Source organism: Acidovorax sp. DMC1 (assembly GCF_056314325.1).
Genome location: NZ_JBQUYO010000001.1, coordinates 898,306 through 953,887, shown reverse-complemented (window position 1 = coordinate 953,887; position 55,582 = coordinate 898,306). Strand labels below are relative to the sequence as shown.

Annotated in this window: 51 protein-coding genes and 1 riboswitch (2 of these 52 running past the window's edge); of the genes, 17 read left to right on the top strand and 34 right to left on the bottom strand. The window is 67.0% G+C overall.

All coding sequences use genetic code 11. The annotated features are described in order from the left end of the window. On the bottom strand, positions 1–94 hold the beginning of the coding sequence (gene cysC, locus ACT531_RS04445) for an adenylyl-sulfate kinase (protein ID WP_476016606.1). Its footprint begins 479 nt before the window's first position; the window shows 94 of its 573 coding nt (coding positions 1–94); its start codon is at positions 92–94; the stop codon falls past the left edge of the window. Positions 95–458: 364 nt separating this feature from the next. Here cysC and ACT531_RS04440 point away from each other — a divergent pair, with 364 nt between their 5' ends. The 4 genes from ACT531_RS04440 to ACT531_RS04425 all read left to right on the top strand — a co-directional run bounded on the left by ACT531_RS04440 (position 459) and on the right by ACT531_RS04425 (position 4,117). Beyond that, positions 459–2,804, top strand: coding sequence for an NADP-dependent malic enzyme (locus ACT531_RS04440; RefSeq protein ID WP_209816761.1), 2,346 nt, complete (start codon positions 459–461; stop codon positions 2,802–2,804). Positions 2,805–2,958: 154 nt separating this feature from the next. Then, entirely contained in the window at positions 2,959–3,366 is a 408-nt protein-coding gene (locus ACT531_RS04435; protein ID WP_015016365.1) for a guanyl-specific ribonuclease, read from the top strand. A 137-nt stretch (positions 3,367–3,503) separates the two neighbouring features. Then, complete coding sequence (locus ACT531_RS04430) at positions 3,504–3,929, top strand: barstar family protein (protein WP_015016366.1); 426 nt, start codon at positions 3,504–3,506, stop codon at positions 3,927–3,929. Next, positions 3,908–4,117, top strand: a complete 210-nt coding sequence (locus tag ACT531_RS04425) for a hypothetical protein (RefSeq protein WP_015016367.1) — start codon at positions 3,908–3,910, stop codon at positions 4,115–4,117. Before ACT531_RS04430 ends, ACT531_RS04425 begins: the two co-directional genes overlap by 22 nt. Positions 4,118–4,392: 275 nt before the next feature. Here the strand turns inward: ACT531_RS04425 and rsmA are convergent, their stop codons facing one another. The 3 genes from rsmA to ACT531_RS04410 are packed head-to-tail and all read right to left on the bottom strand — an operon-like array spanning position 4,393 to position 9,079. Next, on the bottom strand, positions 4,393–5,172 hold the full coding sequence (gene rsmA / locus ACT531_RS04420) for a 16S rRNA (adenine(1518)-N(6)/adenine(1519)-N(6))-dimethyltransferase RsmA (protein WP_060987760.1): 780 nt from the start codon (positions 5,170–5,172) through the stop codon (positions 4,393–4,395). A 52-nt stretch (positions 5,173–5,224) separates the two neighbouring features. Then, a complete protein-coding gene (locus ACT531_RS04415; protein ID WP_476016605.1) occupies positions 5,225–6,658 on the bottom strand; it encodes a peptidylprolyl isomerase in 1,434 nt (477 codons plus the stop codon). A gap of 3 nt (positions 6,659–6,661) precedes the next feature. Beyond that, entirely contained in the window at positions 6,662–9,079 is a 2,418-nt protein-coding gene (locus tag ACT531_RS04410) for an LPS-assembly protein LptD (protein WP_476016604.1), read from the bottom strand. 115 nt (positions 9,080–9,194) lie between these two features. Here ACT531_RS04410 and ACT531_RS04405 point away from each other — a divergent pair, with 115 nt between their 5' ends. From ACT531_RS04405 to ACT531_RS04395, 3 genes are all read left to right on the top strand, one after another. After that, positions 9,195–10,349: an aminoglycoside phosphotransferase family protein gene (locus ACT531_RS04405; RefSeq protein WP_476016603.1), complete on the top strand. Its 1,155-nt coding sequence runs from the start codon at positions 9,195–9,197 to the stop codon at positions 10,347–10,349. 104 nt (positions 10,350–10,453) lie between these two features. Further along, a complete protein-coding gene (locus ACT531_RS04400; RefSeq protein ID WP_476016602.1) occupies positions 10,454–11,218 on the top strand; it encodes a 16S rRNA (uracil(1498)-N(3))-methyltransferase in 765 nt (254 codons plus the stop codon). A 372-nt stretch (positions 11,219–11,590) separates the two neighbouring features. Beyond that, positions 11,591–12,748 carry a diguanylate cyclase gene (locus tag ACT531_RS04395; RefSeq protein WP_110960698.1) on the top strand — a complete coding sequence of 386 codons (1,158 nt, stop codon included), beginning with the start codon at positions 11,591–11,593 and terminating at the stop codon, positions 12,746–12,748. Here the strand turns inward: ACT531_RS04395 and ACT531_RS04390 are convergent. Further along, complete coding sequence (locus ACT531_RS04390; protein WP_161958942.1) at positions 12,732–13,301, bottom strand: DUF3617 domain-containing protein; 570 nt, start codon at positions 13,299–13,301, stop codon at positions 12,732–12,734. The two genes, ACT531_RS04395 and ACT531_RS04390, sit on opposite strands and share 17 nt — an antisense overlap. Before the next feature lie 152 nt (positions 13,302–13,453). After that, positions 13,454–14,743 carry an acyl-CoA dehydrogenase family protein gene (locus tag ACT531_RS04385; RefSeq protein WP_476016601.1) on the bottom strand — a complete coding sequence of 430 codons (1,290 nt, stop codon included), beginning with the start codon at positions 14,741–14,743 and terminating at the stop codon, positions 13,454–13,456. A gap of 208 nt (positions 14,744–14,951) precedes the next feature. Between ACT531_RS04385 and ACT531_RS04380 the strand changes: the two genes are divergently transcribed. Further along, positions 14,952–15,728, top strand: coding sequence for an SOS response-associated peptidase (locus tag ACT531_RS04380; protein WP_476016600.1), 777 nt, complete (start codon positions 14,952–14,954; stop codon positions 15,726–15,728). Positions 15,729–15,762: 34 nt separating this feature from the next. Here ACT531_RS04380 and ACT531_RS04375 read toward each other — a convergent pair whose 3' ends face one another. The 9 genes from ACT531_RS04375 to ubiU form a co-directional block, all read right to left on the bottom strand. Next, positions 15,763–17,022 (bottom strand): branched-chain amino acid ABC transporter substrate-binding protein, encoded by a 1,260-nt coding sequence (locus ACT531_RS04375; RefSeq protein WP_476016599.1) that lies wholly within the window; start codon positions 17,020–17,022, stop codon positions 15,763–15,765. 73 nt (positions 17,023–17,095) lie between these two features. Continuing rightward, positions 17,096–18,736: a long-chain-fatty-acid--CoA ligase gene (locus tag ACT531_RS04370; protein ID WP_476016598.1), complete on the bottom strand. Its 1,641-nt coding sequence runs from the start codon at positions 18,734–18,736 to the stop codon at positions 17,096–17,098. 174 nt (positions 18,737–18,910) lie between these two features. Further along, positions 18,911–20,398: a 4-hydroxy-3-polyprenylbenzoate decarboxylase gene (gene ubiD, locus ACT531_RS04365; protein WP_476016597.1), complete on the bottom strand. Its 1,488-nt coding sequence runs from the start codon at positions 20,396–20,398 to the stop codon at positions 18,911–18,913. Between the two features lie 66 nt (positions 20,399–20,464). Further along, the gene (locus ACT531_RS04360) at positions 20,465–21,061 is read right to left on the bottom strand and encodes a UbiX family flavin prenyltransferase (RefSeq protein WP_476016596.1); all 597 of its coding nucleotides are present in this window, start codon (positions 21,059–21,061) and stop codon (positions 20,465–20,467) included. Continuing rightward, complete coding sequence (locus tag ACT531_RS04355) at positions 21,054–21,467, bottom strand: putative zinc-binding protein (protein WP_476016595.1); 414 nt, start codon at positions 21,465–21,467, stop codon at positions 21,054–21,056. The genes ACT531_RS04360 and ACT531_RS04355 overlap by 8 nt, the downstream gene beginning before the upstream one ends. A gap of 8 nt (positions 21,468–21,475) precedes the next feature. Next, positions 21,476–21,991 carry a ubiquinone anaerobic biosynthesis accessory factor UbiT gene (gene ubiT, locus ACT531_RS04350; RefSeq protein WP_476016594.1) on the bottom strand — a complete coding sequence of 172 codons (516 nt, stop codon included), beginning with the start codon at positions 21,989–21,991 and terminating at the stop codon, positions 21,476–21,478. A gap of 24 nt (positions 21,992–22,015) precedes the next feature. Further along, a complete protein-coding gene (trhA, locus tag ACT531_RS04345) occupies positions 22,016–22,636 on the bottom strand; it encodes a PAQR family membrane homeostasis protein TrhA (protein ID WP_476016593.1) in 621 nt (206 codons plus the stop codon). An 18-nt stretch (positions 22,637–22,654) separates the two neighbouring features. Then, positions 22,655–23,617 carry a U32 family peptidase gene (locus ACT531_RS04340; protein ID WP_476016592.1) on the bottom strand — a complete coding sequence of 321 codons (963 nt, stop codon included), beginning with the start codon at positions 23,615–23,617 and terminating at the stop codon, positions 22,655–22,657. Between the two features lie 37 nt (positions 23,618–23,654). Then, the gene (gene ubiU / locus ACT531_RS04335; RefSeq protein ID WP_476016591.1) at positions 23,655–24,707 is read right to left on the bottom strand and encodes a ubiquinone anaerobic biosynthesis protein UbiU; all 1,053 of its coding nucleotides are present in this window, start codon (positions 24,705–24,707) and stop codon (positions 23,655–23,657) included. 235 nt (positions 24,708–24,942) lie between these two features. Between ubiU and ACT531_RS04330 the strand changes: the two genes are divergently transcribed. Further along, complete coding sequence (locus ACT531_RS04330; protein ID WP_476016590.1) at positions 24,943–26,127, top strand: MFS transporter; 1,185 nt, start codon at positions 24,943–24,945, stop codon at positions 26,125–26,127. Here the strand turns inward: ACT531_RS04330 and ACT531_RS04325 are convergent. Beyond that, entirely contained in the window at positions 26,113–27,039 is a 927-nt protein-coding gene (locus tag ACT531_RS04325) for a LysR family transcriptional regulator (protein WP_476016589.1), read from the bottom strand. The genes ACT531_RS04330 and ACT531_RS04325 overlap by 15 nt on opposite strands. A 156-nt stretch (positions 27,040–27,195) precedes the next feature. On the opposite strand from ACT531_RS04325, the gene ACT531_RS04320 reads away from it, so the two are divergent. From ACT531_RS04320 to ACT531_RS04305, 4 genes are all read left to right on the top strand, one after another. Continuing rightward, complete coding sequence (locus ACT531_RS04320; protein ID WP_476016588.1) at positions 27,196–28,566, top strand: M20/M25/M40 family metallo-hydrolase; 1,371 nt, start codon at positions 27,196–27,198, stop codon at positions 28,564–28,566. 129 nt (positions 28,567–28,695) lie between these two features. Then, complete coding sequence (locus ACT531_RS04315; RefSeq protein ID WP_476016587.1) at positions 28,696–29,178, top strand: YidB family protein; 483 nt, start codon at positions 28,696–28,698, stop codon at positions 29,176–29,178. Between the two features lie 216 nt (positions 29,179–29,394). Next, positions 29,395–29,829, top strand: coding sequence for a DUF2628 domain-containing protein (locus ACT531_RS04310; protein WP_288851707.1), 435 nt, complete (start codon positions 29,395–29,397; stop codon positions 29,827–29,829). Positions 29,830–29,903: 74 nt separating this feature from the next. Further along, positions 29,904–30,245, top strand: coding sequence for a hypothetical protein (locus ACT531_RS04305; protein WP_476016586.1), 342 nt, complete (start codon positions 29,904–29,906; stop codon positions 30,243–30,245). 110 nt (positions 30,246–30,355) lie between these two features. On the opposite strand, the gene ACT531_RS04300 is transcribed toward ACT531_RS04305, so the two are convergent. The 10 genes from ACT531_RS04300 to ACT531_RS04255 all read right to left on the bottom strand — a co-directional run bounded on the left by ACT531_RS04300 (position 30,356) and on the right by ACT531_RS04255 (position 41,877). Next, positions 30,356–31,228, bottom strand: coding sequence for a lysophospholipase (locus tag ACT531_RS04300; RefSeq protein ID WP_476016585.1), 873 nt, complete (start codon positions 31,226–31,228; stop codon positions 30,356–30,358). A 139-nt stretch (positions 31,229–31,367) separates the two neighbouring features. Then, the gene (locus ACT531_RS04295) at positions 31,368–31,895 is read right to left on the bottom strand and encodes a peroxiredoxin family protein (protein ID WP_476016584.1); all 528 of its coding nucleotides are present in this window, start codon (positions 31,893–31,895) and stop codon (positions 31,368–31,370) included. Between the two features lie 67 nt (positions 31,896–31,962). Beyond that, positions 31,963–33,453 (bottom strand): M20 family metallopeptidase, encoded by a 1,491-nt coding sequence (locus tag ACT531_RS04290; protein WP_476016583.1) that lies wholly within the window; start codon positions 33,451–33,453, stop codon positions 31,963–31,965. A 70-nt stretch (positions 33,454–33,523) separates the two neighbouring features. Continuing rightward, on the bottom strand, positions 33,524–34,750 hold the full coding sequence (locus ACT531_RS04285; protein WP_476016582.1) for a GGDEF domain-containing protein: 1,227 nt from the start codon (positions 34,748–34,750) through the stop codon (positions 33,524–33,526). Positions 34,751–34,849: 99 nt separating this feature from the next. Further along, complete coding sequence (locus ACT531_RS04280; RefSeq protein ID WP_476016581.1) at positions 34,850–36,913, bottom strand: methyl-accepting chemotaxis protein; 2,064 nt, start codon at positions 36,911–36,913, stop codon at positions 34,850–34,852. Between the two features lie 159 nt (positions 36,914–37,072). Further along, positions 37,073–37,906 (bottom strand): hydroxypyruvate isomerase family protein, encoded by an 834-nt coding sequence (locus ACT531_RS04275; protein ID WP_476016580.1) that lies wholly within the window; start codon positions 37,904–37,906, stop codon positions 37,073–37,075. A gap of 230 nt (positions 37,907–38,136) precedes the next feature. After that, the gene (locus tag ACT531_RS04270; protein WP_476016579.1) at positions 38,137–39,270 is read right to left on the bottom strand and encodes a glycerophosphodiester phosphodiesterase; all 1,134 of its coding nucleotides are present in this window, start codon (positions 39,268–39,270) and stop codon (positions 38,137–38,139) included. A gap of 83 nt (positions 39,271–39,353) precedes the next feature. Then, positions 39,354–39,938 carry a methionine biosynthesis protein MetW gene (metW, locus tag ACT531_RS04265; RefSeq protein WP_015016396.1) on the bottom strand — a complete coding sequence of 195 codons (585 nt, stop codon included), beginning with the start codon at positions 39,936–39,938 and terminating at the stop codon, positions 39,354–39,356. Continuing rightward, positions 39,935–41,065, bottom strand: a complete 1,131-nt coding sequence (gene metX / locus ACT531_RS04260; protein ID WP_476016578.1) for a homoserine O-succinyltransferase MetX — start codon at positions 41,063–41,065, stop codon at positions 39,935–39,937. Before metX ends, metW begins: the two co-directional genes overlap by 4 nt. 245 nt (positions 41,066–41,310) lie before the next feature. Continuing rightward, positions 41,311–41,877, bottom strand: coding sequence for a TMEM165/GDT1 family protein (locus tag ACT531_RS04255; protein ID WP_015016398.1), 567 nt, complete (start codon positions 41,875–41,877; stop codon positions 41,311–41,313). 9 nt (positions 41,878–41,886) lie between these two features. Next, a riboswitch (yybP-ykoY riboswitch) is annotated at positions 41,887–42,079 on the bottom strand. A gap of 245 nt (positions 42,080–42,324) precedes the next feature. Between ACT531_RS04255 and ACT531_RS04250 the strand changes: the two genes are divergently transcribed. Then, positions 42,325–42,702, top strand: coding sequence for an RNA recognition motif domain-containing protein (locus ACT531_RS04250; protein ID WP_015016399.1), 378 nt, complete (start codon positions 42,325–42,327; stop codon positions 42,700–42,702). Positions 42,703–42,973: 271 nt separating this feature from the next. Continuing rightward, positions 42,974–43,522, top strand: a complete 549-nt coding sequence (locus tag ACT531_RS04245) for an RNA recognition motif domain-containing protein (protein WP_476016577.1) — start codon at positions 42,974–42,976, stop codon at positions 43,520–43,522. A gap of 122 nt (positions 43,523–43,644) precedes the next feature. Here the strand turns inward: ACT531_RS04245 and ACT531_RS04240 are convergent, their stop codons facing one another. From ACT531_RS04240 to ACT531_RS04225, 4 genes are read right to left on the bottom strand one after another with little or no spacing between them, the layout of a single operon-like run. Continuing rightward, a complete protein-coding gene (locus ACT531_RS04240) occupies positions 43,645–44,427 on the bottom strand; it encodes an SDR family oxidoreductase (protein WP_476016576.1) in 783 nt (260 codons plus the stop codon). A 40-nt stretch (positions 44,428–44,467) separates the two neighbouring features. Continuing rightward, the gene (lptC, locus tag ACT531_RS04235) at positions 44,468–45,088 is read right to left on the bottom strand and encodes an LPS export ABC transporter periplasmic protein LptC (protein ID WP_121941452.1); all 621 of its coding nucleotides are present in this window, start codon (positions 45,086–45,088) and stop codon (positions 44,468–44,470) included. Continuing rightward, positions 45,085–45,654, bottom strand: coding sequence for a KdsC family phosphatase (locus ACT531_RS04230; protein ID WP_476016575.1), 570 nt, complete (start codon positions 45,652–45,654; stop codon positions 45,085–45,087). Before ACT531_RS04230 ends, lptC begins: the two co-directional genes overlap by 4 nt. A gap of 2 nt (positions 45,655–45,656) precedes the next feature. After that, positions 45,657–46,658 carry a KpsF/GutQ family sugar-phosphate isomerase gene (locus ACT531_RS04225; protein ID WP_476016574.1) on the bottom strand — a complete coding sequence of 334 codons (1,002 nt, stop codon included), beginning with the start codon at positions 46,656–46,658 and terminating at the stop codon, positions 45,657–45,659. 212 nt (positions 46,659–46,870) lie between these two features. Between ACT531_RS04225 and ACT531_RS04220 the strand changes: the two genes are divergently transcribed. Continuing rightward, positions 46,871–48,856 carry a monovalent cation:proton antiporter family protein gene (locus ACT531_RS04220; RefSeq protein ID WP_476016573.1) on the top strand — a complete coding sequence of 662 codons (1,986 nt, stop codon included), beginning with the start codon at positions 46,871–46,873 and terminating at the stop codon, positions 48,854–48,856. 114 nt (positions 48,857–48,970) lie between these two features. Here the strand turns inward: ACT531_RS04220 and ACT531_RS04215 are convergent, their stop codons facing one another. After that, positions 48,971–52,024, bottom strand: coding sequence for an EAL domain-containing protein (locus tag ACT531_RS04215; protein WP_476016572.1), 3,054 nt, complete (start codon positions 52,022–52,024; stop codon positions 48,971–48,973). 224 nt (positions 52,025–52,248) lie between these two features. On the opposite strand from ACT531_RS04215, the gene ACT531_RS04210 reads away from it, so the two are divergent. After that, positions 52,249–52,803, top strand: coding sequence for an adenine phosphoribosyltransferase (locus ACT531_RS04210; protein WP_043565825.1), 555 nt, complete (start codon positions 52,249–52,251; stop codon positions 52,801–52,803). A 69-nt stretch (positions 52,804–52,872) separates the two neighbouring features. Here the strand turns inward: ACT531_RS04210 and ACT531_RS04205 are convergent, their stop codons facing one another. From ACT531_RS04205 to mnmE, 3 genes are all read right to left on the bottom strand, one after another. Further along, positions 52,873–53,838 (bottom strand): hypothetical protein, encoded by a 966-nt coding sequence (locus tag ACT531_RS04205; protein WP_476016571.1) that lies wholly within the window; start codon positions 53,836–53,838, stop codon positions 52,873–52,875. A 111-nt stretch (positions 53,839–53,949) separates the two neighbouring features. After that, a complete protein-coding gene (locus tag ACT531_RS04200) occupies positions 53,950–54,441 on the bottom strand; it encodes a Crp/Fnr family transcriptional regulator (RefSeq protein ID WP_476016570.1) in 492 nt (163 codons plus the stop codon). Between the two features lie 81 nt (positions 54,442–54,522). Further along, positions 54,523–55,582: the 3' portion of a tRNA uridine-5-carboxymethylaminomethyl(34) synthesis GTPase MnmE gene (gene mnmE / locus ACT531_RS04195; RefSeq protein ID WP_476016569.1), read on the bottom strand. 362 nt of this gene lie beyond the right edge of the window; only the last 1,060 of its 1,422 coding nucleotides appear in the window; its start codon lies beyond the right edge, outside the window; it ends in the stop codon at positions 54,523–54,525.

Genomic DNA, 55,582 nt, shown 5'->3' with positions numbered 1-55,582 from the left:
GAGCCAGTGTGGTTTTTCCAGCGCCGGGCAAGCCTGTGAGCCACCAGGTGGCGGCCGTTTGTTGTTTCATCGGGTTTCGTTCATTGGCTCTCACCTTCCCTGTCGCACAAGCAGGTTCTGAATGAGGCCTCGAAAGGCAGGCGCCAGAAAATTAACAATTCAGAGACCTTGGTTTTACTCAATGTCTTCTCCGCTGTCACTTTCTGATTTGCCAAACGTTGTGTTTAGCATCTAGAACATCGCCCCCTCGATGAATTGGCCGCGCGTGACTGTGGCCACGATCCAAGTGACGAAGTATTTAAAAAAGTCACGACACCTCCACCCACATAAGCAGATTCGCTTACTAGGGTTTTTACGCACATCCCCCTACAATCGCAGACCCTTACAAAGCTGACAGCCTGCTGCAGACCCGCTGGAGTACGGTTTTGGCCCCTCACCCCCTGAGTTGGAGACACTGAATGCCCGAGAACACCACGGCCCAGAACAACAACAACGATTCCGACAAGCGTGCCCAGTTGCGCCGTGCCGCTCTCGAGTACCACGAGTTTCCCAAGCCGGGCAAGTTGGCCATTGCCGCGACCAAACAGATGATCAACCAGCACGATCTCGCGCTGGCTTACTCGCCAGGTGTGGCCGCGCCCTGCGAAGAGATCGTGAAGGACCCTGCCAACGCCTTCCGCTACACCTCGCGCGGCAACCTGGTGGCTGTGATTTCCAACGGCACCGCCGTGCTGGGCCTGGGCGACATTGGCGCGCTGGCCTCCAAGCCGGTGATGGAAGGCAAGGCCGTCCTGTTCAAGAAGTTCGCGGGCGTCGATGTGTTCGACATAGAGATCGACGAAAAGGACCCCGCCAAGCTGGTGGAGGTGATCGCAGCGCTGGAGCCCACCTTTGGCGCCGTCAACCTCGAAGACATCAAGGCCCCGGATTGCTTCTACGTGGAGCGCGAGTTGCGCAAGCGCATGAAGATCCCGGTCTTTCACGACGACCAGCACGGCACCGCGATCACGGTGGCGGCTGCCATCGTGAATGCGCTGAAAGTGGCAGGCAAGAAGATTGAAGACGTCAAGCTGGTCACCAGCGGCGCGGGCGCTGCGGCCCTGGCCTGCCTGAACCTGCTGCTCAAGGTCGGCGTGCAGCGCAAGAACGTGTTCGTCACCGACCTGGCCGGTGTGGTCTATGAAGGCCGCGAAGAACTGATGGACGACGACAAGCGCCAGTTCATGCAGAAGACCGACGCGCGCAAGTTGGCCGAAGTGATGGTCGGCGCCGACGTGTTCCTGGGCCTGTCGGCCGGCAACGTGCTCAAGCCCGAAATGGTGGCCACCATGGCCGAGCGCCCGGTGATCTTCGCGCTGGCGAACCCCAACCCCGAGATCACGCCCGAGCTGGCGCACAGCGTGCGCAACGACATCATCATGGCCACGGGCCGTTCGGACTATCCGAACCAGGTGAACAACGTCCTGTGCTTCCCGTACATCTTCCGGGGCGCGCTGGACTGCGGTGCCACCACCATCACCGATGAGATGGAAATTGCGGCCGTGCACGCGATTGCCGAGCTGGCCCAGGCCGAGCAAAGCGAGGTGGTGGCAGCCGCCTACGTGGGCGAGAAGCTGACCTTCGGCCCCGAATACCTGATCCCCAAGCCGTTCGACCCACGGCTGATGATGAAGATCGCGCCCGCAGTGGCCCAGGCCGCCATGGACAGCGGCGTGGCGCAGCGACCCATCGCCGACATGGACGCTTACCGCGACCGTCTGCAGACCTTTGTGTATGCCTCGGGCACGACGATGAAGCCCATCTTCGACGCGGCCCGCAACGCCGCCAAGAAGCGCGTGGCCTATGCCGAAGGTGAAGAAGAACGCGTGCTGCGCGCTGCACAGATCGTGGTGGACGAACGGGTCGCCCGTCCCACGCTGATCGGGCGCCCCGCCATCATCGCCCAGCGCATCGAAAAGTTTGGCCTGCGCCTGAAGGAAGGCGTGGACTACGACGTGGTCAACACCGACTTCGACCACCGGTACCGCGACTTCTGGCAGACCTACCACCGCATGACCGAGCGCAAGGGCATCACCCAGCAGGTCGCGAAGATCGAGATGCGCCGCCGCCTCACGCTCATTGGTTCGATGATGCTGCACAAGGGCGAGGTGGATGGCCTGATCTGCGGCACCTGGGGCACCACGGCCAACCACCTGATGTACATCGACCAGGTGATCGGCAAGCACGCGGGCGGCGCCGACAGCACCGCACAGGACGTTCCGGTGTACGCCTGCATGAACGGCCTGATGCTGCCCGGCCGCCAGGTGTTCCTGGTGGACACGCACGTCAACTACGACCCCACGCCGCAGGAGCTGGCAGAGATCACCGCCCTGGCCGCCGAGGAAATGATGCGCTTTGGCATCAAGCCCAAGGCCGCGCTGCTGTCGCACTCCAACTTTGGCACCAGCAACAGCCCCAGCGCGGTGAAGATGCGCCAGACCCTGGAGCTGCTGCGCCAGCAGGCGCCCTGGCTGGAAGTGGACGGCGAAATGCATGGCGACGTGGCGCTGGACGGCAAGGCCCGTTCGGCACTCATGCCCAGCAGCGAGCTGACTGGCGACGCCAACCTGCTGGTGTTCCCCAACATCGACGCCGCCAACATTGCCTACAACCTGCTCAAGACGGCGGCGGGTGGCGGCATCGCCATCGGCCCCGTGCTGCTGGGCGCGGCCAAGCCGGTTCATATCCTGACGCCCAGCGCCACTGTGCGCCGTATCGTGAACATGACAGCCCTCACCGTGGCCGATGCCAACGTGGCGAGATAAGCCAATATCCGGTAGCAAGCGCTAACTTAAAACCCTTGCAAAGCCCTTCAGCGTCTGCCCAATCTTTGTGCAGACGCTTGCTTTTTGGGGACCGTTGAGCGACACTAGCGGCTCGAAATTTCGGGTTAACCCGTAGTTTCTGAAAGGTTCGTTGATGCTGAAGGCTGTAGCCACCCGGGCGCGCAAGGCAGGGTTATTGTGTGTTTTGGGTGTTGCTTTCGTGCTGTCTCCGGTCGCGGGACATGCCCGGAAATCCCCGTCCGAAAGCGGGTCCACCACCCCTATCGCACTGGCCGAGTTGCCGCCCCAAGGGCGGACAACGTATGCGCTGATCCGTGAGGGCGGGCCCTTTCCGTACGACAAGGACGGATCGGTTTTTGGCAATCGCGAGCGGCTGTTGCCCGCCCAAAAGCGGGGCTACTACCGTGAATACACCGTCAGAACACCAGGATCGCGCGACCGGGGAGCCCGGCGCATCGTGTGTGGCGGCAAGCCCCGGACACCGGACGCCTGCTACTACACCAGCGACCACTACGCCAGTTTTCGCGAGATCGTCGAGTAACCCCCTGCGGTGTGCGCCAGCCAGCCCATCCCTGAAAACGTACGCCGCGCCCCATTGAATTCCCCATTCACAGGCCGCATCCTGCAGCCTGTGAGATGCCAGAAGTTTGTGGACTTTATAAAGAAAGAGTAGCGGAGATGCAGACGCCACTTCGTAAAGACCTGGAAACGCCACTGCGTGGCGTGCGCACCAACATCGTGCAGTCCATTCGCGCCTTCCGCGTGCAGGACCTGCAGGATGCAGCCACCTCCATGGGTCACCATTTCTTGTACGCCAATCTGGCCCACGCGCAGTCCAAGCAGGATGTGCTCGACCTGATTGCCGCCCAATTCACGTTCCCATCGCACTTCGGCAAGAACTTCGATGCGTTGTACGACTGCATGACAGACCCTTTGCACAAATCGGGCCCGCAGCCTGGTTTCATTGTGGTGCTGGAGCAGATTCCAGCCACGGGCAAGTTCGACAAGGAAGCGCGCGAGCAGCTGCTCGACATCTTCCGCGACGCAGCCGACTACTGGGGCGATCGCAAGATCCCCTTCCGGTGTTTCTATTCTTTTCTGTAGCCCGTTCTGCATCCACCAGCCAAGCAGAACGGGCGAACGAGGCTAGCGACACCCAGGCCGTCGAAGGCATCGAGATCAACGGCGAACCCGCTGAGAAGATGCCCACGGACAAACTTGTGGACGTATCGCCCATGGCGCTGCGCATGAGCAGCCCATTCAACGCCGGGTATTGGCTCAGCGCCGCCTGAATTCGGTACATCCCCCTGAGCGGCTACGCCGCATCCCCCTTCTCTCGGCTTCGCCGGGAAGGGGGACGACACCCGCGCGGCGGGGCGGCCCTTGCGCGGTGTCTCTCGCACGGTATCTCGCCCATCGTCAGGGGCAGAGTTGAATCAAGCGCTTGCCACCCCCGAGGCAGGCCTTGTTTCCCGCCATTGATGCGGATGATGCGGGTGCGCTGCACCCCCGTTTTTTCCCCCATAAATCGCCGGCGCCTGTTCAATAAGCGCTGTCAGCTATTAATTCAAGAGCAATTCTGCGCCAGTGCCACGTACTCGGCCACGGGCACTTCTTCGGCGCGGCGCTGGGTGTCGAATTCACCAGCAAACTGGCGGGCTTCGAGCCAGCGGCCCAGCGTGTGGCGCAGGAGCTTGCGGCGCTGGCTGAAAGCAACCTGGACCAGTTCCTCCAGCAACGGCACCGACAACGGCGCCGGCTCGGCATACGGCACCATGCGCACGACGGCGCTGTCCACGCGGGGCGGGGGGTCGAAGCTCTCGGGCGGCACGAACAGCACGTTTTCCATGGCGTAGCGCCACTGCAGCATCACCGACAGGCGCCCGTAATCGCCCGTGGCAGGGCTGGCCACCATGCGGTCGATCACTTCCTTTTGCAGCATGAAGTGCTGGTCTTCGATGACCTGCACATGGTCCAGCAGGTGGAAAAGGATGGGGGTGGAGATGTTGTAGGGCAAGTTGCCCACCACACGCAGCCGCAATCCGGGCTGCCCGGCCTTATCGCGCAGGGTCTGCGCGAGCGCCGTGAAGTCCACCTTCAGCACGTCCGACTCGATCACATCGAGCTGCCCATGCAGACGCAAGCGCAGGGCCAGGTCGCGGTCCAGTTCGATGACGGTAAGGCGCCCGAGGCGCTCCACCAGAGGCTGCGTCAGCGCAGCCAGGCCGGGCCCGATCTCGACCATGGGCTGGCCGGGCAGCGGCGCAATGGCCTGCACAATGCCGTCGATGATGCCCTGGTCGGACAGGAAATGTTGTCCGAAGCGCTTGCGGGGAATGTGTTTCAACGCGACCTTATCTGTTGTGGTGTCTGGGACTGCTGGGAGCTAGGGACTGCACTCACTGGGGTAGCTCGCGGTACTCGACGTACGCGCGCCCGCGCAGCTCTTGCGCCCAGGTGGCATAGGCCTCGTCGAGTTTCTTCTCGCGCACCACGTTGCGTGCCATGTCACGCTGCTCGCGCTGGGTGAGCTTGGCCTCGCGGCGCTCCAGCAGCTGGATCAGGTGCACGCCGAAGCGCGAGACCACAGGTTCGCTGATGTCGCCAGGCTTGAGGGCATCCAGCGCCTGCTCGAACTCGGGCACATACCGGCCAGGGTTGGCCCAGCCCAGATCACCACCTTCCTTGGAGCTGCCATCCTGCGAATGCTCCCGCGCCAGGGCGGCAAAGTCGGCCTGCCCGGCCAGCACCCGACGGCGGTAGTCGGCAAGGCGCGCGGCGGCGGCGGCTTCGGACAACTGAGGGCCCGTGCGCAGCAGGATATGGCGCGCATGGTTTTGCACCACCGTGGTCGGCATGCCGGCCGTCACACGTTCCACCACCTTGAGCACGTGAAAGCCCGCCGGCGAGCGCACCGGGCCCACGATGGAGCCCACCGGCAGGCCGAGGGTGGAGTTCACGAACAGTTCCGGATAACGGTCTGCAGGCCGCAGGCCCAGCAAACCGCCAGCCCGCTGGCCTTCGGGCGCATCGGAGAACTCGCGGGCCACCGCCGCAAAGTCTTCGCCCGCGCGCACCTTGTCGGCCGCACGCTGTGCGCGTGCCTGCCGTTCGGCCACCTGCGCGGGAGTGGCGTTTTCAGGTACCACCACCAGCACATGGCCGAGGTTGATCTCCATGGCAGCGACGTCCGTGCCCTTTTGCTCTTCGCGCAGGAACTGGTCCACATCCAGGTCGCTGACCTTCACGCGTGCTTCGACTTCGCGTTCGCGCAGGCGCTGCTGCAGCAGCTGGTTGCGCAGCTCTTCGCGAAAACGGTCCTTGCTCATGCCGTCGCGGGCCAGGCGCGCATACAGCTCGTCCACCGTCATGTCGTTCTGGCGGGCCACACCCTGCTCGGCCTGCGACACGGCGTAGTCATCCACTTTGATGCCCGATTCGCGCGCCTGCTGCAGCTGCACCTTTTCCAGAATGATGCGTTCAAGGACTTCGCGTGCCAGCGCATCGCGCGGTGGCATGGCACCGCCCTGCTTGGCGATCTGCGCCTCGGCACGGGCCAGGCGCGAGCGCACTTCGTAATTGGTCACCGGCTCGGAGTTGACCACCGCCACGATGAAATCGGCCGAGCGCGGAGCCGTGCTGGCGGAAGGCGCAGGCAACGTGACAGAGGGCACGGCCGCAGGGCGCGCGGTCAGCGACGACGGCGAGGAGGACAACCCGGTCTTGCCCGAAGACGAGGCCCCCGAAGGACGCAGGCCCTGGGCCGCAGCGCCTTGCGCCACGAGGGATGCCAACGCGGCCGTCAAGGCCAGTGCGAGTACACGGTGATTCATGGTCTAGTCGTAGTTGCTGAAGCGGCTGGGCGTGGATACCTGCTCGCGCAGGTTCTGGTAACGCGGCACATTTTGCTTGAAGGAGTCGAGCGGGCTGGAACCCAGGCTCAGGCGGGAGAAGCCCACGAATTCGATCTGGAACAGCAGGCGCGTGTTGGAGCTGGTCACGCTGCTTTGCAGGCGCTCCAGCACCACGCGGCCGATCCAGCAGCAGCTGTCGTACTCGAAGCCCACCACGGTGTCCACCAGCTTGCGGTCCTTCATGCTGTAGTTCAGGCGGCCCACGCTGTACCAGCGCCCGCCGCCCTGGCCACGGCCGGGGCCCAGGTCCTTGCCCTTGTCGCCCCACAGGTCGTTCAACGGCCACTGCCAGCCGATATCGATCTGTTCGCTGGTGCCACGCTGCAAGCGGTAGGCCGCGCTCACCGTCCGGTAGTTGCTGGGGCTGTAGCGCGCGCCGATGGTGGAGCGGATGGACTGCCCGGTCTTGGGGTTGTACTGCACGGTGGAGTCAAAGCCCCACTGGGGTGTCCAGTTGATGCCCGCGCCCAGCAGGAGGTCCGACAGGCGCTCGCTCACCGGCGTGCCGCCTGGCAAGGTCACCTTCTGGTCCGAGAACCGCACCCGCTGTGCAATACCGAAGCGCGCTGCCTGGGCACCCGACTCAGGGTCCAGCAGGCGGGTGGTCACGCCCAGGGTCAGCAGGTTGTTGTCGGCCAGCCGGTCGTTGCCGCCAAACGCGTTCTCGGTGTAGATGGTTGCAAAGTTGAAGTCATTGGCCGCCGAGTCATACACCGGCAGCATGCTCTGGTCGCGGTAGGGCGTGTAGGTGTAGAACGCCCGGGGCTCCAGCGTCTGCAGGAAGGCCCGGCCGAAGTAGGCGGCGTCGCGCTCGAACACCAGGCCGCTGTCCAGGCTGAAGGTGGGCAGTGTGCGGCTGGCCGAGCGCTGGCCGTTGGAGAGGGCCGAATCAAACTGGTACTGCGTGGCATGCAGCTGCAGGCGTGGGGTGATGAAGCCGCCTGGCGACAGGAAGGGGCGGCTGATCTGCGCCATGGCGTAGCTGCGGTCGGCGTTGGGCTGGCCGGTGAGCGCGCGGGCCGCTTCGAAGCGCGTGGTGTCCAGCTCGACGCTGGCATCGAATCCACCGCCCAGCTGCAAGGGGTTGTAGCGCCATTGCACCTGCGGCATGCGGTCATACGGAGGCACGATGGGCGACGTGACGTCCTGCAGCGTCTGCCATTTGAGGGTGCGCACCGTGGCCGACATGTCATTACCACCCCAGGACAAGGTGGCATCGTTGGGCAGGAGGCGCTGGCGCAGCTGCTCGGTGGCGCGGCTGAAGTCGCGCCAGTAGTTGTCGTCACTCACGCGATTGAGGTTCAGGTTGAGTCCCAACCCACCAATACCAGTGTTGAATGCGCCTTGATGCTGGCCCGAGAAACTCCACCGCGCTCGATCACGCAGCCGGTCCGTAGGCATCACATCGGCACTGATCTGTCCGTGATAAGCCGGCTCCAGATACCGGAACTCGCCGCCCACATTGGCCCCCCGCTTGGTCATGAGCGCGGCGCGCAAGGTGGCATCGCGGTTGGGGGCGATGTTCCAGTAGTACGGCTGCATGTAGGTCACGCCATCGCGGCTGTCGAGCCCGATGGTGGGTGGCAGCAGGCCGGACTTGCGCTTTTCCGACAGCGGGAAGGTGATGTACGGAATGGGCAGCACCGAGATGCCCTTGAACTCCAGCACCGCGTCTTCGGCCGTGCCGACCTCTTCCTCGTTGTCGATGCGGATGGTGGCGGCGCGCAGCACCCAGTCGGGCTGCCAGCTTTCTTCGTTGCCACGCTCGCAGGTGGTGTAGGTGCCGTTGTGCACCACAGCGCGGTAGCGGTCCACAAAGTCCACCCGCGTCGCATCTCCGTGCGCCTGCGTGGCCAGAAAGCGGTAGCGCGCATCGCTGAAGAAGCCCTCGAAGGCCTCCACCCGCAGCTCCAGCGCCGTGCCTTCGTAGACATTGCCTGCGCGGTTGATGCGCACCTTGCCGTTGGCTTTGGCCAGGTCTTCGGGCACGTTGTAGTCCAGCCGGTCCGCACGGATGACCGTGTCGCCCCGGCGCAGTTCGGCATTGCCTTCGATCAGTGCGTTCAGGTCCGTCTGGCCGCTGATGTGATCGCCCTTCACAAACACAGGCAATTGCGAGCGCACGGCGTCGGGAATCTTTTCCTGCAGCAGCGGGGAGGACCGCAGCGCCGGAGGCGCATCCCAGGCGCTGGGTGCGGCGGCGTCCTGGGCCAGGGCCGCCAGCGGCAGGCCACACCAGGCCAGCGCAACGCCCAGGGCCAGCACGCGGGGCACGGGGGGCCGCAGCCGTGCAGACTTCGCCGTGGCGGGCCGGGCGCGAAGGGAGGTGAGGTTCTGCACGGTGGGTGGCTGGCAGCGTGGCACGTGGGGTGATGGAGCGGTAGCGGACAAAGGGACCGGCCCCGGCCAGCGCGCACGGCGCCAGCCACGACCGGTTTGTAAAATCGGATTATCCATGAGCCACCCCATCCCCCCATCGCCCGCTGGCCAGCCCCCGGGCGCCACCGTGGCCGCACCTGCTGCGCCCGCCGCCTCCACCCACGTCAGCTGGCCTGATGCCGCCCGCCGTGCGGCCTTTGACGCCTGGCTGGCCCCCTTGGTGGGACCGCACCAGTTGCTGCCCGCCACGCTGCGCCCCGCGTCGGCCGATGCCAGCTTCCGCCGCTATCTGCGCATTGACACGGCCACAGGCGCCAGCCGCATCGTGATGGATGCACCGCCCGACAAGGAGAACTGCAAGCCCTTTGTCCAAGTGCAGGGCCTGATGGCCGCCGCCGGGCTGAACGTGCCGCAGATCCTGGCTTTTGATGAGCCCACCGGCTTCATGCTGCTGTCCGACCTGGGCCACCAGACCGTGATCGAGCGGCTGAACCCTGAAAAACCCCAGGACGCCTACGCTTGGTACCAGCAGGCCACCGATGTGCTGCTGCAGTGGCAAAAGGCATCCACCCCCGGCGTGCTGCCCGCCTACGACGAGCCTCTGCTGCGCCGCGAGCTGGCGCTGTTCCCCGACTGGTACCTGGGCAAACACCGCGCCATCGCCCTGGACGACAAACAGCAGGCGACCTTGGGCAGCGCCTTTGATGCCATCGTGGCGCACAACCTGGCCGCCCCACAGGTCTATGTGCACCGCGACTTCATGACCCGCAACCTGATGGCGCCGGTGGAAGCAGGTGCACCCCTGGGCGTGCTGGACTTCCAGGACGCGGTCTACGGCCCCATCACCTACGACATCGCCAGCCTGCTGCGCGACGCGTTCATCAGCTGGGAAGAAGAATTCGTCATCGACATTACCGTGCGTTACTGGGAGAAGGCGCGCAAGGCCGGATTGCTGGGCGCCAACAGCGCCAGCGGCTGGGGCGATGACTTTGGCGAGTTCTACCGCGCGGTGGAGTGGATGGGCCTGCAGCGGCACCTCAAGGTCGCGGGCATTTTTGCGCGGCTGACCTTGCGCGACGGCAAGCCCAAGTACCTGGCCGATGCGCCCCGGTTCATCGCCTACATCCGCGCCACGGCCAACCGCTACCGCCAGCTGGGGCCGCTGCTCAAGATGCTGGACCAGATCGAAGGCACCGAGCCCGTGGTGGGCTTTGCGTACGGCCGCATGTAGCCACAGCGCCCTGCATTCACTTCGCGGCACGCCCAAAAAAATCAAGCAAAAACCGGCTCAAGCGCAGACAAACCATGCGCTAGCAGCTATTACAAAGATAGCAAATGCCCCGTTTCCATTGCCCGGCCCCCCTGGCCACCGGCACCGAGCTGGACCTGCCCCCGGGCGCCGCACGCCATGTGCAGGTGCTGCGCCTGCAGCCCGGTGACGGCATCACCCTGTTCCACGGCGGCCAGGGCGCGGGCGACCCCGGCGGCGAGTTCGATGCCACTGTGGTCAAGATGGGCCGCAGCGATGTGCGCGTGCTGGTAGGGGCGCACCACGCCATCGAGCGCGAGGCGCCCCGCGCCGTGCACCTGCTGGCGGGTATCACCGCCAACGAGCGCATGGACTGGCTGGTCGAAAAAGCCACCGAACTCGGCGTGGCCAGCATCACCCCGCTGGTGGCCGAGCGCAGCGTGCTCAAGCTCAAGGGCGAGCGCGCCGACAAGAAAATCGCCCACTGGCAGGCCGTGGCCGTGGCCGCCTGCGAACAATGCGGCCGCAACCGCGTGCCCGTGGTGCACCCCGCCATCGATCTGGCGGGCTGGCTGCGTTCACCAGGGCAGGGGGCGTCCTCTCCGGAGAACCAGGACCGTCCCCAGCGCCTGCTGCTGTCGCTGCGACCCGGTACCGTGCCGCTGCGCGAAGCTACGGGCAGCGAGGCTGGCCAACGCCCCTTGCTGTTCCTCTCCGGCCCCGAGGGTGGCCTGAGCCCTGCGGAAGAAGACCTGGCGGTGCAACACGGCTTTGCTCCGGTCACGCTGGGCCCCCGCGTGCTGCGTGCCGAAACAGCCCCGCTGGCCGCCCTGGCAGCGCTCACGCTGTAGCGCTGCACCCGCGCCGCAGACCGGACTCGCCACGCGAGCTGCACATCCGGACAAAGCCTGGTCAAGGCATGGCGAAGGCCTAGGGCTCCTCTGCACGAATCACCGCGCCGTGTGCATCTGCGGTCTCGGGCGGTCTGCGGCGTTGCAAATACTCGCAATAGCGACGGCTATTGCTGCGTTTTGCGCCTTGCAGCCCATCCCGATCCGCAGTGCCCACTTACCGCTCGATTCGTGCAGAGGAGCCCTGGGCCTGTACGCCCGGCATTACCTCACCGTAAAATCGCTGATTGGCCGGTAACGCCCAATCCCACGGGTTCTGGCCACCCCGCCCGCGCTCCGCGCGGCCCTCCCTCCTGGCCGGAGCCCCCCACCTTGCGCCCACCCGTCCGCTGGCAGCGCCTCAAGGATGTGATCCTCTCCACCGACCCCCGGCGGCGCACGCTGGTGGGCATGGCCTTGCTGGCGCTCACGCTGATGGCAGGCAGCGCTGGGGTGATGCTGCTGGTGGCGCATTCCAGCACCTCCGTGGACCAGACCGCCGTGCAATGGTGGGCCGCCCTGTCGGTGGGCGGACTGGTGGTGATGACGGCCTTCATCCGCTCGGGCGAAACCGCCCGCCTGCGCGACCCCTCGCTCACCATCCCGCAAATGGTCTGGACCATCACCAGCGGTGCGGTGGCCTATGTGCTGGCGGGCGATGCGCGGGGGCTGGTGCCCAGCGTGCTGGCGATGATCCTGTTCTTCGGCACCTTCGGCCTCACGGTGGCTGAGGTGATCGGCATCGGCGTGTATGCGCTGCTGGCCTTTGCCAGCGCCATCGGCGTCAGCTCCCGCTTCAATGCCAATGCCTCGGGCTACCTGGACACCGCCTATGCGCTGATGGTGCTCATCGTCCTCAGCGGCTGCATTGCGCTGAACCTGCGCATCCAGCGCATCCGCGCCAAGCTGCAGCAGCAGCGCGAGGCACTGGCCCAGGCGCTCGAAGTCAACCGCGAACTGGCCACCCGCGACGAGCTGACGGGCCTCATCAACCGCCGCGCCATGCTCGACCTGATGGCGCTGGAGCACCGCCGCAGCCTGCGCAGTGGCCGCCCGCTGCTGCTCGCGCAGCTGGACATCGACCACTTCAAGCCCATCAACGACCAGCACGGCCACGCCACCGGCGACCGCGCGCTGCAGGCCTTTGCGGGCACGGTGCGCGCCAGCGTGCGCGACACCGACGTGCTGGCCCGCTGGGGTGGCGAAGAGTTTGTGCTGATGCTCACCGACACCTCGGCAGACCATGCGCGCGAGCTGCTCGAACGCATTCGCCAGGCCGTGCAGGCGCTGGAGATTGCCCACAGCGCAGGCTCGCTGCAGCTCACCGTGTCCATCGGCCTGGCCCAGCACCTGCCGGGCGACACCGTGGAGCACACGCTGGAACGCGCCGACCAGGCGCTGTACCACGCCAAGGCCCTGGGCCGCAACCGCGTGGTGGTGGCGCCGGCCACCCACCGCCCTGTGGCCTCTGGGACTAGCGCACGGGCTTGATCGCGCCGCAGTCAGCGGCCAGCCACTTGCCGTTCTGCACCATGTCGATCTGCTCGGGCTTGCCGTTGGACGTGGTCTTGACCTTGAAATTGCCCGTGTAGGCTGTGGGCCCCTGGAAGGTCATCGTGCCCTCGCCCGTGGTGGGCGGCTGGCCTTGGGTGCCCTTGCAGCTGAACGTCATGGCCACGGCATTGGGGCCCGTGCGTTGCACGTTCTGCGTGCAGCCTTCCTGCGCCGGAATGCGGTCCAGGTCGGCCTGCTCGGGGCTGATGCAGACCTTCACGGTATTGCCGCTGGGGCCCATGCTCACACCCTGCTGGGCCATGGCCTGTTCCATCTGCTTGCGCTGCGCAGGCGTCAGGCTGGCCATGGACTTCTGCATCTGCGCCATCGCGGCCTCCAGCTGGCCGCTCTGACTTTTCATGGTCACGCTGTTCTCCCACAGGCCGGGCCGCAGCTTCTGCGTCTGGGCATGGGCCGTGGCCCAGAGCCCGGGGCCAAGCACGGTGGCGGAGAGGACAACGGCGAGAGCGCGGGGGATGGGGGTGTGCATGGTGGTGGGGCCTCGGTGCCAGCGGCGGAGCCGACAGTATCGACACACCGGCCTTTGCTGCCAAGTACCAACCACCAAGTGCACGGTGGAAGGTGGGAAGCAGCGGCTGCGGCCCGCGCGCAGCGGCACACGGTCTCCGTGGGTCTCCATCCTCAGGCGCTCAGGTGCGGCGGCGCGCGTAGCTGCTCGGGGGTGGTGAAGTAGGCTGCCGATGCCCCCAGGCCCGCGCGCGCCTGCGCCAGCTCGTGCCGCGCCACGGTGCGCAGGTGCACCTCGTCGGGCCCGTCCATCAGCCGCAGCGCGCGGCCCCAAGTCCAGAGGGCGGCCAACGGCGTGTCGGGCGACAGGCCCATCGCGCCAAAAATCTGCATGGCCCGGTCCACCACGCGCTGCTGCAGGCGCGCGGCCACCACCTTGATGGCGGCGACCTGGGCACGCACGGTGCGCGCATCTGTCGCATCGCCCTGGTCCAGCAGCCACGCAGCGTGCAGCACCAGCAGACGCGCCTGGTCGATCTCGATGCGCGACTCGGCCAGCCATTCCTGCACATTGGCCTGCTCGGCCAACGGCTTGCCGAACGCCGTGCGCTCCAGCGCGCGTTCGGTAGCCAGGGAGAGGGCCAGCTCGCACTGACCGATGGTGCGCATGCAGTGGTGCACGCGGCCCGGCCCCAGGCGCGCCTGCGCCATCCCAAACCCTGAGCCCCAGTCGCCGAGTAGGTGGTCGGCAGGCACGCGCACGCTGCGCAACAAAATCTCGCAATGCCCCTCCGGCGCATGGTGGTGCAGCACGGAGATGTTGCGCACGATCTGCACGCCCGGCGTGTCCACGGGCACCAGCACCATGCTGTGGCGGTGGTGGCCGTCTTCACTGTCGGCATCTGCGTTGCGGCACAGCACGATGAGCAGCTGGCACTGGGGGTGCGCAGCGCCGGTGATGAACCACTTGCGGCCACTGAGCACCAGGTCATCGCCCTCGCGCCGGACCGTGGTCTGCAGGTTGGTGGGGTCGGACGAGGCCACATCGGGCTCGCTCATCGCAAAGGCCGATCGCATCTGGCCGTGCAGCAGCGGCATCAGCCAGCGCGTGCGCTGGGCGGGCGTGGCAAAGCGGTGCAGCAGCTCGATGTTGCCGGTGTCTGGCGCCTGGCAGTTGAACACCTCGGCCGCCCAGGGCAGGCGGCCCATGGCCTCGGCCAGCGGCGCGTAGTCCAGGTTGGACAGGCGCGTGCCAGGCTCATCATCCCGCAGCGTGGGCAGGAACAGGTTCCACAAACCCTCCTCACGCGCCAGCGCCTTGAGGTCTTCGACAAACGGCGGCGGGTAGTCGCCCGCCGCCACGGACGCGTGCCAAGCGGCGTTGTAGGGCAGCAGATAGCGGTCCATGAAAGCCAGCAGGCGATCACGCAGTGCAAGGGCCAAGGGGGAGAGTGCGAAGTCCATGCGGCCATTGTGAAAACCGCGCCAGCACACGTCACAACGCAGGCGACAACGGGCTTGACGCACATCACGGCCTGCCCGGGAGCTTTCGGTGACGGTATCCCATCTGCTACGCTATTGATAGCTAGTCAGGCATATTGCACTAGCGCTACCAACCCGCTTTACTTGAAATGTGGCCTGACACCCATCACCACGCAGGTACCATGGCTCCATGAGTACCCACTACGAAACCCTGCAGCACGCCGACACCTACCGCGAGGCGTTTGCGGTCGAGCCCCCTGCGGCGCTGGGTGAACGCCACCTGTGGCCCCGCAAGCCGGGCTTTTTCATCGTGCATGCAGCAACGGCCACCGCCCTGGCCCAAGGGCCGGCCAGCACGGCCGGCGCGGTTGAAGAAGCTGCCCCCACGACGTCTTCAAACACCCAGAGCGACGCCGCTTCCACCCGGGTGCTGGTGCCCGCGCAATGGGGCCTGGTGCCGCACTGGGTCAAGTCGGCATCCGACGCCAAGCTGCGCGCGCCCAAGCTGGTCAACGCCAAGTCCGACCTGGCCTCCACCGGCACCGCGTTTCGCGATGCCTGGCTGAACGGCCAGCGCTGCATCGTGCCGATGGTGGCGTTCTATGAAGACGACCTGCGCAGCGGCAAGGCCGTGCCCACCCGCGTGGCGCGCGTGGACGGCAAACCCATGGGCGCGGCGGGCCTGTGGGCGCGCTGGCAGGGCGCAGGGGCCGAGTCGGGCGAGGTCATCATCAGCTACTGCCTGCTCACGGTGAACGCCAACAACCACGCCCTGCTGCACCGCTACGGCCAGCCCGGCAGCGAAAAAAGCATGCCCGCCATCCTGAACGAAGGCGCCTACGACGCCTGGCTTACGGCCCGGCCCGACAAGGCCAAGGAGTTCATGCGCCAGTACGCGGCAGAAAAACTCACCGCCAATCCCGTGGAGAAAAGGGCCGACAAGGTGCCCAAGGGCTGGCTGGGTTGAAGCCCGCACCGCCGGAGCGGCGCGGCGGGGGTGCTCAGGACGGCCGCTTCATCTGGCACGACGTGGGCTGGGCGCTGATGTAGTTGTCCCACGCCACTTCAGAGCGGAAGCCGTAGCCGGTCTTCTCGGCGTCGTACTTCACGCCCTTGCTGCCCTGCTTGGCCCAGATGCCCAGGTACAGCGGCGCTTCAAGCTGGTGGTCGGTCTTGCGCATGCGCACCTCGCCCATGGGGCTCTTGTAGGTCATGTTTTCCAGCGCGAAGGCGACCTTCTTGGCATCGGTGGACTGGGCCTTGCGCATGGCCTCGCGCAGCATGTGCACGCTGTTCCAGTGCGCGGCAAACACAAAGTCCTCGCCCGTCTTCTTCTTGTAGTCCACGTAGATCTTTTCCAGCTCGGGGGTGGGCGCGTTGTGCACCCAGTTCCAGATCACCCCGACCTTGCCCTCGCCCCAGGGCCCGATCTGCGCGGGCGTGCCGGGGTTGTTGGCGTTGAGCGTGAAGTAGTTGATGTTCAGGCCGTAGTCGCGCGAGGACTTGAACAGCAGCGTGAGGTCGCTGCCCCAGTTGGAGGTGATGACGGTGTCGGCCTTGGTCGCGGCAATCTTGGCCACGTACGAGGCAAAGTCGCGCGTCTGCGCGATGGGGATGAAGTCATCGCCCACGATCTCGATGTCGGGCCGCTTGCGGGCCAGGTATTCCTTGGCGGCCTTGGAGACCTGGCGGCCGTGGGTGTAGTCCTGGTTGAGCAGGTACACGCGCTTCACATCCTTGCGGCCCTGCAGATAGGTGGTCAGCGCCTCCATCTTCATCTCGCTCGACGGATAGAAGCGGAAGTGCCAGAAGCTGCAGCGGTCGTTGGTGAGCTGCGGGTCCATGGCGGCGTAGTTCAGGTACACGGTCGCGCGCTCGGGGTCGCGCTCGGCGAGCTTGTTGAGCGCATCCACCAGCGCCAGCGCCACGCCCGAGCCACCGCCCTGGGTGATGTAGCGCACGCCCCGGTCGGTGGCGGCCTTGAGCGCATTCAGGCTCTCCTGCGGCGTGCCCTTGTTGTCGAAGTCCATCACCTCGAACTTGGGCTCGTTGGGCCCGGCCTTGGCGTTGACCTGGGCCACCACCTCACGCAGCTGGTTGAGCGAGCTTTGGCCGGTGAGCGCAAACGGGCCGGACAGCAGGTCGATGAAGCCGATCTTCACCGTCTCGGCCGCCCCGGCGTGCGTCGCCATCACCAGCGCTGCGGCGCATGCGCCGACCTTCAACCAATGGCGTGGCCATTTCCTGGGAACCATGTTCATGTGTGTCTCCGTGGGGTGGGTGAGTGGGAACGAAAGGAAAGCCAAAACCGAAAACCGTCAGCGCGCAGGGGTGTCATTCGCCGCCGAACACCGCGCCATGGCGCTGCCGCAGCTCGTTCTTCTGGACCTTGCCGGTGCCGCCCAGGGGCAGGCTGTCAACAAACAGCACGTCGTCGGGCAGCCACCACTTGGCAACCCGCTGTGCGAGGAATTCCAGGATCTGCGCCTTGTCCAGCTCCTGCCCGGGCTTGCGCACGATGAAGAGCAGCGGGCGCTCGTCCCACTTGGGGTGCTTGACGCCGATGACCGCCGCCATGGCCACGGCCGGGTGCGCCACCGCGGCGTTCTCCAGGTCGATGGAGCTGATCCACTCGCCGCCCGACTTGATCACGTCCTTGGTGCGGTCGCGGATCTGCACCACGCCCTGCGGGTTGATGGTGGCGATGTCGCCCGTAGGGAACCAGCCATCCACCAGCGCCGAGCGCTCGGCCTTGTGGTACCGGTCCACGATCCACTGGCCGCGCACCATCAGCTCGCCCTGCGCCACGCCGTCGCGCGGCAGCTCGGCGCCGTTTTCATGAACCAGCTTGAGTTCGATGCCGAACACCGACTTGCCCTGCTTGGCGACCAGTGCGTGGCGGTCCTCGGGCGGCAGCTCGGCATCGGCCGCGCCCAGCACACTCATGGTGGCGATGGCCGTGGTCTCGGTCATGCCCCAGCCGTGGCGCACCTCCACGTCGTACACGTCGTTGAACTTGGCGATCAGCGCCTTGGGCATGGCCGAGCCGCCCACACCGGTGCGCCGCATGGTGCTAAAGCGCAGCCCGTGCTGCTCCACATGCTGGATCAGGCCCATCCAGATCGTGGGCACGCCCGCGCTGACGGTGACGCGCTCGGTCTCCATCAGCTCGTACAGGCTGGCCGCATCCAGGCGCGGGCCAGGCAGCACCAGCTTGGCGCCGCCGATCAGCGCTGCATAGGGCAGGCACCAGGCGTTGATGTGGAACATGGGCACCACGGGCAGGATGGTCTCCCGCGCGCTGATGCTGAGCACGCCCGGCATGCAGGCCGACAGGGCGCTGAGCACCAGCGCCCGGTGCGAATACAGCACGCCCTTGGGGTTGCCGGTGGTGCCCGACGTGTAGCACAGCGCCGCGCCAGCCTTCTCATCGCACAGGGGCCAGGTGAAGCGGTCATTCTGGCGGGCCACCAGCGTCTCGTACGCCTCAACCCCGCTGACGCCTTGCAGGTCGATGCTGCCCAGCGTGTCGGCATCACACAGCGCCACCCAGTGCCGCACGCGGGGGCACGACGCCGCAATGGCGCGCACCAGCGGCGCGAACGTGGTGTCGAACAGCACCACCTCGTCGTCGGCGTGGTTGACGATGTAGGCCAGCTGCTCGGGGTGCAGGCGCGGGTTGCAGGTGTGCATGACCATGCCGCTGCCCGACACGGCGTAGTACGCCTCCAGGTGGCGGTGGTTGTTCCAGGCCAGCGACCCCACCACGCTGCCGGGGCGCAGGCCCAGTGCCTGCAGTGCGTTGGCGAGCTGCCGGGCGCGCTGGGCCATGTCGGCAAAGCGGTAACGGTGCAGGCGGCCATCGGTGTCGCGCGAAACGATCTGCTGATCGCCGTACTGGTTCTCGCCATGCTCAAGAATGGCCGAAACCAGTAAAGGCCGGTCCATCATGCTGCCGGGCTGGTGCTGCTGCATTGCCGTTGTCTCCTAGGGATGTGCGCCTTGCTGCATCGCGGCATCCACAGGTTGCCGGTGCAGAGCCTTCTATGTGAGGCTTGCGCATCGTCGCAAACAACGCGGGGCGGGCTTGTCGTCTGCGCGACTGAGGGTGCGCAGCACCACCTTGGTGCGCCGTGGCGCGCGGGGCCCTTAAAGGCCCAGCGCAGCGAAAAGCCCGTCCATGCGCGCCTGCACGGCGGCGTCCATGGTCATGGGCCGGCCCCACTCCCGCTGCGTCTCCCCCGGACACTTGTTCGTGGCGTCCATCCCCATCTTGCTGCCCAGGCCGCTGACGGGCGAGGCGAAGTCCAGGTAGTCGATGGGCGTGTGCTCCACCAGCAGGGTGTCGCGCGCCGGGTCCATGCGGGTGGTGATGGCCCAGATCACGTCCTTCCAGTCGCGCACGTCCACGTCGGCATCCACCACCACGATGAACTTGGTGTACATGAACTGGCGCAGGTGGCTCCACACGCCCATCATCACGCGCCGCGCGTGGCCCGCGTAGGCCTTGCGGATACTGACCACGGCCATGCGGTAACTGCAGCCTTCGGGCGGCAGATAAAAGTCCACGATCTCGGGGAACTGCTTTTGCAAGAGCGGGATGAACAGCTCGTTCATCGCCAGGCCCAGCACGGCGGGCTCGTCGGGCGGTTTGCCGGTGTAGGTGCTGTGGTAGATCGCGTCCCGGCGCAGCGTGATGCGGTCCACGGTGAGCACGGGGAACTCGGCGCATTCGTTGTAGTAGCCGGTGTGGTCACCGTACGGCCCTTCCAGCGCGTGCTGCCAGCCGCTTTTGTGGTTGGCATCGGGCTGGATATGGCCTTCGAGAACGATCTCGGCGGTGGCCGGCACCTGCAGCGGCACACCGAGCGCGGGCGCGACTTCGGTGCGCGCGCCGCGCAGCAGGCCGGCGAACTGGTATTCGCTCAAGCTGTCGGGCACGGGCGTGACGGCGCCCAGCAGCGTGGCGGGGTCGGCCCCCAGCGCCACGGCCACGGGGTAGGGTTGGCCGGGGTGCTGGGCGCAGTGGTCGGCAAAGTCCAGCGCGCCGCCCCGGTGCGCCAGCCAGCGCACGATGACCTGGTTGCGCGAGAGCACCTGCTGGCGGTAGATGCCCAGGTTCTGCCGGGCCTTGCGCGGGCCGCGCGTGATGGTGAGGCCCCAGGTGATGAGCGGGGCCACGTCGCCGGGCCAGCAGTGCTGCACGGGCAGGCGGGCCAGGTCAACGTCGGGGCCTTCCCACACTTCTTGCTGGCAGGGTGCGCCGCGCGCCACGGTGTGCGGCGCCATGTTCCACAGGGTCTTGAGCAGCTGGCCCATGCCCAGCATGTCCTTGAAGCCTTTCGGCGCCTCGGGCTCCTTGAGGGTGGCCAGCAGTTCGCCCAGGGCGCGCACGCCGTGCAGGTCGGCCACGCCCATGGCGCGGGCCACGCGGTCTGTGGTGCCAAACAGGTTGGTGAGCACCGGCATGCGGTGGCCCGTGGGCTGGGTGAACAACAGCGCCGGGCCGCCTGCGCGCAGCACGCGGTCGCTGAGCGCGGTCATCTCCAGGTGGGGCGAGACGCTTTCGCCCACGCGGCGCAGGTCGCCCGTGGCTTCGAGCTGGGCCATGAAGTCGCGCAGGTCGCGGTAGGCCATGTCAGGTCCAGAATATGAATGAAATTTGCCGCTAGCGCTTATCCAATAAGCGCTAGCAGCTATTAATCAAGGAGCATCCAGCTCCAGACCTTGCCAGCGCGGCGCCAGGTTGTGCGGCACGTCGATGAGGTCGAGCACGCGCGCCACGCTGTAGTCCACCACTTCGCCCACGGTCTGCGGGCGCAGGTAGAAGGCGGGCAGCGGCGGGCAGATGATGCCGCCCATCTCGGTCACGGCCACCATGTTGCGCAGGTGGGTGAGGTGCAGGGGCGACTCGCGCACCATCAGCACCAGGCGGCGGCGCTCCTTGAGGGCCACGTCGGCCGCGCGCGTGAGCAGGTTGTCGGCCAGCCCATGCGCAATGGCGGCCAGCGTGCGCATGGAGCAGGGCGCGACCACCATGGCGTGGCACAGGAACGAGCCGCTGGCAATGGCCGCGCCGACGTTGCCCACGTCGTGCACGCGGTGCGCCAGGGCCTCGACGGTGGGGCGGTCCATGTCCAGCTCATGCTGCAGGTTGCGCCAGCCGGCGTCAGAGACGACCAGGTGGGTCTCGATGCCGCTTTGGCCCTGCAGCACCTGTAGCAGGCGCGCGCCATACACGGCGCCGCTGGCGCCCGAGATGGCCACGATGATGCGGCGGGGGTGGGCAGCATCAGCCATGCGAGGGCTCCACGGCGACGGGCCGGGCCAGGGGCTGCGCGCGCTGGTCGGCCTCCACCTGCTCCAGCACCAGCGCGGCCTGCACGGGGTCGAAGTCTTCGTGCACGCGCTTTTTCACGCCGTATTGCTGCAGCTGGTAATGCCGGTCGGCCGCAATGCCGTGGCGCGCGAGGGTGCTTTTGACGCAGACCAGCGGACAGCCGTCGAGCGCGATGATGGGCCGGCCCGAGCGCACGGTCTTCATCAGGTGCGGCACATCGCCGCCCACACCGGCGATGCACGACATCTCGGCCACGCCGCGCCGGTCGAGCTGCAGTGCCACGTGGTTGGCCAGCTGGGCGGCGCTGGAGCAGCCAGAGCAGGAATAAACCAAAGGGTGGTTCTGGAGATCGGTGTCGGTGTCCATGCTCATCCTCAGTGGCGTGGTGTGGGGTCCAGGCGGCGCCGCAGGTGGCCCAGCACCTCGCGCGGGGCCAACCTCTGCACCCACTGGCGCGGGTCCAGCACGGGCAGCTCGATCGCATCGAGCGCGTTCTTCACCACCAGGCCCAGCTCGGTGTCGCCCTCCATCGACAGGCGGCGGCTGAAGAACAGCGTGTCGGGGTCCTGCTGGCGCTGGGCCAGCAGCAAAAAGTCATGGGCCGTGGCGCTCAGCGTGACGTCGGCCACCTGCGGCAGCACCAGCGGCGCGTGGGGGGCGAAGCGCTGGCCCGTCCAGGCAAAGTCAAAGGCCACGCGCGCATCGCGCACCTGCACCCGCATCTTCTTGTGGAGCAGCAAGCGGCCCACGTCATCGGGCAGGTGCCGCGCGAGCGCCAGGTTGAGCGCCGTCACCAGCAGCAGCGAGCCGGGGTAGGCGGGCAGGCGCGCCAGCACGGCACCCACGGGGGCGGGAACGACCAGGGGAAAGGAGAGAGGAGAAGCCGCCATTGAACAGTAAGGGGAAAAGGGCCCTCAGGCCACGTAGAAAAACACGGTGAAGAAGTGGCAGACGCTGCCACCCAGCACAAACAGGTGCCACAGCCCGTGGCCGTGGCGCACGCGGTGGTCCAGCGCATAGAAGACGATGCCCTGCGTGTAGCAGGCTCCGCCCGCCAGCAGCCAGGCAAACCCGGCCGGCGTGAGCGCTTGCCACAGCGGCACCACGGCCACCAGCGCCAGCCAGCCCATGAGCACGTAGATGACCAGCGACAGCACACGCGCGCCGCGCGCCCACCAGATCTCCTGCGCAATGCCCAGCAGGGCGAGCCCCCACACCACGCCCAGCAGCGACCAGCCCCAGGCACCGCGCAGCGACACCAGCGCAAACGGCGTGTAGCTGCCCGCGATCAGCAGGTAGATGCTGCAGTGGTCCAGCTGTTGCAGCACGGCCTTGATGGTGCGCCGGCGCACGCTGTGGTACGCGGTAGAGGCGGCGTACAGCGCCACCAGCATGGCGCCGTAGATGCTGAACGCCACCACCTTCCACGGGTCACCCAGGCGCGCCGCCAAGGTGATGAGCACGGCCGTGCCCGCCGTGGCCAGCAAGGCGCCCACCAGGTGGCTGATGCTGTTGAAACGTTCTCCGGGGTACATGGTGTATCTGCCTGATGGTTACGGGTGCATGGAGGGCTGAGCGGCTGCACCGCCCGCCGCGCCTTGCATCCCTTGCTCCAGCCCTGGACGCCCGAACCAGTAGCCGTTGCAGGGCAGATCGGGCATGAAGGGCTGCATGCGCTCCACAAAGTCGGGCTCGTTTTCAGCAGGGGCTTCGGCCGCTGCGGCACGGCGGGCTTCGTCAAATGAATCAATCACCTGCGCCATGTGCTGCGCTTGCGGGCTCAGGCGCACCACGTCCACGCCCCGGGCGCGCATCGCGGCCAGTTCGTTGGCCAGGTTGTAGACACGGGCCGACTGGGTCTGCGTGCCGTTGAGCACCAGAAAGCCTTCGCTCTCGCGCGTGCGCAGCGGCAGGCCGTCGGCATGCTGCAGGCAGCTGAACTGGCAGTCGTCCTTGGGCAGGTTGCGGTGGCGGGCCGTGAAGCAGCGCGCCGAGTAGGCCAGCGGCATGCGGCCGTAGGCAAACACCTCGGTCTCGATGCCGGCGGGCCGCTGCGCCAGCACAGCACAGAGCGCCTCCTGCGACATTTCGAGCGGCATCACCCAGCGCGTGGCGCCGAGCTGCGCCATCCACTGCAGCGAGTGCGCGTTGTACAGGTTCAGGTGCGGCCCGGCCACAAAGCCCCGCGGCCCGGCGGGCGCACGCGATAGGCAGCCCACGGCCCCCATGTCATTGGCCTCAACCAGAAACTCGCCATTGCCCGTGATCTTGTGCATCACCCCCACGTCGGCGCTGGACTCGATGAGCACCTGGCTGGACAGCACCACCTCCTTGCCCGCGTCCCGCAGCATGCGCGCCAGCGCCAGCCAGTCGGCCAGGCGCAGCTCGTGGCGGCGCGAGCACACCGTCTCGCCCAGGTACACCACGTCCACGGGCGTGGCGACCATGGCCTCGTAGAACGCGAACACGGTGTCGCGGGGCCAGTAGTACAGCAGCGGGCCGAGAGATAGTTTCATGGGGCGGTTTCTGGGAGGTTGTCGTGATGGAGAAGCACTACTTCCACGGGCGGTGATAAGCGCCCAGCGTGTGCTGCTGGCCTTCTGCCACCTGGTCCAGGCTGGCCATCCAGCGCGTCTTGGGCGCGTAGCGGTGGGGATAGGCCAGGCACTGGTCCATGGCCTCGCGCCAGACCTGGGTGACCTGCGCCACATAGGCCGGGCTGCGCTGGCGGCCTTCGATCTTGATGGCGCGCACGCCCATCTTCAGCAGCTGGGGCAGCAGCTCCAGCGTGTTGAGGCTGGTGGGCTCTTCGATGGCGTAGTAGTTCTCGTCGTCCCCCACGTCAAAGCGGCCCTTGCACAGCGTGGGGTAGCCCGCGTTTTCGCCGGGCGCATAGCGGTCGATGAGCACACCGTTCAGGCGCGACTCGCGGCCCTGCGGCGTCTCCATCCAGCGCACGGCCTTCGGGGGTGAACACACGCCGTGCGTGTTGGGCGATTCGCCGGTCACGTACGACGACAGCGCACAGCGCCCCTCGACCATCACACACAGGCTGCCAAAGCCAAACACCTCGATCTCGACCGGTGTGCGGTCGATGACCTGGCGCACCTGCTCCATCGACAGCACGCGTGGCAACACGGCACGCACGATGCCGAACTGCTCGCGGTAGAAGTTGATGGCCTCGTAGTTGGTGGCCGAGCCCTGCACCGACAGGTGCAGACGCAGCCGGGGGTGGTGCTGCACTGCATGCTGCATGAGGCCGGGGTCGGCCAGGATGACGGCGTCCACACCCAGGTCCACCGCCTTGTCGAGAGCGCTGCGCCAGGGCCCAGGGTTGGCGGCCTGCGGGTAGGTGTTGAGTGCCATGAAGACCTTGCAGCCGCGCGCATGGGCATGGTCAATGCCCTGGGCAATGGCTGCCTCGTCAAAGTTGAGGCCCGCAAAATTGCGCGCATTGGTGGCGTCGCGCAAGCCCAGGTAGACGCAGTTGGCGCCATGGTCCACGGCGGCCTTGAGGGCAGGCAGGCTGCCTGCGGGGCAAACCAGTTCCATGGCAGGGCTCGCTGCCTCGGGCAAGGCAGCGGCCGTCGATTTCAAGGGGTCCATCACAAGCATTCAAACGCTGGCCCCGGTGGGGAGCCACAGCACAGGGCGCCACCATACGGGGCGCATCCCGCGCGTCCGCTGATCTTCATCAACGGCAGTGCACAATGCTGGAGCAAAGCAGTCGGGCTTTGATGTGCCGTGGCCCTCCTGGCGCACCACACTGCCCACCGGCCTTGACTTGCATCCAGCCCCCACCCAACGCACCTCTCTCTGCCCGCCCCGAGCGCCCCCTGCCGTGAACAAGAACCTGTGGCTCCTGGCCCTGTGCCAAGGCCTTTTCCTCACCAACAACGTTGTCTTCATCGCCATCAACGGCCTGATGGGCCTGCAACTGGCGCCCTTTGGCTGGATGGCCACGCTGCCGGTGATGGGCTATGTGGTGGGCGGTGCACTGTCCACGCCGCTGGTGGCGCAGAGCCAGGCGCGCTGGGGGCGCAAGGTGTCGTTCCAGATCGGGCTGGCCGTGGCCGTGGTGTCGGCCGCGCTGTGTACCTGGGCGGCGTTCAGCGCCAGCTTCTGGCTGCTGTGCACGGCCACGGTGGTGGCGGGCTACTACAGCGCCAATGGCGGGCTGTACCGCTTTGCGGCGGCCGAACTGGCCAAGCCGGACTACCGCGAGAAGGCCGTGTCGCTGGTGCTGGCCGGTGGCCTGCTGGGTGCGGTGGCGGGCCCCAACCTGGCCAGCGCCACGCGCACGCTATTTCCGGTGCCGTTTGCTGGCGCCTACATCGCGCTGATCGGCGTGGCGCTGTTGTCCATGCTGTGCATGGCGGCGATCCGCTTCGAGGCGCAGCCCGTGGTGCTCAATGCGGCGGGGCAGCGCGAGCAGGGCCGCCCGCTCAAGGTGCTGATGCGCCAGCCTGCGTTCATCGTCGCCATCGTGGGCGCCGCACTAGGTTATGGCGTGATGAACCTGCTGATGGCCGCCACGCCGCTGGCCATGCAGGTGTGCGGCTTTGACTTTGATGCCTCGGCACTGGTGCTGGAGTGGCATGTGATCGGCATGTTCGCGCCCGGCTTTGTCACCGGGCACCTCATCAAGCGCTTTGGCGTGCTGCCCATCATGGGCACGGGTGTGCTGCTCAACCTGGCGTGTGTGGCGGTGGCGCTGATGGGCGTGGAGCTGCACCACTTCGGCATTGCGCTGTTCTTCCTGGGCGTGGGCTGGAACTTCCTGTTCACCGGCTCCACCACGCTGGCCATGACGGCCTACCAGCCGGAGGAGAAGGACCGTGCGCAGGCGGCCATCAACTTCTGCGTGTACGCCACGCTGGCACTGAGCGCGTTCTCGTCGGGCGTGCTGGTCACCACACAGGGCTGGACGCTGCTGAACGCCGGCTCGCTGGTGCCGATTGTGGTGACGGGGCTGGCGCTGGCCTGGCTGGGCCTGCAACGCCAGCGCGTTTCAAGCGGTGCCTGAAGCGCGGTCGGCCACAGCACCTTCGGCCTGCGCCGTGGTGCGCAGCCACTGTGCAAAGGCCGCCACCGCAGGGTCTTCCAGCCGCCCCGGCGCCACAAACAGGCTGTAGCCGCGCGCACCGCTGTCGTGGTGCGGGTGGGCCAACACCAGCTCGCCCGATTGCAGTTCGCGCTCCACAAAATAACGCGGCACCACGCCCACACCCAGGTCAGCGCGCACCGCCTCCACCAGCATCGAGAACAGATCAAAACGGTGGCCGCCCAGGGTGTGGGCCGGCACGCGCGTGATGCCTGCCCGGCCCAGCCAGTCGTCCCACGCACCCAGGCGGGAGCTGAGCTGCAGCAGCGGCACGGCGCGGAAGTCGCCGCGCTCTGTGGCGCGCCGGTGGCGCGACTGCGGCGCACACACCGCTACGCAGACCTCAGGCATCAGGGGCGCGGGCACCACGCCGGGCCAGGCCGCGTCGTCGTACTGCACGGCCACGTCAAACGGGATCTCCGCCATGTAGATCTGCGTGGGGTACACCTGCAAGTGCAGGCTGCAGCCCTTGTGCGCGGCCAAAAAGGCGGGCAGCCGGGGCAGCAGCCAGCGCTCGGCAAACACGGGCACGCAGCCCACCAGCAGGCGCGCGCCATCGGGCCGCTGGGCCATGGCTTCGAGGGTGTGGTTCTGCAGGCGCAACAGGTCGCCCACGATCTGCGCGTGGTAGCGGCGGCCCACGTCGGTGAGGGTGGAGCCCCGCGCGCCGCGCTGCACCAGCTGCAGGCCCAGCTGGCCCTCCAGCAGGCGCAGCTGCTGGCTCACGGCGCTGTGGGTGAGGCAGAGTTCTTCGGCCGCCTTGCTCACGCCGTGGTGGCGAGCCACGGCGTCAAAAACAAGCAGGGCGCGGGTGCTGGGGATGTGTTTGCGCATGTAAGAAAAACTGTCGGCTGGGCAGATTAAAGCAGAGCCCAGGGGCGGGGTTCGGTCCAACAATTGCATGGCCATCCAGCCCGTCCGGGGTGCCTGCTGCAGCGCTGGACGGGCCACGCTCCCACTTTTCATTCTGTTTGTGTTTCGCTGATCACCATGACCCTTCCTCTCCGCACCTTCCGTGCCACGGCCCTTGCGGGTGCCATGGCCCTTGCCACCGCCGCCTGGCTGCCCGGCGCCGCCCACGCGCAGTTCGGCGCCGTGGCGCCCACGCCCACCGTGCTGCGCCCCGCCGTCGACAAGGCCTATGGCCAGCTCATGGCCGCACCCCAGATCCTGCAACTGCTCGACGCCGTGAAGGCCGACCACGACCGCGCCACCGAAGACCTGCGCATGCTCACCGAGATCGAGGCGCCGCCGTTCAAGGAACAAAAGCGGGCCGAAGCCTTCCTGGCACGGCTCCAGGCCCTGGGCCTGACCAACGCCGCCATCGACGCCGAAGGCAACGTGGTAGGTATCCGCAAGGGCACCGGCAACGGGCCCAAGCTGGTCATCTCGGCCCACCTGGACACCGTGTTCCCCTCCGGCACCGATGTGAAGGTGAAGGAGCGCGACGGCAAGCTGTATGCGCCCGGCATCTCCGACAACACGCGCGGCCTGGCCGTGCTGCTGTCGTGGCTCAAGGTGCTGAACGACCAGAAGATCGCCACCGTGGGCGACCTGGTGTTTGTGGGCAATGTGGGCGAGGAAGAGCTGGGCAACCTGCGCGGCATGAAGCACCTGTTCAAGGAACACCTGGACATCGACGGCATGGTGGCGCTGGAGCCCGCGCCCGACGGCACAGTGCTGGTGCTGGGCACGGGCAGCCACCGCCACGAGGTGACCTTCAAGGGCCCGGGCGGTCACAGCTACGCCGCGTTCGGCGAGGTGCCCAGCGCCATCCACGGCATGGGCCGCGCCATCGCCAAGATCGCGGAGATCCGCACTCCCAAGAGCCCCAAGACCACCTTCACCGTGGGCACGGTGGGCGGCGGCACGTCCGTCAACACCATCGCGCCCGATGCGCGCATGGCGGTGGACATCCGCTCCGACGAGATGGCCCCGCTGCTGGCCACCGAGAAGCAGGTGCTGGCCGCTGTGGACAGCGCCGTGACCGAAGAGAACGCACGCTGGGGTGTGAACACGCTGAGCGCCTCGACCAAGCTCATCGGCGACCGGCCCGGTGGCCGCACCGCCGCCGACACGCTGATCGTCGAGGCCGCCGTGCGCGCCAACACGGCCTTTGGCCGCAAGACCGTGCTGGCCGGTGCCAGCACCGATGCCAACGTGCCCATGGCGCTGGGCATCCCCGCCATCGTGATCGGGGGCGGCGGCAAGACGGGCGGGTTCCACGCGCTGTCCGAATGGATCGACCTGACGGATGCCTGGAAGGGTGCCCAGACCTCGCTGGTCACGGTGCTGGGGTTGGTGGGTGTGCAGGGCGTGAGTGCGCCGCTGCTGGAAAAGCGCCCACCCCGCACCAAGTAGTTGCACGGCACCACAGCGGCGCCCCCCGTTCACGATTGTTGACACGAAGGCGCTGCCGAGGTGCGTACCATGGGCGGTTCCGTCCGGGCTGGCACACTGCCGCCCTTCATTCCTCTACAGGAGAACACCATGGGTTTGCTCGATTCCGTTCTGGGTGCCGTCATCAACAACGCGTCGCAAGGCGGCAGTGGCGCCGCTGCGGCGGGTGGGGCCGGTGGTGGCCTGGGAGGGCTGATCAGCCTGGCCGCACAAAACCCGCAGCTGGTGCAGGCCGTCATGTCCCTCCTCAGCAACGACGGCCCGGTGGGCGGCCTGCCGGGGCTGATGGCCAAGTTCCAGCAAGCCGGGCTGGGCAACGTGATTGCGTCGTGGCTGAGCGCCGGGCCCAACCACGCAATCTCGGGCGAGCAGCTGTCCCAGGTGCTGGGCAGTGGCCCACTGGCGCAGATCGCGTCGCAATTGGGTGTGGGCCCCAGCGCTGCGGCGGGGCAACTGGCGCAGGTGTTGCCGGGCCTGGTCGACCACCTGAGCCCCCAGGGACAGGCGCCCCATGGCGGGTTTGGCAAGGCCAACGATCTGCTGGGGATGCTGGGCGGATTGCTTCAAAAGTGATAGCTGCTAGCACTTGAATTGAAAGCGCCATCAGCCATTTTCATCACCACCCCGCGCCCTCGGTGGGGCCAGCGCGTTACCGCTGCAAACAACTCAGAGGACTGCTCACAAAAATTCCCACGGGTGTGCCCCTAGCATCTCGGGCGCCGTGCAAGGCGGGCCCATCGGCAAGCACTGCGGCGCACACAACAACACACGACCGAGGGAATTTTCAGCATGAACGAAGGCACTCCATTTGCAACGCCCCAAGCGGCATCCGCCGCAGCCAGTGGCACCCCCACGGCGGTGCCCACCGACTTGCCCAAAGTCTGGCAAAAACGATTTGCGCTGATAGAACGGGCGGGGGGACTCAAGCTCACCAAGCTCAAGGATCTGAGCTTCTTTGAGCGCACGGCGTGCACCTTCAACCTGCTGGCGGGCCTGTTCGGCCCGTTTTATTACGTCGCCAAGGGCATGTGGAAAAAGGGCCTGGCGTACTGGGGGCTGGGCATTGCGGGCATCCTGCTGCTGGAAACGCTGGTGACGGTGGCGGGCTTTGGGCACCTGCTGAGCCGGGTGCACTACACCGGCGCATGGGTCGCCCTGTTTGCCATGATGGCCAACCGCGACTACTACAAGAAGGTCATGCTGGGCGACAACGGCTGGCTGTGACACCCGGCCCCCAACCCACAACCCCCAGCCGCGCCGCACAACACTGCATTCGCTGGGCCTGGGGGGCTGCCCTGGTGACGTTTGCACTCACCGCAGCCAACACGACCGGTGCCGCACTGGGTTCCAACGGGGTGACGTTCACCCCGTGGATGTGGCTGGACGTAGGTATCTGCGGGGTGCTGGCGTGGGGCATCTACCGCCGCAGCCGCATCGCCGCCGCGCTCATGTTCGTGTACTTCACCGCCGCCAAGGTGCTGTGGGTGTGGAACGACCTGGAGATGCGGGACGAACCCGGCTGGGGCGATTTTCTGGACAGCCTGGACAGCTGTACCAGCGGTGGCCTCCTGATGGCCGCAGTGCTGGTGGTGGTGTACGCACTGGGCGTCTACGGCACGGTGGCTCACCACCGGCGGTAGCGCCGGTCTGCACCACCGATGTTGTTTCCGCCAGTTCAAAAATGATAGCTACTGACGCATGATGCACTAGCGCTTGAAGGCTTTTTATCCAAAAATCGGCCCGTACGCCCCTAGGCCGCCACGGGACAGCGCCGCACCAGCCACTGCCGCAGCAGGTCGAACACCGGCTCCGCCAGCTCAGGGCTTTCGTTGAACAGCTCGTGGAACAGGGGCTCAAAGCAGTGGGAATGCACCACGGCCTTGGGTGCAGCGACCGCAAAGGCACGGCTGCCCGCAGGGTTGACCAGCTTGTCGCTGCCCGCCCACATCAGCAGCGTGGGCACACTCCAGTGCGCAGCGCGGGCCACGGTAGCGGGGCCACCCTCGGCGATGAAGCGGGCCAGGCGGGCACTGATGCGGTCGTGGCACAGCGGATCGGCCAGGTAGGCCGCCACCACGGCGCTGTCGTGCGAAAGGTACTGCGCGTCCAGCCCGTTGCCCACGCGCAGGTTGGGCGCGATGCGCGGCAGCGTGGCCAGCAGCAGCTTTTGCACGGCGCCCAGGCCGGCATCGAGCGCGGGGGAGGACAGCACCAGCGCATCCACCGGCCGCAGGTGCAGGGACACAAACCGCGAGGCCACCAGCCCGCCCATGCTGTGGCCCAGCAGCACCAGGGGTTGCCCTGCCGGCATGCGGGCGCGGGTGGCGTCCACCAGGTCTGCCAGATCGTCCAGCAGGCGCATGTCCGACGTGAGCCCGCCGCGCGGCCCGGCCGATTCGCCGTGGCCGTACTGGTCGTAGCCCCGCACCGCAAACCCCCAGTCGTTGAGGCGGCGGGCCAGCGCGTCGTAGCGGCCCACATGCTCGCCCAGGCCGTGCACCAGCAGCACCGTCCCCCGGCAGGGCTCGCCCTGCGGCAGGGGCCAGTCCTGCACAGCCAGGTTCTCGCCATCGCTCGCGGTGAAGGTGGTCAGGGTCGAAGGAAGCAGTTCGTCAGAAGTCATGGAAAGCAGGGCATTCGAGACGCGATGGGACAGCATACCCGGCGCACCCAAATACCCGATGCACTAAATGGTCAGGCTTGTACTGCCGGCAAGACCCAGAGAGCGTGACCCCTGATCGGGCGAAGCTGCTCCGGGGTTTTCAAGCCAGAGATACCCAGAGGTCATCCCAGTCGGTGGGCAGGAAATTGCCCTCGCGCCGCAGCACTTGCTGGTGCTTGCGGTTGAGCACGAAGTGCGTGGGACGTCGCGAAATGGCGCCAAAACTGTCCTTGTGCCCCTCAGCGTTTCGCCAGGCAATGGGAAAACGCTGCTCGGCGGGCACTGATACCTTGAGCAGCTCGATGTACTGCATGAAGTCAGCCGCCTTCTCATCCATGTTCACGCCCAGCAGCACAAAGTCGCGCTGGCGATTGGCGGTGTAAAACTCGCGCATGAGGCGGAGCTCGTTGGTGCACAGGGCGCAGCCAGCGGTAAAAAAGCTCACCAGACACACCTTGCCCGCGTAGTCCGTCAGCATGACCGGCTTGCCTTCGCTGTTGGTGCCGGTCAGCGTGTGAAGCGGGCCCGGTGTGCTGCCGCCAGCCGGGGTCTGGGCCAGACCGGACGCCGGCGCGAGAGTGGCAAGGGCAGTTGCAGAGCAGGCGTGGAGAAATGAGCGTTTGTCCATGGTGTGACCCGGTGATGCAAGGCGTGAGAAAGAGCACCCAGGGCGCGTGGTGTGGCGCCCTGTGCTATCAGGGGGTCGGGGCCGCAGCGGCCGCCTGCTGGGCCATGGCCGCCATCACGTGTGCCACGGAGGCGGTGAGGCGCTTGGCATAGGGCACATGCAAAAACTCGTTGGGGCCATGCGCGTTGCTCTTGGGGCCCAGCACGCCGCACACCATCATCTGCGCGGTGGGAAAGCCTTCGCTGAGCATGTTCATGAGCGGGATGGTGCCGCCCTGGCCGATGTAGCCGCAGGGCGCGCCAAAGTGCGCCTGCGAAGCCTCGTTGAGCGCCTGCTCGAACCAGGGTGTGGTGGCCGGGGCATTCCAGCCCGTGGCACCGCCGCCGCTCTGGAAGGTGACCTTGGCCTGGTAGGGCGCGTTGTCTTCCAGCAGCGCCTTCAGGTCCTGCACGGCTTGCGCGGCGTCCACCAGCGGGGGCAGGCGCAGGCTGAGCTTGAAGGCGGTGTAGGGGCGCAGCACGTTGCCCGCGTCCTGCAGCGCCGGGAAGCCCTCGGCGCCGGTGACGCTGAGCGTGGGCTCCCAGGTGCGCTTGAGCAGGGCCTGCACCGGGTCGGTGGTGGTGGGCAGGGCAAACACGGTGGAGCCGCCGCAGTCGTAGTGCGCCCAGGGGAAGCGCTTGTACACCTCTTCGCCCAGGATGGCCGCCGTGGCGCGGGCCTGGGCCAGTCGGTCGGTGGGCACTTCGCAGTGGAAGCTGGCGGGCAGCAGGCGGCCGGTGGCGCTGTCTTCCAGCCGGTCCAGCACCTGCCGCATGATGCGGAACGACGAGGGCACCAGGCCCGAGGCATCGCCGGAGTGGATGCCCTCGGTGAGGATCTCGACCTTGAGCGTGCCGCTGGCCATGCCGCGCAGGCTGGTGGTGAGCCACAGCTGGTCGTAGTTGCCCGCGCCAGAGTCCAGGCACACCACCAGCGCCACGTTGCCCATGCGGGGCTTCAAGGCATCGATGTAGGGCAGCAGGTCGCGCGAGCCGCTTTCCTCGCAAGTCTCGATCAGGCCCACGATGCGCGGGTGTGGCACGTTCTGGCGCTTCAACTCTTGCACGGCGGCGATGCTGGCGTAGACCGCGTAGCCGTCATCGGCGCCGCCCCGGCCGTAGAGCTTGCCGTCTTCGTACTTGGGTGTCCAGGGGCCCAGGTCGCTGCGCCAGCCAGAGAACTCGGGTTGCTTGTCCAGGTGGCCGTACATGAGCACGGTGTCGGTGGCATTGGACTGGGTGGCAGCGATCTCGAAGAACAGCACCGGGGTGCGGCCTTCCAGGCGCACGATTTCAAGCGTCAGGCCCTCGACCTTTTGCGACTCCACCCAGGCGGCGGCGTTGCGCACCACGGTGTCGAGCAGGCCCAGCTCGGCCCAGTCGGCCGCGAAGGTGGGGGACTTGGCAGGGATGGCGATGTAGTCGGTGAGCTGGCGAACAATGTCGCTGTCCCAGGCCTGGCTGACGCGCTGCAGGGCAAGCTCAGGCTGAAGGACTTGGGAGGGCACGCGGGCGTTCATGGGGGGGCTCCTGAAGGCGGAAGGTGATCAATCCGCCATTCCAACACAACCCCCAGCCGGGCGCCATCGGTCAATACAGAGACTCGGGCAGGGTCTCGGGATTGGCCTGGGCCGCCAGCTGGGCGCTTGGGCGGCGCAGGCCCGTGGCCACCTCGACGCGGTTGCGGCCGTTGTTCTTGGCCTGGTACAGCGCGCGATCGGCAGCGGCAATCAGCATGTCCCAGCTGTCACCCGACTCCAGCCGCCCGCCAAACACGCCAATGCTCACCGTGACGGCAATGCCCGGGCCGGGCACGCCATCGGCAGTGCAGCGGGACTCCTCGACCGCCTTGCACAGCTCGCGCGCCAGCTGCTCGGCCCCCACGAGGCCGGTGTCGGGCAGGAGCACCATGAACTCTTCGCCCCCGTAGCGGCCCACCAGATCCTGCGCACGCACGCGCTGGCGCAGCACGTTGACCACGCTGCACAGCACGCGGTCCCCCGCCGGGTGGCCGTACTGGTCGTTCACGTCCTTGAAGTGGTCGATGTCCACCATCATCAGCGCCATTGGCTCGCGCATGCGCTGGGCGCGGGCCACGTCGCGGTCCAGCGCGGCGATCAGCGAGCGGCGGTTGGCCACGCCGGTGAGCGGGTCCAGCGCGGCCAGCACGCGGTTGTTTTCGTCGGCCCGGTCGCGCGACATGAACACAAAACCCACCGAGCTGACGAGCACCACCGAGAAAGTGGCCAGAAAAGTCAGCGTCTGCAGCCCACTGCCCTGCAGGATGTTGGTGGCCTCGGAATGGGTGCTGATGGCCACCAGCGCACGCCCCCCCAGCACCACGGCCTCCAGCGACAGACCTGCCACCAGCAGCCACTGCCCTCGCCCTACGGTGGCGTGCCGGTGCGACAGCGCCGCCAGCAGCGCCCACACGGCCTGCAGCCCTATCACCAGGCCCACAAAACTCACCCGCGCCGGAAAGTTGTCGATGAACACCGAGACAAAGACCAGCACCAGCAGCGGCGGCGCGAGCAACAGGGCCCAGCGCACGGGCCGCCCCTGGAACTGGTAGACCGCCGCAATCATCCCCACGAACACGCTGGACAACATCAGGTTGCCCACCACGATGGACAACAGGTCGGGGATCAGGCCGCGCAGCATGATCAGCAGGTGACCGATGGCATTGACCAGCAGGGCCGCCGCCCAGCGGCCCAGGCCGTCGCGCCGCCGGCCCCACCCCACCACGGCCATGGAGGCCGCCATCATGAGGGAGCTGGCAATGATCATTGCCAGCATGGTGGGGACGTGGGCGGCCATGGATGCAGTTGGGCAGGGGAGTGACAGGAATCAGGCCAGCATAAACCAAGGACTACAGGCCGCAAACCGCCGGATGACCACCCGCACCGGTGGTGTGCCCTATTGCAGCTGGGCGGGCGCCCGCGTGCCGCTGCCGGGCGCATGCTGCCCTTCGCCGTCGCCGGTCTGCGCCATGGGCGCGGCCAGGGCCGTGCGGGAGGCGTAGCCCAGGCCGCCGTGGCCCGCCGAGCCATCGCCGCGCGAGAGCTTGAACACCTGCACCGCGCCCGCCAGCCGCGTGGCCTGCTCGCGCAGGCTCTGGGCGGCAGCGGCCGACTGTTCCACCAGCGCAGCGTTCTGTTGCGTCATCTGGTCGAGCTGGTTGACGGCGGTGTTGACCTGGCCGATGCCGTCGGACTGCTCGGTCGATGCGGCCGTGATCTCGCCAATGATGTCGCCTACCCGTTTGACCGAGCCCACGATCTCGTCCATGGTGCTGCCCGCGTTCTGAACCAGGCGCGCGCCCGATTCCACCCGCTCTACGGACGCACCAATCAGCGCCTTGATCTCGCGCGCCGCCTCGGCGCTGCGCCCGGCGAGGTTGCGCACCTCGCTGGCCACCACGGCAAAACCCCGGCCCTGTTCACCCGCGCGGGCGGCTTCCACGGCCGCGTTGAGCGCGAGGATGTTGGTCTGGAACGCAATCGAATCGATCACGCCGATGATGTCGGCGATCTTGCGGGAGCTCTGGTTGATGTCGCCCATGGTGGTGACCACCTCGCCCACCACCTGGCCGCCACGCGCGGCGACCTCGGCAGCGGTGCTGGCCAACTGGTTGGCCTGGCGGGCAGCGTCGGTCGACTGGCGCACGGTGGAGGTCAGGTGCTCCATGCTTTGTGCGGTCTGCGCCAGGCTGCTGGCCGTGGCCTCGGTGCGGGCCGACAGGTCCTGGTTGCCGCTGGCGATCTCGGCACTGGCGGTGGTGATGCTGTCCACCGCATTGCGCACCTGCTGCAGCATCTGCGTGTAGCGCTGGCGCATGCCCTCCACCTCCTGCACCAGGGCGCCGATCTCGTCGCGCCGCGTGGTGTGGAAAGCCTCGGTGAGGTCGCCCTGCGCGACCAGCGTGATGGCCTGGGTCAGGTCCTGCAGCGGGCGGCTCACGCCCCGGCGCAGCATGACGAACAGGCCGATGGCCAGCAGCACCACGGCCACGGCCATCAGGCCCCACACGGCCAGCGTGACGCGACGCTGGCTGGCCATGGCCTCGCCATCGGCCACCTCGGCCACCACCCACCAGCCGCCACCGGTCTTGCGCACCAGCGCCCAGGGGTTCTCGGCGCCGGTGCCCAGCACGTCTGCGGCCTCGCGCACAAAGCCGTCCTGCGATGCGGCCAGCGCTTCAAAAAACGGGCGCGCCTGCGGGTAGGCCTCCAGCACGCGCTTGCCGCGTGCTGTGGGGTGGTACACAAACACGGCCTGGTCCAGCGACGTGCCGGGGTTGATCACGTAGGTGCCGCCGTGTTCGAAGAACTTGGTCTGTGCCACCTGCTTTTGCAGCATGGCGTGGAACACGCTGATGTCGTTGCCGATGAACAGCAGCGCAATGACCTTGCCCGAGGCGTCCTTGGCGGGCAGGTAGTGGCCCATGAAGGGCTTGCCGTTCACCACCGTGACGCCGGTGTAGGGCTCGCCCTTGGACACCGTGGCGTAGGCCGGGTCGGTGCGGCCAAGCGGCGTGCCCATCTGGCGCTCGCCCTTGTCGTTCTTGACCGAGGTGGTGATGCGCACAAAGTCATCGCCCTTCTTGGCGAACACCGTAGCAATGCCGCCGGTCTCGCTGGCGAATTTGTCGACCGAGCCGTAGTCCTCGTTCACCAGCGCGCCGTAGCTGCGCAGCTCGCCCGAGGCTTCGTCGAGCTGCATGGTGGCCTCGAAGTAGCGCTGGAAGCCCTTCATGGTCAGCTGCACCAGTTCGCGGTTGGTGTTGTCGGCCGCGTCCAGCGACTGCGCCACGCTCTGCGCCGTGTCGCCCACGCTGGCCACCACCTGCGCGCGGGTGCTGCGCTCGGTCAGCACGCCAATCGCGAGCCCCACCAGCACCAGCACCAGGGCCACCAGCGCAATGGCGGTCAACGTGACCTGGCGTGCGACGGATCGGTTGTTGGCAAGGGATGCGGGCATGCGGGGTGTCTCCTGAATTGGGATGCGCAAGGCAATGCGCCAAGAAATGCAAAAGCCGACTGGGCCGGTCTGCTTTCACTCTAAGCCCAGCACCTTGTTACATTTATTCACGCATTCCCTTACGCATTCGCGCGTACTGGAGTCGGCCCGCGAAACGATTTAGGCCGGGTGCTGGGGGCCGTTGCGCAGGGCAAGGTCCCGCCAGCCAAGCCCCTGCGATGTCCCTGCCGACGGGCTGTATTCGCAACCCACCCAGCCCGTGTAGCCCAGGGCATCGATAGCGTCGAACAGGAACGGGTAGTGCAGCTCGCCCCGGTCGGGCTCATTGCGCGCAGGCACACCCGCCGCCTGGATGTGGGCCACGCGGCCCGTGGGCAGGTAGCGCTGCAGCTTGCCGTGAAGGTCCCCCTCCACCAGCTGGCAGTGGTACAGGTCCATCAGCACCTTCAGGTGGGGCACCTGGGCCGCATCGAGCAGCTCGTGCGCGTGGTCCTGCCGGTTCAAGAAATAGCGCGGCACATCGCGCAGGTTGGTGGGTTCGATGAGGATGTCGCACCCCGCGCGGCCCGCCTGGTCTGCCGCCCAGCGCAGGTTGTCCACGCACAGGGCCTTGAGCGATTCGCGCTCCACGCCGGGCGGCACGGTGCCGCACAGCACATTGATGTAGGGGCAGCCCAGCCGTTCGGCGTACCGCAGGGCCTCCAGCACGCCAGCGCGAAACTCCGCCTCCCGCCCCGGCTGCGCGGCCAGGCCGCGTGCGCCCTGGTCCCAGGCGTGGGCCATGTCGGCGGGCGCGAACCCGCCTGCGGGGGCGTTGAACAGCACCAGCTGCAGGCCGTTGTCCTGCAGCCGGGCAGCGATCTCGCGGGGGTCGACGGCGTAGGGAAAGTGCAGCTCCACCGCCCGAAAGCCGTCGCGCGCTGCCGCCGCAAAACGGTCGAGCAAGGGCAGCTCGGGGTACATCAGGCTCAGGTGGGCGGCGAACTGGGGCATGGGGGCAATGGGGCGGCGATCGAAACCCCCCAGCTTATCGCGCCGCAGCCTGTGGGCCGCAGCGCGGGGCCTGTTGGTGGCAGATTCAATGCGCTACAGGCAGGTAGCGCCAGTCGGTCATACCCGAGCAGCTATCAAAACAATAGTAAAAATGATGCAATGAGATGCGCAGCACAGGTGGGAGGGAGCCAGCGCGGGCTTGAGCGCCCCGCGCGGCGCCCCACCTCTGTCTATTTGGCCCGGCTTCCCGCCGCCAACACGGCCGCACGGCCTACCGCCGAGTCGTCGGTGAAGAAGCCGTCGATGCCCGCACGCAGGTAGGCCGTGATCTCGGCCACGCTGTCGCCGCGCACGGTGCCATCGGTTGTGGGCGCCTTCTTCAGCCCGGCGGGCAGGAAGGCGTTTTCGGGCCGCAGCGTCCAGATGTGCACCGCCAACCCGGCGGCGTGGGCCTGAGCGACCAAGGGCGTGGGCTCGCCGGGCACGCCGTCCTTCACCGGCACCACCAGGGTCTTGAACGGGCCAATGGCGTTGGCGTAGGTGGCCACCTGCTTCAGGCCCTCGGGCGTGATCAGGTCGGCATAGCCGCGCGTGTTGGCCGCGCCCTGGGCCACAAAGTCATAAGGCCGGCCCGAGGGCGCCACCAGCTGCACCAGGCGCACGCTGCTGAGCTTGCGGATCGCCTGCAGGTTGCTGACCTCGAACGACTGCACGAACACGGGCGCGTCCTTGTGGTTCCAGCCGTTCTTTTCCAGCGCGGCCAGCAGCGGCGCCTCCAGCGGCAGGCCGATGGACTGGAAGTAGGTGGGGTGTTTGGTTTCGGGGTAGATGCCGATGGTCCTGCCCGTTTTGGCGCTCTGGGCCTTGGCCAGGTCGATCACCTCCTGCAAGGTGGGCACCTCGAACTGCCCGTTGTAGGCCACGTTGGCCGGGCGCTGCGCGGGGATGCGCTCGCGGGCACGCAGGGTTTTCAGCTCGGCCAGCGTGAAATCCTCGGTAAACCAGCCGGTGACGGCCTGGCCGTCGATGGTCTTGGTGGTTTTGCGGCCTGCGAACTCGGGGCGGTCCACCACGTCGGTGGTGGCTTCCTTCACCGAGCCGTCGGCGTTCAAGATGGCGATCGCGTTCTCGTGTCGGGCCACCAGCACTCCATCCTTAGTGATCACCAGGTCGGGCTCGATGATGTCGGCGCCGTCATCAATGGCCTTCTGGTACGCGGCCAGCGTGTGCTCGGGCCGCAGGGCCGAAGCGCCCCGGTGGGCAATCACGGTGGGTGTGGGCGGCCAGGCCTGGGCCACGGCGCCCAGCGCCCAGGTGGTGAGCAGCGCGGCAGCGGTCACGGCGCGCAGTGCAATGCGTTTCATGCGGGTCTCCTCCAAATGGAGCCTGCACCTTAGCCGATGCGGTTGACAGCGGTGTGTCGCCGGGGCGTACACCCCGGTAAGCACTATGCGTGCTCGAAATGGAAGACGGCCGTGCCCGCACGGGCGTTGGGCAGCCAGCGCACCTCCTGCCCGTCCTGCAGCCCAAAGGAGTCGAGGATGCGCAGGCTGTTCTTGGTGGCCAGCACCTCGAAGTCCTTGTACGTGCCCACGCGGATGTTGGGCGTGTCGTACCACTGGTAGGGCAGGCGCCGCGTCACGGGCATGCGCCCGCGCAGGATGGACAGGCGGTTGGGCCAGTGCGCAAAGTTGGGGAAGGCCACCACGCCGGTGCGGCCCACACGCGCTGTCTCGCGCAGCATGGTTTCGGCATTGCGCAAATGCTGCAGCGTGTCGATCTGCAGCACCACGTCAAAGCTGTTGTCGTCGAACATGGCCAGCCCCTCGTCGAGGTTGAGCTGGATCACATCCACGCCGCGCTGCACGCAGGCCAACACGTTGGCGTCGTCAATCTCCACGCCGTAGCCGCTGCAGCCGCGCTCGCGCTGCAGGTAGTCGAGCATGGCGCCGTTGCCACAGCCCAGGTCGAGCACGCGCGAGCCGGGAGGCACCAGGCGCGCCAGGGCTTGCATTGCCGCTTTGTCCGTCATGCTTGCAACTCCTTGGCAATGCTATCGAAGTAAGAGCGCATGACGCCCATGTACCGGGCGTCATCCAGCAAAAATGCATCGTGCCCGTGGGGCGCATCGATCTCGGCGTAGCTCACGCTGCGGCGGTTGTCGAGCAGGGCCTTGACGATCTCGCGGCTGCGCTGGGGCGAAAAGCGCCAGTCGGTGGTGAAGCTCACCAGCAGGAACTTCGCCGTGGCACGGGCCAGGGCGCGCGTGAGGTTGCCGGCGTGCGCGCGGGCGGGGTCGAAGTAGTCGAGCGCGCGGGTGATCAGCAGGTAGGTGTTGGCGTCGAAGTAGTCGCTGAACTTGTCGCCCTGGTAGCGCAGGTAGCTTTCGATCTGGAACTCGATGTCCTGCGTGCTGTACTTCAGATCGATGCCTTCACGCAGCTGGCGGCCGAACTTCTCGTTCATCACGTCGTCGCTGAGATACGTGATGTGGCCGATCATGCGGGCGATGCGCAGGCCGCGTTTGGGGATCACACCGTGGCGGTAGAAGTGGCCGCCGTGGAAGTCCGGGTCGGTCACGATGGCGCGGCGGGCGACCTCGTTGAAGGCAATGTTCTCGGCCGTCAGGTTGGGCGCGCTGGCCACCACCACCGCGTGGCGCATGCGCTCGGGGTACTGCAGCGTCCAGCTGAGCGCCTGCATGCCGCCCAGGCTGCCGCCCAGCACAGCAGCGAGTTGCGTGATGCCCAGACGATCGAGCAGGCGGGCCTGGGCGTTGACCCAGTCCTCCACCGTGACCACGGGGAAGTCCGCGCCGTAGACCTCGCCCGTGTCCGGGTGCGGGTGCATGGGGCCGGTCGAGCCGAAGCAGGAGCCGAGGTTGTTCACGCCGATGACGAAGAAGCGGTCGGTGTCCACGGGCTTGCCGGGGCCGATCATGTTGTCCCACCAGCCCTCGCTCTTGTCCTGCCCCGCGTACACGCCCGCCACATGGTGTGAGGCGTTGAGCGCATGGCACACAAGCACGGCGTTGGAGCGGTCGGCATTGAGCGTGCCGTAGGTCTCGTAGGCCAGGTGGTAGTCGCGGATCGACGCGCCGCTTTGCAGCGGGAGCACCTCCGAGAAATGCATGGACTGGGGTGTGGCGATGAACGACATAGTTGGAACGGGTAAGCCCTCACGTTCCACCGCTTGCAACCGCCGAAGCCCCCTGGGGAGCCGCTGTCGCCGAGGGCAAAACCTCGGCAAAAAAATACCCGGCGTCGCTAAAAACGAGGCCGGGCAGGTGTGTCGGACGGGTCTTTAGCAGAATTTATAAAGCGCCCGCAAGCTGTGGCAAATCGGCGCGTCTGGCAAATATACCAAAGCAGCGCCGCGTCGCCCAGCCCGTTGATCGGTTCAGATCAGGCTGCCGACGAAAAAATGGCCAGCAGGCCGAGCACCAGAAAGATCGCGGCAGACACCAGATGCACCGCGCGGATGGGCACCTTGCGCGTGATGCGCTCGCCCAGCCAGACCACCGGCGCATTGGCCAGCATCATGCCCAGCGTGGTGCCCGCCACCACCCACAGATAGGCGCTGTATTTGGCGGCCAGCATGACGGTGGCGATCTGGGTCTTGTCGCCCATCTCGGCCAGGAAGAACGCGACCACTGTGGTGCCGAACACGCCCCAGCGCGGGGAGCCGTCGGCTTCGCCTTCGTCCAGCTTGTCGGGGATCAACATCCAGATCGCCATGGCGATGAACGAGGCGCCCAAAATCCAGCGCAGTACCTGCGGGCCGAGGAAGGTGGTCACCCAGGCACCGACAGCGCCGGCCAGACCGTGGTTGACCAGTGTGGCGACCAGGATGCCCAGCACGATGGGCCAGGGTTTGCGAAAACGGGCGGCCAGCACGAGCGCGAGCAGCTGGGTCTTGTCGCCCATCTCGGCAAGCGCGACGATGGCGGTGGAAATGAAGAAGGCTTCCATGGGGGAGGGGGTCCTATCCGGCCGGATGGGTGGAAAACGCATTGACTGCACCCCGACTCCGGCCATGTGGATCGGTTTGCAGTCAATGGTCTCGCCCAGCTCAAAAGCCGCATACGCCATAGGTTTCCAAGAACCCAAGTGTGTTGACGCATGCCCCCGGCGCATTGCGCGGCCGGGCGGGCTACTCCCCAAAGACTAACGGATTTTACCCTATGGTTTGCCCTGAAATTCACCGAAAAACCACGCTTGCCCGCTGTTTTGGGCTCATTTACCCAGAAATAAACCCCCACGGGCACCATAAAGTGATTAATAATGGTTTCGCTTTTCTGTTCGCAGAATGGCAGTTAGCTTAGCGGTGAATGGTCAGTTTCGCGTCTTTGAAGTCGTCACAGGTTTGTTGATTGCGTCGGGCTCCATCGCGTTTTTGTGTTTTTTCAGGAGTCCTTCATGGGCAACAAACTTTACGTGGGCAACCTGCCCTACTCTTTCCGCGACGAAGATCTGCAGCAGACCTTCAGTCAGTACGGCTCGGTTGGCAGCGCCAAGGTCATGATGGAACGTGACACCGGCCGCTCCAAGGGTTTCGGCTTCGTCGAAATGGGTAGCGATGCTGAAGCCCAAGCCGCCATCCAAGGCGTGCATGGCCAAAACTACGGCGGCCGTGACCTGGTGGTCAACGAAGCCCGTCCGATGGAACCCCGTGCTCCCCGTAGTGGTGGCTTCGGTGGTGGCAATGGCGGCGGCGGTTACGGCGGTGGCCGTAGCGGCGGCGGCTACGGTGGTGGCGGCGGTGGTGGTTACGGCGGTGGCCGTAACAGCTACTAATAAGTCCTCATCAGCATTCCCCCAGGGTCTGCTGACGGCATGAAAAGGAGCCTTCGGGCTCCTTTTTGCGTTCTGGCGCAGCATGGGCGCCACAGCACGCAAAGCCCCTTGCTTTTTCCGTAAAAGTGTGGCGCATAATGGCTTGCGGGCTTTGCCTGCGTTTCAAGTTTGCGGTGATCCGTCAGTTTCGCGCTGAGAGCGTCATTGAGATTAGCTGGCTGCGTTTTGGGGACTCCATCGCTTTATCCATGTGTTTTTGAGGAGTCCCTCGATGGGCAACAAACTGTACGTCGGCAACCTGCCTTACTCGGTGCGCGACGGTGATCTGGAACAGGCCTTTGGCCAGTTCGGTGCCGTGACCAGCGCCAAGGTCATGATGGAGCGCGACACGGGTCGCTCCAAAGGCTTCGGTTTTGTGGAGATGGGCAGCGACGCAGAAGCCCAGGCTGCCATCAACGGCATGAACGGCCAGCCCCTCGGCGGCCGCAGCATTGTGGTCAACGAAGCCCGTCCTATGGAGCCACGCCCACCCCGCAGTGGTGGTTTTGGCGGCGGTGGCGGCGGCTACGGCGGTGGTGGCCGCAGTGGTGGTGGCTACGGCGGCGGCCGTGAAGGCGGCGGCGGTGGCTATGGTGGTGGCCGCGAGGGCGGTGGCGGTGGTTACGGCGGTGGCCGTGACGGTGGCGGCGGCTACGGCGGCGGTGGCCGCAGCGAAGGTGGCTTCCGCAGCCCCTACGGTTCGGGCTCGCGCAACGGCGGAGGAGGCGGTCGCAATGGCGGTGGTGGCGGCTACGGTGGCAGCGGCAACGGCGGCTACTGAATCACACCCGTTCTTTCAGTCAAAAGGGCCCTCAGGGGCCCTTTTTCATGGTGACGGCACGTCGAGGTAGCCATCCATCGCCCCTGCTGGCGCCCTGAGGCTCCTGGTGCAAGCCCTGGCCCTCACTGCATTTCGCTTTGGCGGCGCTTGCGCGGGCGGCCCGCCAGCACCTTGTCAAACAAGGAGTTGGGCAGCATGCGCAGCAGCTTGGCAACCACGCCCATCTGCCAGGGGATGACCCGGTAGCTCACGCCCGCCTGAATGGTGCGGAACGCCCGGTCGGCAAAATCGGCAGGCTGCATCAAAAACGGCATGCTGTAGCGGTTCTGCTGCGTGAGGGGGGTGTCGATGTAGCCCGGCGACACCGTCACCACGCGCACGCCATGGGGGCGCAATTCACCGCGCAGGCTCTCGCAATAGCTGATGACCGCCGCCTTGCTGGCGCAATAGGCTCCATGACCCGGCAGGCCGCGGATGCCGGCCACGCTGGCAAGGCCCACCAGGGTGCCGCTGCCGCGCTGCACCATGGCATCCACAAATGGCTGGAAAGTGGCCGCCATGCCGATGTTGTTGGTGGCAAAGGTGCGGGCCATGACGTCGATGTCGCTCAGCACGGCCGTGTCCATGCCCACGCTGATGCCGGCGTTCGCAATCACCACATCTGGCACCCCCTGGCGTGCGATGCAGTCACGCCCCGCAGCGACGATGCTGTCAGTCACCGACACATCGGCACTATAAATTTCATAGCTATCAGGGCTTATTCCTTTTGCACTTGCCCATGTTTTGACCTCGGAAGTGCGCCGAGCCACCAGCGCCAGGCGGAATCCCGCTTGGTGGTAGCGGTGGGCCAGGGCCTGGCCAATGCCGCTGGAGGCGCCGGTGATGAAGACAAGGGGTTGGGTCATGTGCGTTCCGGCTGTGGCGGCAAGGCGAGGTGGCGTGGGGCTATCGCGTGGTGCCCGGCAGGATCATGCCGCGCACGCGCCCGCGCAGTTGCAGCACCTGGTCGAGGTTGTCGTAGTCCATGCTGTCGGCAGTGAAACGGTCGTTGCCGCGGGTGAGCGTGACCGGCTGGTCCGAGCGCACCCGTTCGGTGTTGGTGAAGGCGTGCAAAAACTCACCCCGGAACTCCATGCGGGGTTGCGCCGCCGACCCGGGCTTGGCAGGCAGCGGTTCACGCGTGACGATGGCATTGCCGAACAACTGCACTTCGGAGCCATCGGCATTGCTCAGGGCCCGGTTGGCCGTGGCCACGGTGACCCGGCCATCGAGGCTGACGGAGCGCATGCGGACCTGGTCGATCTCCAGCGTATCGGTGTCGGGGTAGTGGCGTGCCTCGTCACCCTGCACCTCACTTTGCAGGCGGCCTGTGGCATCGAAGGTCTTCACCGAAAAGGACTTCATGAAGTAGTCTGGCTGGTGCTTCACAGGCCGGTCAATGGCCGGCAACTGCGGCATGGGCGCGTTGCGCACCAGCCACCAGGTGCCCAGCGCCAGCAGGCCCATCAGCACCACGGGCAGGTAGATCGAAAGCTGGTCCCAGCCCTGGCGGATCACGCGGATCATGCGGTGTAGTCCGCCAGCAGCGCCGCGTAGCGGCCCGTGGCCACGAGCAGCAGGTCGCACAGCTCACGCGCCGCGCCGTCGCCCCCGCGCGCCTGGGTGACGAAGTGGGCCGCGTGGCGCACCTCGGTCTGGGCATTGGCGGGCGCGCAGGCAAAGGCGCAGCGGCACATGACGGGCAGGTCGGGCCAGTCGTCGCCCATGGCTGCGGCGTGCGCCCAGGTCAGGCCCAGGGTGACCAGCATCTGCTCGGCGGCGGGGCGCTTGTCTTCGGTGCCGAACACGGCGTGCTCCACGCCCAGGGCCTTCAGACGCAGGCGCAGCGGGGCAGAGTCGCGGCCGGTGATCACGGCGGGGGTGATGCCGGCCTTTTGCAGCAGCTTGAGGCCGTGGCCGTCCAGGGTGTTGAAGCGTTTGATGGTTTCGCCCGCTTCGCTGAAGTACAGGCCGCCATCGGTGAGCACACCGTCCACGTCGAAAAAGGCCACGCGCACGCCCTGGGCGCGCAGCAGCAGCTCAGGGTCGATCTGCAGGGCAGGAGAGGGAGAGGTCTGCGGGGACAGCGCCATCGTCAGATCACCTTCGCCCGCATCAGGTCGCCGATGTGCACCACGCCCACCAGCACGCCCGCTGCGTCCACCACCAGCACGCTGGTGATGGCGTGGGCCTCCATCATTTCGGCGGCGTCCACGGCCAGCGCGTCGGGCGCAATGCGGCGCGGGTTGGCGTGCATGACCTGGGCGGCGGTTGTAGACCGCAGGTCTGCGCCGGCCTCGATGCGGCGGCGCAGGTCGCCGTCGGTGAAGATGCCCAGCACCTGCCCTGCTGCATCGACGATGGCCGAGGCGCCCAAGCCCTTGGCGCTCATCTCGCGCATGAGGTCGCTGAACGAGGCTTCGGGCGCCACGCGCGGCACTTCGGCGCCCGAGCGCATCACGTCGCTCACATGGGTGAGCAGCTTGCGGCCCAGCGCACCGCCGGGGTGCGAGCGGGCAAAGTCTTCGGGGCGGAAGCCCCGGGCGTCCAGCAGGGCCACGGCCAGCGCGTCGCCCATGGCCAGCTGGGCCGTGGTGCTGGCGGTGGGGGCCAGGTTGAGCGGGCAGGCTTCGCGCGCCACGCTGCAGTCGAGCACCAGGTCGGCATAACGCGCGAGGGTGGACTGCAGACCGCCCGTCATGGCGATCATGGGCGCGCCCAGGCGCCGCAGCACGGGCAGGATGGCCGTGAGTTCGCCGCTTTCGCCACTGTTGGAGATGGCCAGCACCAGGTCGTCGCTGGTGACCATTCCCAGGTCGCCATGGCTGGCTTCGGCGGGATGGACAAAAAACGCGGGGGTGCCGGTGGAAGCCAGCGTGGCGGCAATCTTGCGGCCCACGTGGCCGCTTTTGCCCATGCCCATGACCACCACACGGCCCCGGGCCTGCAGCACCATCTGCACCGCCTGGGCAAACACACCATCCACGCGGGCCGCCAGGCCATTCAAGGCTTCCACCTCGATGTGGAAGGTCTCGCGGGCCAGGCGCAGGGCCTGATCAGCGTCAAAAGGGGGCAGCGCGGCGGGAGCGGGAGTCATGCAGGGATTCTATCGACCGGGCATGCGGACCGGGCCGTGCAACCTCCCAAGTCCACTGGCACGGTCCGTGCACCCAGCCCACAAAGCCTTCGCCCCGCCCCCAAGGCTGCGAGACCTGCGCGCACGGCCACGCAGCGGCGGCCTGCAGCCCCGGCCAATGGCTTGCTTGAATCCTGTGTTACACAACTCAAGCCTCGGATAGCATCGAACCCATGTCTTCTCTTGCCCTCACACTGCTTTACCTGCTGGCCGCGGTGCTGGGCGTGGTGACCTGTCGCAGCCTCAAGCTGCCGCCCATGCTGGGCTACCTGGCGGCCGGGGTGCTCATCGGGCCGCATGCGCTGGCACTGGCGCAGAACTCTGAAGGCGTACGCCACCTGGGCGAGTTCGGGGTGGTGTTCCTGATGTTTGCCATTGGGCTGGAGTTCAGCCTGCCCAAGCTGCGCGCCATGCGCAAGCAGGTGTTTGGCCTGGGGCTGATGCAGGTGGTGCTGACGATGGCCGTGGTGTCCGGCTTGGCGCTGGTGCTGTCGCGCTGGGCGGGCGGGGTGTGGGACATGGGCTGGCAGACGGCGCTGGCGCTGTCGGGCGCGATGGCGATGAGCAGCACGGCGATTGTGGTCAAGCTCATGGCCGAGCGGGCCGAGCTGGAGAGCGAACACGGCCGGCGCGTGATGGGCATCCTGCTGTTCCAGGACCTGGCCGTGGTGCCGCTGCTGGTGCTGATTCCGGCGCTGGGGTCGTCGCACGACCAGTTGCTGACTTCGCTGGGCTGGGCGCTGATCAAAGCCACGGTACTGGTGGGCCTGCTGCTCACCGGCGGCCAGCGGCTGATGCGCTGGTGGCTCACGCTGGTCGCGCGGCGCAAGAGCGACGAGCTGTTCATGCTGAACCTGCTGCTGATCACGCTGGGCCTGGCCTGGCTGACCGAGCTGGCGGGCCTGAGCCTGGCGCTGGGCGCCTTCATTGCGGGCGTACTGGTGTCCGAGACCGAATACCGCCACCAGGTGGGTACGGACATCCGGCCCTTTCACGATGTGCTGCTGGGCCTGTTCTTCATCACCATCGGGATGATGCTGGACTGGCACATTCTGGTGGACCGCTGGGCGCTGGTGCTGATGCTGCTCACCGTGCCGCTGGTGCTCAAGCTGGGGATCATCCTGGTGCTGGCACGCGGCATGGGTGCGACCACCGGCGTGGCGCTGCGCACCGGGCTGTACCTGGCGCAGGCGGGCGAGTTCGGTTTTGTGCTGCTGTCGCTCACGCAAAGCAATGGGCTGGTGCAACCGGCCCTGATGAACCCCATCCTGGCGGCCATGGTGCTCTCGATGCTCGCCACGCCGTTCCTCATCATGTACAGCAACCGCATCGTGATGAAGCTGGTGGCCAGCGACTGGCTGCAGCAGTCGCTGCAGATGACATCGATTGCGCGCAAATCCATCAACACCAGCAAGCACGTGATCATCTGCGGCTACGGCCGCTGCGGACAGAACCTGGCGCGCATGCTGGAGCACGAGGGCATCCCCTACATGGCGCTGGACCTGGACCCGGACCGCGTGCGCCAGGCCGCTGCGGCGGGCGACTCGGTGGTGTATGGCGACGCCACCCGTCTGCAGGCGCTGATGGCCGCCGGCCTGGTGCGTGCCAGCGCCGTGGCCGTGACCTACATCGACGTGCCCGCCGCGCTGAAGGTGCTGGCCAATGCCCGGTCGCACGCGCCGCAGGTGCCGGTGGTGGTGCGCACGCAGGACGACCTGTACCTGGACAAGCTGCAGGAGGCCGGCGCGACCGAGGTGGTGCCCGAAGCCATCGAGGGCTCGCTCATGCTCGCCAGCCACGCCCTGGCCCTGGTGGGTGTGCCCATGCGCCGCGTGCTGCGGCTGGTGCAGGACCAGCGTGATGCGCGCTACAACCTACTGCGCGGCTACTTCCACGGCGCGGACGACGACACGGTGAACGAGCGCGACCAGGAGCGCCTGTCCACCATCAACCTGCCCCCCGGCTCCACGGCCCTCGGCCGCAGCCTGGGTCAGCTGGCGCTGCCGGCCATGGGCGTGCGCGTGGTCAACCTGCGGCGAGGCAACGGCCATGTGAGCGCAGCGGTGGACGAGGCCTTGCTGGCCGAAGGCGACACGCTGGTGCTGTCGGGCCACCCGGCCGCGCTGGCGCTGGCAGAAGACAAACTGCTGAAAGGCTGACCAGCCTGGGGCACGCCGCCGGCAACTCAGCGGGTGGCTAGGCACCCCATTGGAATGAAATCGGCCTGCAGAGCTAGTGCAATATACGCCAACAGCTACATATTTGATAGCAAACTACAGCAACCCTGCGGGCCCAGGTCGCCCGAACAGGTAGCCCTGGAACTGGCGGCAGCCGTTGCGCAGCAAGAACGCGCGCTGCCCTTCGGTCTCCACCCCCTCGGCCACCACGTCCAGGCCCAGGCTGCGGGCCAGCGTGATGATGGTGCAGGCGATGGTGGCGTCGTTGGGGTCGGTGAGCACGTCGCGCACAAAGCTCTGGTCGATCTTGAGCTGGTCCAGCGGCAGGCGCTTGAGGTAGCTGAGCGACGAGTAACCGGTGCCAAAGTCGTCCAGCGAAAAGCCCACTCCCAGTGTGCGCAGCGCCTGCATCTTCAGGATGCTGTCCTCCACGTCGTGCAGCAGCAGGCTTTCAGTCAGTTCGAGCTTGAGCAGGCGCGGGTTGGCGGCCGCATCGCGCAGCGCGGCCAGCACCTGCTCCACAAAATCGGGCTGGCGGAACTCCTGCGCACTCACGTTGACGGCCAGCGTCCACGCAGCCGTTGCCGGGGCGGTGGCCCACTGGGCCAGCTGGCGGCAGGCTATGGCCAGCACCTGCCGGCCCAGGGGCAGGATGAGCCCGGTCTGCTCGGCCAGCGGGATGAAGTCGGCGGGAGAGACCATGCCGCGCTGCGGGTGTTGCCACCGCACCAGCGCCTCGGCTCCCAGCAGGTGGCCGGTGGCGTCCACCACCGGTTGGTAGTGCAACAGAAACTCGTTGCGCGCCAGGCCCTGGCGGATGTCGCCCTCCAGTGCCGAGCGCGCCGACGCAGCGGCCTGCATGGCGGGGTCAAAAAAGCACAGGGTGTTGCGCCCCTGCGCCTTGGCCTGGTACATGGCCAGGTCGGCGCGCTTGAGCAGCTCCTGCACAGGCTGCTGCGCATCCTGGAACAGCGCGATGCCAATGCTGGGCGTGCTGTGCATGTCGCAGCCGTCCACCACATAGGGCTGGTTCAGCGCCACCAGAACCTTCTGCCCCACGGCTTCGGCCTCGGCGGCGGCTTCGACCTCCTGACTGTGGAGGCCTTGCACCACGACCACAAACTCGTCACCACCCAGCCGCGCCACGGTGTCGGTGGCCCGCACACAGGCCCCGATGCGCGCGGCCACCTGCACCAGCAGGCGGTCGCCCCATTCGTGGCCCATGGTGTCGTTGATGCCCTTGAAGTTGTCCAGGTCCAGGAACAGCAGCGCACCGTGGCGGCCCTCGCGCTGGGTGGTAGCGACCGCGCGCTCCAGCCGGTCCATGAGCAGGCGGCGGTTGGGCAGGCCGGTGAGTTCGTCGTAGAACGCCAGGCGCTGGATCTCGGCCTCGGCCAGCTTGCGCTCGGTGATGTCGCGCGCCACGCCCCGGTAGCCGGTGAAGCGCCCCTCTTCGTCAAAGATGGGCTCGCCGCTGATCGACACCCACACGGGTCTGCCGTCCTGGGACAGGCGCTGCATCTCGAAGTCGTGAAAGACCTGGTGCGCCTCCAGCTGCTCGCGGTGCTCGCGCCATTGCCCCTCGGTGACGAAGGTGTCGGGCAGCTCCCAGCGGGTCAGGCCGTAATGCATCTCGTCGGGCACGCCCTCCGTGTGGTACGGGTTGCCGTCCAGCCGCACAAAACGGAACTGATCGTCCTGCTCCCAGTACCAGTCGGACGACAGGTCCGTCAGACTGCGCCAGCGCGCCTCGCTCTGGCGCAGGGCCTCCAGCGTGCTCAGGTAGTCGGTGACATCGGTGAACGTGCGCACGCGCCCGCCGGGCTCCAGGGCGCGAGTGCGCACCTCGATGTAGCGGCCCTTGGGCGTGCGCCGCACATAGCTGTCGGGCAAAGGCATCTGGTTGCCGTGGGCCGCGTACTCCGAGGCCACATAGTTGCGCGCCATGGGCTCGATGAGCTGGAAATTGGGACCGAAGTCACCCCGCTCGGTCTGAAAGCGCACCACCTCTTCGACCAGGGGCTGCGTGGCCAGCAGGCTCTCGGGCAGGTCCAGCAGCTCCAGGTAGCGCTGGTTGTAGACGCGGATGCGCCCCTCGGCGTCCACGTTGGTGATGCCCTGGGAGATGTTGTCCAGCGTGCCTTCAAGGGCGCGGGTCTTCTCGGCCAGCAGGGCGCTGGTGCGGGCCAGTTCGGCCTCCACATGGCTGCGGGCCAGCTCGGCGCGGCGGGCGGTCTCCAGCTGGCCGATCGTGCTCAGCAGGGGCTGCAGAAACTGCACGTCGGCGTTGGAGTACCCGCTGCTGCGGTTGGCCAGGCCCACCATGGCCACCAGTTCGCCTGCGGCATGGATGGGCAGGCCCAGGTAGGTGCGCAGCGTGGGGTGGCCGGGCGGCGTGCCCGCGCTGCGCGGGTCGTGGCTGGCATCGTTGCTGATCACGGGCTCGCCCGACACCAGGGCTGCGCCCACCAGCGAATGCAGGTTGTCGAACACCATGCCGTCCTCGGCATGCTGGGCGTAGCGCTGGCGCGAGGCCTCGTCCCAGCTGATGTCGGTCATCGCGTGCACACGCAGGTAGGGGTGCCCGTCATCGGCCCGCTGCACCTGGCCCACCAGGCCAAACGCGCTCTGGGTCAGCGTCATCAACTCGCCCAGCAGCGCCTCGAACGCCGCCCGGGGACCCGAGCTGGCAATGAACATGCCCTGGGCCCGTGAGATGGCCTGCAGCAGCCGGTGCTGGCGCGCCAGCATGGCCTCGGCCGCGCGGCGGGCACGGGCGCTGGAGGTGCGCTCCAGCACGGCTTCGATCTGTGCGGGCAGGGTGAGCAGGTAGTCCAGCGCCGGGTCCTGCACGGTGAAGTCGTCAAAGCCATGGCGCATGGCCTGCGCCGCGTGGGTCTCCGCCCCCATGCGCACGATGATGATGGCCGGAACGCCGTCGAGCAGCTGCAGCAGGTCAAAGGCCGAGCCGTCCATGGTGCGCTGGGCCGCCAGCACGATGTCGGGCCGGTGGCGAAGCAGATATTCGCGCGCCTCGGCGATGGACTCCACCACGTCCACGCGCCAGCCCGACCAGGGGTCGGCCAGCGCCCCCGCCACGGCCTGTGCGTGGGGGTGATCACTCTCGATCAGCAGGACGGAGATGGGCATGGGCCGATCGTCGTGGGGGTTGGGGCACCGCCCGCCACAGGCGGCGCGCAGTTTGTAACGCCAGTGAAACACATTATGGCGTCTGGTGCAGGCACGCGCGGGAACGGCCGGGCTGTTTACACTCTCGCACTTTCCGAGCGCTGCGCCACCGGCCAGCCCCTTGCGCGCGCACAGGCATTGGCCCCCGTCCGGGCCGCCTCACCGTCATCACTCCCACACCCGCCATGCAGCCCCTCAGCGTCAACCAGTACCTTCGTCAGCACATCCGCACCGTCCCTGACTGGCCCGCGCCTGGCGTGCAGTTCCGCGACATCACGCCACTGCTGCAAGACCCGAAAGTGTTCCGTGTGCTGATCGACGCGTTTGTGCACCGCTACATGGACAAGGCGCTGCGCCCCGATGTGGTGGCAGGCCTGGACGCGCGGGGCTTCATCCTAGGCGCTGTGGTGGCCTATGAGCTGAACGTGGGGTTCGTGCCCATCCGCAAGAAAGGCAAGCTGCCGTTCACCACGGTGGAGGAAACGTATGAACTGGAATACGGCAGCGCCACGGTGGAGCTGCACACCGACGCCGTGAAGGCCGGCGACCGCGTGCTGCTGATCGATGACCTCATCGCCACCGGCGGCACCATGATGGCCGGCAAAAAGCTGCTGGAGAAACTGGGGGCCACCGTCACCGAAGGCGCCGCGATTGTCGATCTGCCCGAGCTGGGCGGATCACAGCGCCTGCGCGATGCGGGCCTGCCGCTGTACACCCTGGTGGACTTTGCAGGGCACTGACCCGGGGCCTTGGCATGGGTGCACGGCCCGCTCAGGGCGTGCACCACATGACCTTTGGTGACCTTGGGCTCAGTTGAGTTCGCCGTACTGCGTGCTGCTGAGGTCGGGGGCGGGACCGTCGGCACCGGGCATTTCGGTGTCTTCAAAACCCGTGGGCTGGGACGGGGGCAGCAGCGGACCGGAACGCACGGGCACTCCTGGCTTGGCGGCCGCAGCCGTGGCCGCTGACGACCCTGCGGCGTTGGCTAGCGCGCGCTTGAACGCGGCCACCTCGTCGGCCTCGATGGGTTCAAAGCGGGCAGAAGAGGGCTGCCGCGCTGCGGCCAGCGGTGCGGGTGCAGACACGAGGGGCGCGGGGGCCGACACCGCGCCGAGCGGGCGGCGCGCAGCCAGCGGGGCCGCTGCCGGCGCCAAAGGAGCTGGAGCCACCGGTGCGGGTGCAGCCACAGCGGGGCGTGCACCTGCCAGGGGAGCGGGCGATGGGGTCAGGGGTGCCGGGGCCGTCGCCGCAACGGGCGGGCGGCGCACCGCTGTGGAAGCCGCTTGCAGTGGCAGCGCTGCACCCTGGGGCGCCACGCCCTTTTGCGGAATACCCACCGCCACATGGTCGTTGATGCGCCAGTACACGGCCGTCACCAGAATGTCGTAGCGGGTTTTGGCGGTCTGGGCGATGAGGGCCTCGATCTCGCTCAGGCGCACCGTCTCGCCGCCGTATTCGCGGGCCAGGTCCATCATCACCAGGAACTGGCGGCCGCGCTGGTCGAGCGACAGCACCTTGAATTTGTAGCTGGCCGACAGCACGCCCGCGCGCACCATGGCATCGCGCACCACCGTGTAGAGCAGCTCGCGGCGCTCCATGCGCTCATTCTTGCGGTTGGCGGCGTGCTCGGGCGGCTGGGGCTCCACGAGTGGCTTGCCCTGGCGCCCGGGTTGCAGGGGCACGGTGGCGTCGGCGTTGAACAGGCCGGAGGGCTCGGCCGCTGCGCGGGGCTTGGCGGGAGCAGGTTTGCGGCTGAACCAACTGAACAGGGACATGGCTTGCTTTCTTCGGATGGTGCCTGGACAAAATCCAAATCGAGTGTAACGCGCCATCCCCCCGCAGAAGGCGGGAGAAGCCCGAGGAAAACCCCCGACAGGGCCTGCCTGTCAGGTGGCCGCAACGCGGCGGCGGCGGTTGCCCAGGCGCTTGGCCAGCACAGCCCCTGCGGCCATGGCCAGACCCAGGGCAATGGCGGGCTGGCGGTTGGTCAGCTCGGTGAAGCGGATGGCTGTGAGGCTCCACAGCTTGCAGGGCGCGCTGGCCTGCACGGTGGCGCTGCGTGCGCGGTGCGAGAAGAAAGCGCCTTCGCCGACCACCGAGCCAGCGCCCACAATCGCCAGGCGCAGGCGTTCTTTTTCGTCCTGGTAGTGCACGCTCAGGCTGCCGCTTTCGACCAGATACAGGGTGCGGTCCGTGGCGCCCTGACTGAAGAGCACCTGGCCAGCGGGCAGCACCACCGGCAGCAGGTAGGACGACAGCACCTCCCACTGGGCGGCCGACAGCGGGTTGGTCATGCTGTCCTCCGCCGTGGTCTGGGCGATGGCGTCGATCAGACCTTTGAGGTCCACCTTGGAGGCAACGGGCATGGGAACATTCATGGTCCGCCGAAAGTAACCCTGTTACAGATCGGACACAAGCGCTGTTTACGTCCGTTTACAAGATAGGGCGACCAACGGTCGTTATTTACCGATACAGAAGCTGGAGAAGATCACGCCGAGCAGGTCATCGGAGGTGAATTCGCCGGTGATGGCGCTCAGCGCGTTCTGCGCCAGCCGCAGCTCCTCGGCCAGCAAGTCCAGCGCCGGGCCCTGGGCTTGCAGCTGGTCGGCGGCCTCCTGCAGGTGGGCAGACACCGCCTGCAGCGCCTGCACATGGCGCGCCCGGGCAATGTAGATGCCCTCGGGCGCCGACTGCCAGCCCGCCACATCCAGCAGCAGCTTCCGCAACCCGTCCAGACCTTGCCCGGTGCGCGCCGAGAGGTGCACCGCCGGGCGCCCGGCGCTGACGGAGGGGGCAACACCCGCCGCGCAGTCCAGCTTGTTCCAGACATCAATCACGGGAATGTTCTTGGGCAGTTTTTGCCCCAAGGCGCTTTCGATATCTGCGTCGGCAGCTACATATTCAGGAGCGTTCTGCTGCGACAGGTCGTGCAGGAACAGCACGGCGTCTGCCCCAGCAATCTCGTCCCAGGCGCGGGCGATGCCGATGCGCTCGACCTCATCACTGCTGTCGCGCAGGCCGGCGGTGTCGATGATGTGCAGCGGCACCCCTTCGATCTGGATGGTCTGCTGGACCTTGTCGCGCGTGGTGCCGGCAATGGGCGTGACGATGGCCAGCTCGGCCCCTGCCAGCGCATTGAGCAGTGAGCTTTTGCCGGCATTGGGCTGGCCGGCGATGACCACCTTGATGCCCTCGCGCAGCAAAGCGCCCTGGCGCGCGCGCTGCATCACCGAGGCCAACGTTTGCTGCAAGTTCGATAGCTGGCCATGCGCATCGGCCTTGCGCAAGAAGTCGATTTCTTCTTCAGGAAAGTCCAGCGTGGCCTCCACCAGCATGCGCAGATGGATGAGTGCGTCGCGCAGGCTGTGGATTTCTGCAGAAAACGCGCCGGTCAGCGAGCGGCTGGCGCTGCGGGCTGCGGCTTCCGTGCTGGCGTCGATCAGGTCGGCAATCGCCTCGGCCTGGGCCAGGTCGATCTTGTCGTTCAGGAAAGCCCGTTCGGTGAACTCCCCGGGTTGG

What these genes read in the sequence shown, in the direction of transcription:
- ACT531_RS04440 (WP_209816761.1), top strand. Translation starts at nt 459, where the DNA reads ATGCCCGAGAACACCACGGCCCAGAACAACAACAACGATTCCGACAAG.
- ACT531_RS04435 (WP_015016365.1), top strand. Translation starts at nt 2,959, where the DNA reads ATGCTGAAGGCTGTAGCCACCCGGGCGCGCAAGGCAGGGTTATTGTGT.
- ACT531_RS04430 (WP_015016366.1), top strand. Translation starts at nt 3,504, where the DNA reads ATGCAGACGCCACTTCGTAAAGACCTGGAAACGCCACTGCGTGGCGTG.
- ACT531_RS04415 (WP_476016605.1), bottom strand. Translation starts at nt 6,658, where the DNA reads ATGAATCACCGTGTACTCGCACTGGCCTTGACGGCCGCGTTGGCATCC.
- ACT531_RS04405 (WP_476016603.1), top strand. Translation starts at nt 9,195, where the DNA reads ATGAGCCACCCCATCCCCCCATCGCCCGCTGGCCAGCCCCCGGGCGCC.
- ACT531_RS04400 (WP_476016602.1), top strand. Translation starts at nt 10,454, where the DNA reads ATGCCCCGTTTCCATTGCCCGGCCCCCCTGGCCACCGGCACCGAGCTG.
- ACT531_RS04390 (WP_161958942.1), bottom strand. Translation starts at nt 13,301, where the DNA reads ATGCACACCCCCATCCCCCGCGCTCTCGCCGTTGTCCTCTCCGCCACC.
- ACT531_RS04385 (WP_476016601.1), bottom strand. Translation starts at nt 14,743, where the DNA reads ATGGACTTCGCACTCTCCCCCTTGGCCCTTGCACTGCGTGATCGCCTG.
- ACT531_RS04380 (WP_476016600.1), top strand. Translation starts at nt 14,952, where the DNA reads ATGAGTACCCACTACGAAACCCTGCAGCACGCCGACACCTACCGCGAG.
- ACT531_RS04375 (WP_476016599.1), bottom strand. Translation starts at nt 17,022, where the DNA reads ATGAACATGGTTCCCAGGAAATGGCCACGCCATTGGTTGAAGGTCGGC.
- ACT531_RS04370 (WP_476016598.1), bottom strand. Translation starts at nt 18,736, where the DNA reads ATGCAGCAGCACCAGCCCGGCAGCATGATGGACCGGCCTTTACTGGTT.
- ubiD (WP_476016597.1), bottom strand. Translation starts at nt 20,398, where the DNA reads ATGGCCTACCGCGACCTGCGCGACTTCATGGCCCAGCTCGAAGCCACG.
- ACT531_RS04360 (WP_476016596.1), bottom strand. Translation starts at nt 21,061, where the DNA reads ATGGCTGATGCTGCCCACCCCCGCCGCATCATCGTGGCCATCTCGGGC.
- ACT531_RS04355 (WP_476016595.1), bottom strand. Translation starts at nt 21,467, where the DNA reads ATGGACACCGACACCGATCTCCAGAACCACCCTTTGGTTTATTCCTGC.
- ubiT (WP_476016594.1), bottom strand. Translation starts at nt 21,991, where the DNA reads ATGGCGGCTTCTCCTCTCTCCTTTCCCCTGGTCGTTCCCGCCCCCGTG.
- trhA (WP_476016593.1), bottom strand. Translation starts at nt 22,636, where the DNA reads ATGTACCCCGGAGAACGTTTCAACAGCATCAGCCACCTGGTGGGCGCC.
- ACT531_RS04340 (WP_476016592.1), bottom strand. Translation starts at nt 23,617, where the DNA reads ATGAAACTATCTCTCGGCCCGCTGCTGTACTACTGGCCCCGCGACACC.
- ubiU (WP_476016591.1), bottom strand. Translation starts at nt 24,707, where the DNA reads ATGGACCCCTTGAAATCGACGGCCGCTGCCTTGCCCGAGGCAGCGAGC.
- ACT531_RS04325 (WP_476016589.1), bottom strand. Translation starts at nt 27,039, where the DNA reads ATGCGCAAACACATCCCCAGCACCCGCGCCCTGCTTGTTTTTGACGCC.
- ACT531_RS04320 (WP_476016588.1), top strand. Translation starts at nt 27,196, where the DNA reads ATGACCCTTCCTCTCCGCACCTTCCGTGCCACGGCCCTTGCGGGTGCC.
- ACT531_RS04315 (WP_476016587.1), top strand. Translation starts at nt 28,696, where the DNA reads ATGGGTTTGCTCGATTCCGTTCTGGGTGCCGTCATCAACAACGCGTCG.
- ACT531_RS04310 (WP_288851707.1), top strand. Translation starts at nt 29,395, where the DNA reads ATGAACGAAGGCACTCCATTTGCAACGCCCCAAGCGGCATCCGCCGCA.
- ACT531_RS04300 (WP_476016585.1), bottom strand. Translation starts at nt 31,228, where the DNA reads ATGACTTCTGACGAACTGCTTCCTTCGACCCTGACCACCTTCACCGCG.
- ACT531_RS04295 (WP_476016584.1), bottom strand. Translation starts at nt 31,895, where the DNA reads ATGGACAAACGCTCATTTCTCCACGCCTGCTCTGCAACTGCCCTTGCC.
- ACT531_RS04290 (WP_476016583.1), bottom strand. Translation starts at nt 33,453, where the DNA reads ATGAACGCCCGCGTGCCCTCCCAAGTCCTTCAGCCTGAGCTTGCCCTG.
- ACT531_RS04285 (WP_476016582.1), bottom strand. Translation starts at nt 34,750, where the DNA reads ATGGCCGCCCACGTCCCCACCATGCTGGCAATGATCATTGCCAGCTCC.
- ACT531_RS04280 (WP_476016581.1), bottom strand. Translation starts at nt 36,913, where the DNA reads ATGCCCGCATCCCTTGCCAACAACCGATCCGTCGCACGCCAGGTCACG.
- ACT531_RS04275 (WP_476016580.1), bottom strand. Translation starts at nt 37,906, where the DNA reads ATGCCCCAGTTCGCCGCCCACCTGAGCCTGATGTACCCCGAGCTGCCC.
- ACT531_RS04270 (WP_476016579.1), bottom strand. Translation starts at nt 39,270, where the DNA reads ATGAAACGCATTGCACTGCGCGCCGTGACCGCTGCCGCGCTGCTCACC.
- metW (WP_015016396.1), bottom strand. Translation starts at nt 39,938, where the DNA reads ATGACGGACAAAGCGGCAATGCAAGCCCTGGCGCGCCTGGTGCCTCCC.
- metX (WP_476016578.1), bottom strand. Translation starts at nt 41,065, where the DNA reads ATGTCGTTCATCGCCACACCCCAGTCCATGCATTTCTCGGAGGTGCTC.
- ACT531_RS04255 (WP_015016398.1), bottom strand. Translation starts at nt 41,877, where the DNA reads ATGGAAGCCTTCTTCATTTCCACCGCCATCGTCGCGCTTGCCGAGATG.
- ACT531_RS04250 (WP_015016399.1), top strand. Translation starts at nt 42,325, where the DNA reads ATGGGCAACAAACTTTACGTGGGCAACCTGCCCTACTCTTTCCGCGAC.
- ACT531_RS04245 (WP_476016577.1), top strand. Translation starts at nt 42,974, where the DNA reads ATGGGCAACAAACTGTACGTCGGCAACCTGCCTTACTCGGTGCGCGAC.
- ACT531_RS04240 (WP_476016576.1), bottom strand. Translation starts at nt 44,427, where the DNA reads ATGACCCAACCCCTTGTCTTCATCACCGGCGCCTCCAGCGGCATTGGC.
- lptC (WP_121941452.1), bottom strand. Translation starts at nt 45,088, where the DNA reads ATGATCCGCGTGATCCGCCAGGGCTGGGACCAGCTTTCGATCTACCTG.
- ACT531_RS04230 (WP_476016575.1), bottom strand. Translation starts at nt 45,654, where the DNA reads ATGGCGCTGTCCCCGCAGACCTCTCCCTCTCCTGCCCTGCAGATCGAC.
- ACT531_RS04225 (WP_476016574.1), bottom strand. Translation starts at nt 46,658, where the DNA reads ATGACTCCCGCTCCCGCCGCGCTGCCCCCTTTTGACGCTGATCAGGCC.
- ACT531_RS04220 (WP_476016573.1), top strand. Translation starts at nt 46,871, where the DNA reads ATGTCTTCTCTTGCCCTCACACTGCTTTACCTGCTGGCCGCGGTGCTG.
- ACT531_RS04215 (WP_476016572.1), bottom strand. Translation starts at nt 52,024, where the DNA reads ATGCCCATCTCCGTCCTGCTGATCGAGAGTGATCACCCCCACGCACAG.
- ACT531_RS04210 (WP_043565825.1), top strand. Translation starts at nt 52,249, where the DNA reads ATGCAGCCCCTCAGCGTCAACCAGTACCTTCGTCAGCACATCCGCACC.
- ACT531_RS04205 (WP_476016571.1), bottom strand. Translation starts at nt 53,838, where the DNA reads ATGTCCCTGTTCAGTTGGTTCAGCCGCAAACCTGCTCCCGCCAAGCCC.
- ACT531_RS04200 (WP_476016570.1), bottom strand. Translation starts at nt 54,441, where the DNA reads ATGAATGTTCCCATGCCCGTTGCCTCCAAGGTGGACCTCAAAGGTCTG.